This window comes from Streptomyces sp. NPDC037290 (genome assembly GCF_055603245.1).
This window is the reverse complement of the sequence record NZ_JBVJVZ010000002.1, coordinates 994,570-1,036,933: the sequence shown is the minus strand read 5'-3', so window position 1 is coordinate 1,036,933 and position 42,364 is coordinate 994,570. Positions and strand designations below refer to the sequence as shown.

General features: G+C 73.0%; 36 protein-coding genes and 3 pseudogenes. 16 read left to right on the top strand and 23 right to left on the bottom strand.

What is annotated here, in order from left to right; genetic code table 11:
- On the bottom strand, positions 1-1,859 hold a 1,859-nt coding region (locus tag ACZ7HQ_RS10455), incomplete at its 3' end, for a bifunctional sugar phosphate isomerase/epimerase/4-hydroxyphenylpyruvate dioxygenase family protein (RefSeq protein WP_470987033.1).
- A gap of 112 nt (positions 1,860-1,971) precedes the next feature.
- Positions 1,972-2,865 carry a shikimate dehydrogenase gene (locus ACZ7HQ_RS10450; RefSeq protein WP_470987032.1) on the bottom strand — a complete coding sequence of 298 codons (894 nt, stop codon included), beginning with the start codon at positions 2,863-2,865 and terminating at the stop codon, positions 1,972-1,974.
- Between the two features lie 162 nt (positions 2,866-3,027).
- Here ACZ7HQ_RS10450 and ACZ7HQ_RS10445 point away from each other — a divergent pair, with 162 nt between their 5' ends.
- Both ACZ7HQ_RS10445 and ACZ7HQ_RS10440 read left to right on the top strand, forming a co-directional pair.
- The gene (locus ACZ7HQ_RS10445) at positions 3,028-3,693 is read left to right on the top strand and encodes a TetR/AcrR family transcriptional regulator (protein WP_470987031.1); all 666 of its coding nucleotides are present in this window, start codon (positions 3,028-3,030) and stop codon (positions 3,691-3,693) included.
- A 217-nt stretch (positions 3,694-3,910) separates the two neighbouring features.
- Positions 3,911-5,269 carry an MFS transporter gene (locus ACZ7HQ_RS10440; protein ID WP_470987030.1) on the top strand — a complete coding sequence of 453 codons (1,359 nt, stop codon included), beginning with the start codon at positions 3,911-3,913 and terminating at the stop codon, positions 5,267-5,269.
- A gap of 33 nt (positions 5,270-5,302) precedes the next feature.
- Here the strand turns inward: ACZ7HQ_RS10440 and ACZ7HQ_RS10435 are convergent, their stop codons facing one another.
- Complete coding sequence (locus tag ACZ7HQ_RS10435) at positions 5,303-5,644, bottom strand: VOC family protein (RefSeq protein WP_470987029.1); 342 nt, start codon at positions 5,642-5,644, stop codon at positions 5,303-5,305.
- Positions 5,645-5,817: 173 nt separating this feature from the next.
- Here ACZ7HQ_RS10435 and ACZ7HQ_RS10430 point away from each other — a divergent pair, with 173 nt between their 5' ends.
- Both ACZ7HQ_RS10430 and ACZ7HQ_RS10425 read left to right on the top strand, forming a co-directional pair.
- A complete protein-coding gene (locus ACZ7HQ_RS10430) occupies positions 5,818-8,508 on the top strand; it encodes a winged helix-turn-helix domain-containing protein (protein WP_470987028.1) in 2,691 nt (896 codons plus the stop codon).
- Between the two features lie 174 nt (positions 8,509-8,682).
- Positions 8,683-8,880 (top strand): hypothetical protein, encoded by a 198-nt coding sequence (locus tag ACZ7HQ_RS10425; RefSeq protein ID WP_470987027.1) that lies wholly within the window; start codon positions 8,683-8,685, stop codon positions 8,878-8,880.
- Positions 8,881-8,927: 47 nt separating this feature from the next.
- On the opposite strand, the gene ACZ7HQ_RS10420 is transcribed toward ACZ7HQ_RS10425, so the two are convergent.
- The gene (locus ACZ7HQ_RS10420) at positions 8,928-9,263 is read right to left on the bottom strand and encodes a hypothetical protein (RefSeq protein ID WP_470987026.1); all 336 of its coding nucleotides are present in this window, start codon (positions 9,261-9,263) and stop codon (positions 8,928-8,930) included.
- Positions 9,264-9,412: 149 nt separating this feature from the next.
- Here ACZ7HQ_RS10420 and ACZ7HQ_RS10415 point away from each other — a divergent pair, with 149 nt between their 5' ends.
- The 3 genes from ACZ7HQ_RS10415 to ACZ7HQ_RS10405 all read left to right on the top strand — a co-directional run bounded on the left by ACZ7HQ_RS10415 (position 9,413) and on the right by ACZ7HQ_RS10405 (position 12,347).
- Positions 9,413-10,759 carry a hypothetical protein gene (locus ACZ7HQ_RS10415; RefSeq protein WP_470987025.1) on the top strand — a complete coding sequence of 449 codons (1,347 nt, stop codon included), beginning with the start codon at positions 9,413-9,415 and terminating at the stop codon, positions 10,757-10,759.
- A gap of 135 nt (positions 10,760-10,894) precedes the next feature.
- Positions 10,895-11,323, top strand: coding sequence for a DUF7144 family membrane protein (locus ACZ7HQ_RS10410; protein WP_470987024.1), 429 nt, complete (start codon positions 10,895-10,897; stop codon positions 11,321-11,323).
- Positions 11,324-11,357: 34 nt separating this feature from the next.
- Positions 11,358-12,347 carry a CorA family divalent cation transporter gene (locus ACZ7HQ_RS10405; protein ID WP_470987023.1) on the top strand — a complete coding sequence of 330 codons (990 nt, stop codon included), beginning with the start codon at positions 11,358-11,360 and terminating at the stop codon, positions 12,345-12,347.
- On the opposite strand, the gene ACZ7HQ_RS10400 is transcribed toward ACZ7HQ_RS10405, so the two are convergent.
- Complete coding sequence (locus ACZ7HQ_RS10400; RefSeq protein ID WP_470987022.1) at positions 12,344-12,970, bottom strand: TetR/AcrR family transcriptional regulator; 627 nt, start codon at positions 12,968-12,970, stop codon at positions 12,344-12,346. The genes ACZ7HQ_RS10405 and ACZ7HQ_RS10400 overlap by 4 nt on opposite strands.
- Here ACZ7HQ_RS10400 and ACZ7HQ_RS10395 point away from each other — a divergent pair.
- Complete coding sequence (locus ACZ7HQ_RS10395; protein WP_470987020.1) at positions 12,882-13,955, top strand: NAD(P)-dependent oxidoreductase; 1,074 nt, start codon at positions 12,882-12,884, stop codon at positions 13,953-13,955. The genes ACZ7HQ_RS10400 and ACZ7HQ_RS10395 overlap by 89 nt on opposite strands.
- Positions 13,956-14,001: 46 nt before the next feature.
- On the opposite strand, the gene ACZ7HQ_RS10390 is transcribed toward ACZ7HQ_RS10395, so the two are convergent.
- Positions 14,002-14,439, bottom strand: a complete 438-nt coding sequence (locus tag ACZ7HQ_RS10390) for a PPOX class F420-dependent oxidoreductase (RefSeq protein WP_470987019.1) — start codon at positions 14,437-14,439, stop codon at positions 14,002-14,004.
- Between the two features lie 101 nt (positions 14,440-14,540).
- On the opposite strand from ACZ7HQ_RS10390, the pseudogene ACZ7HQ_RS10385 reads away from it, so the two are divergent.
- The 3 genes and pseudogenes from ACZ7HQ_RS10385 to ACZ7HQ_RS10375 all read left to right on the top strand — a co-directional run bounded on the left by ACZ7HQ_RS10385 (position 14,541) and on the right by ACZ7HQ_RS10375 (position 17,738).
- Positions 14,541-15,052, top strand: a pseudogene (locus ACZ7HQ_RS10385) (TetR-like C-terminal domain-containing protein).
- Positions 15,049-16,453, top strand: a pseudogene (locus ACZ7HQ_RS10380) (MFS transporter). The pseudogenes ACZ7HQ_RS10385 and ACZ7HQ_RS10380 overlap by 4 nt, the downstream one beginning before the upstream one ends.
- A 61-nt stretch (positions 16,454-16,514) precedes the next feature.
- Positions 16,515-17,738, top strand: a complete 1,224-nt coding sequence (locus ACZ7HQ_RS10375) for a serine hydrolase domain-containing protein (protein WP_470987017.1) — start codon at positions 16,515-16,517, stop codon at positions 17,736-17,738.
- A 61-nt stretch (positions 17,739-17,799) separates the two neighbouring features.
- On the opposite strand, the gene ribA is transcribed toward ACZ7HQ_RS10375, so the two are convergent.
- On the bottom strand, positions 17,800-18,471 hold the full coding sequence (ribA, locus tag ACZ7HQ_RS10370) for a GTP cyclohydrolase II (RefSeq protein ID WP_470987016.1): 672 nt from the start codon (positions 18,469-18,471) through the stop codon (positions 17,800-17,802).
- Between the two features lie 38 nt (positions 18,472-18,509).
- On the opposite strand from ribA, the gene ACZ7HQ_RS10365 reads away from it, so the two are divergent.
- A complete protein-coding gene (locus tag ACZ7HQ_RS10365; RefSeq protein WP_470987013.1) occupies positions 18,510-19,298 on the top strand; it encodes a creatininase family protein in 789 nt (262 codons plus the stop codon).
- A 167-nt stretch (positions 19,299-19,465) separates the two neighbouring features.
- Here the strand turns inward: ACZ7HQ_RS10365 and ACZ7HQ_RS10360 are convergent.
- From ACZ7HQ_RS10360 to ACZ7HQ_RS10340, 5 genes and pseudogenes are all read right to left on the bottom strand, one after another.
- A pseudogene (locus ACZ7HQ_RS10360) lies at positions 19,466-20,530 on the bottom strand (lysylphosphatidylglycerol synthase transmembrane domain-containing protein); the annotation flags it as partial.
- Entirely contained in the window at positions 20,527-21,660 is a 1,134-nt protein-coding gene (locus ACZ7HQ_RS10355) for a class I SAM-dependent methyltransferase (protein ID WP_470987012.1), read from the bottom strand. The pseudogene ACZ7HQ_RS10360 and the gene ACZ7HQ_RS10355, both read right to left, overlap by 4 nt.
- Positions 21,657-22,835, bottom strand: a complete 1,179-nt coding sequence (locus ACZ7HQ_RS10350) for a glycosyltransferase family 4 protein (RefSeq protein ID WP_470987010.1) — start codon at positions 22,833-22,835, stop codon at positions 21,657-21,659. Before ACZ7HQ_RS10350 ends, ACZ7HQ_RS10355 begins: the two co-directional genes overlap by 4 nt.
- On the bottom strand, positions 22,832-23,230 hold the full coding sequence (locus ACZ7HQ_RS10345; protein WP_470987009.1) for a 6-pyruvoyl trahydropterin synthase family protein: 399 nt from the start codon (positions 23,228-23,230) through the stop codon (positions 22,832-22,834). The genes ACZ7HQ_RS10350 and ACZ7HQ_RS10345 overlap by 4 nt, the downstream gene beginning before the upstream one ends.
- A 111-nt stretch (positions 23,231-23,341) precedes the next feature.
- Complete coding sequence (locus ACZ7HQ_RS10340; protein ID WP_470987008.1) at positions 23,342-24,331, bottom strand: zinc-dependent alcohol dehydrogenase; 990 nt, start codon at positions 24,329-24,331, stop codon at positions 23,342-23,344.
- A gap of 107 nt (positions 24,332-24,438) precedes the next feature.
- Between ACZ7HQ_RS10340 and ACZ7HQ_RS10335 the strand changes: the two genes are divergently transcribed.
- Positions 24,439-25,200 carry a CDP-alcohol phosphatidyltransferase family protein gene (locus ACZ7HQ_RS10335; protein WP_470987007.1) on the top strand — a complete coding sequence of 254 codons (762 nt, stop codon included), beginning with the start codon at positions 24,439-24,441 and terminating at the stop codon, positions 25,198-25,200.
- A 99-nt stretch (positions 25,201-25,299) separates the two neighbouring features.
- On the opposite strand, the gene ACZ7HQ_RS10330 is transcribed toward ACZ7HQ_RS10335, so the two are convergent.
- The 8 genes from ACZ7HQ_RS10330 to ACZ7HQ_RS10295 all read right to left on the bottom strand — a co-directional run bounded on the left by ACZ7HQ_RS10330 (position 25,300) and on the right by ACZ7HQ_RS10295 (position 35,823).
- Positions 25,300-26,004, bottom strand: coding sequence for a YcnI family copper-binding membrane protein (locus ACZ7HQ_RS10330; protein WP_470987006.1), 705 nt, complete (start codon positions 26,002-26,004; stop codon positions 25,300-25,302).
- A 39-nt stretch (positions 26,005-26,043) separates the two neighbouring features.
- The gene (locus ACZ7HQ_RS10325; RefSeq protein ID WP_470987004.1) at positions 26,044-26,655 is read right to left on the bottom strand and encodes a hypothetical protein; all 612 of its coding nucleotides are present in this window, start codon (positions 26,653-26,655) and stop codon (positions 26,044-26,046) included.
- A gap of 109 nt (positions 26,656-26,764) precedes the next feature.
- Positions 26,765-28,129: a GH1 family beta-glucosidase gene (locus ACZ7HQ_RS10320; RefSeq protein ID WP_470987002.1), complete on the bottom strand. Its 1,365-nt coding sequence runs from the start codon at positions 28,127-28,129 to the stop codon at positions 26,765-26,767.
- Between the two features lie 44 nt (positions 28,130-28,173).
- A complete protein-coding gene (locus ACZ7HQ_RS10315) occupies positions 28,174-29,013 on the bottom strand; it encodes a carbohydrate ABC transporter permease (protein ID WP_470987150.1) in 840 nt (279 codons plus the stop codon).
- 13 nt (positions 29,014-29,026) lie between these two features.
- Entirely contained in the window at positions 29,027-30,019 is a 993-nt protein-coding gene (locus tag ACZ7HQ_RS10310) for a carbohydrate ABC transporter permease (RefSeq protein WP_470987001.1), read from the bottom strand.
- Between the two features lie 8 nt (positions 30,020-30,027).
- Complete coding sequence (locus ACZ7HQ_RS10305; RefSeq protein ID WP_470986999.1) at positions 30,028-31,344, bottom strand: ABC transporter substrate-binding protein; 1,317 nt, start codon at positions 31,342-31,344, stop codon at positions 30,028-30,030.
- Between the two features lie 665 nt (positions 31,345-32,009).
- Positions 32,010-34,067: an elongation factor G gene (gene fusA / locus ACZ7HQ_RS10300; RefSeq protein ID WP_470986997.1), complete on the bottom strand. Its 2,058-nt coding sequence runs from the start codon at positions 34,065-34,067 to the stop codon at positions 32,010-32,012.
- A gap of 592 nt (positions 34,068-34,659) precedes the next feature.
- On the bottom strand, positions 34,660-35,823 hold the full coding sequence (locus tag ACZ7HQ_RS10295; RefSeq protein WP_470986996.1) for a serine hydrolase domain-containing protein: 1,164 nt from the start codon (positions 35,821-35,823) through the stop codon (positions 34,660-34,662).
- Positions 35,824-35,899: 76 nt separating this feature from the next.
- On the opposite strand from ACZ7HQ_RS10295, the gene ACZ7HQ_RS10290 reads away from it, so the two are divergent.
- On the top strand, positions 35,900-36,559 hold the full coding sequence (locus ACZ7HQ_RS10290; RefSeq protein WP_470986995.1) for a TetR/AcrR family transcriptional regulator: 660 nt from the start codon (positions 35,900-35,902) through the stop codon (positions 36,557-36,559).
- A 379-nt stretch (positions 36,560-36,938) separates the two neighbouring features.
- Here ACZ7HQ_RS10290 and ACZ7HQ_RS10285 read toward each other — a convergent pair whose 3' ends face one another.
- Positions 36,939-38,045, bottom strand: coding sequence for a pentapeptide repeat-containing protein (locus ACZ7HQ_RS10285; RefSeq protein ID WP_470986994.1), 1,107 nt, complete (start codon positions 38,043-38,045; stop codon positions 36,939-36,941).
- 111 nt (positions 38,046-38,156) lie between these two features.
- A complete protein-coding gene (locus ACZ7HQ_RS10280) occupies positions 38,157-38,453 on the bottom strand; it encodes an antibiotic biosynthesis monooxygenase (protein ID WP_470986993.1) in 297 nt (98 codons plus the stop codon).
- Between the two features lie 215 nt (positions 38,454-38,668).
- Here ACZ7HQ_RS10280 and ACZ7HQ_RS10275 point away from each other — a divergent pair, with 215 nt between their 5' ends.
- Positions 38,669-39,796 (top strand): site-2 protease family protein, encoded by a 1,128-nt coding sequence (locus ACZ7HQ_RS10275; protein WP_470986992.1) that lies wholly within the window; start codon positions 38,669-38,671, stop codon positions 39,794-39,796.
- A gap of 338 nt (positions 39,797-40,134) precedes the next feature.
- Here the strand turns inward: ACZ7HQ_RS10275 and ACZ7HQ_RS10270 are convergent, their stop codons facing one another.
- Positions 40,135-40,623: a helix-turn-helix domain-containing protein gene (locus tag ACZ7HQ_RS10270; RefSeq protein ID WP_470986990.1), complete on the bottom strand. Its 489-nt coding sequence runs from the start codon at positions 40,621-40,623 to the stop codon at positions 40,135-40,137.
- 569 nt (positions 40,624-41,192) lie between these two features.
- On the opposite strand from ACZ7HQ_RS10270, the gene ACZ7HQ_RS10265 reads away from it, so the two are divergent.
- Complete coding sequence (locus tag ACZ7HQ_RS10265; RefSeq protein ID WP_470986989.1) at positions 41,193-42,257, top strand: S1 family peptidase; 1,065 nt, start codon at positions 41,193-41,195, stop codon at positions 42,255-42,257.
- Positions 42,258-42,364: the final 107 nt, after the last annotated feature.

The window sequence follows — 42,364 nt, the reverse complement described above, 5'->3', positions numbered from 1 at the left end:
CCCCCCCCCCCCCCCCCCCCCCCCCCCCCCCCCCCCCCCCCCCCCCCGCGGCCGTACGGCGGCCTCGCTCGGCGCCGTCCGGCGTGCTGGGCCGCGAGGCGCACCGGGGCGTTCACGGCGCCGTACCCCTCGTAGCCGGGGTCACGCTCGACGAGTTCGAAGAAGACCCGGCCGACGGTCTCGGTGTAGCAGTGGCGGAAGGCGCCGCCCGCGTCGCGGTCGTAGAGGATGCCGAGGTCCCGGTAGGCCTCCAGCTCGCCGTGGGCGACGTCGTACCGGGCGGCGAGGTCGTCGTGGTAGTTGGCCGGCACCGGCAGCAGCCGGCCGCCCGCGGCGCGGAAGGCGCGGGCCGCGGCCACCACGTCGTCGGTGGCCAGCGCGATGTGCGCCGCGTGCACGCTGTCGTCGGTGGGCGCCGCGCCGACGGTGAGAGCGATGCGGACGCTGCCGTCCGCGTTGGCGACGGCGCGGCTGCGCAGCAGTCCGTAGGGGTCGGCGAGGTCGACGCTCTCCTGGGCGGTCAGGCCGAGGACGCTGCGGTGGAAGAGCGTGGCCTCGTCGAAGTGGTGCCAGGGCTGGGTGAGGGCGAGGTGGTCGATGCGGGTGATGGAGGGCGCCGGGGTCGCCGCCGTGTCCGGCAGGTCGGCGAAGTCGGCCCGCCAGTCGGGGAGTTCGGGGTCGTCGGTGGCGCAGAAGAACAGTTCCGTGCCGTCGGGGGCGGCGACGGCGTCGAGCGGGGCATCCTCGGGGGCGCGGCGGCGGGGCAGGACGGGGGCGAGGAGAGCTTCCGCGCGGCGGGCGGCCCCGGCGGGGTCCGGGGACGCCAGGCCGATAGCGGCGAGCCGGGTGCCGTCGCGGCGGGCGGTGGCGTCGGTGTTGAGCAGGATGCGGGCCTCGCCGCGCCGCCACAGGTCGACGGGCTTGCTGCGGTGCCGGGCGGCCCGGGTGAAGCCGAGGGCGGTCAGCAGCGCGGTGACGGGTTCGGCGTCCGGGGTGAGGAGTTCGGCGAAGGCGACGCCCGTGGGCACGACGGGTGACGGCAGCCGGCCGGCGCCGGCGGCCTCCCGCAGGAGCAGCAGCGAGCGGTGGGCGTCGACGGCCGTGGGTCCCGCGTCGGCCTGCCGGAAGACATCGTTGAAGACCTCCAGGGACAGCGGGCCCCGATAGCCGGCGGCGAGGACGTGCCGCAGCAGCCCGGCGACGTCGAAGCCGCCCTGGCCGGGGAAGCAGCGGTAGTGGCGGCTCCACTGCAGGACGTCCATGGCGAGCAGCGGGGCGTCCGCGAGCTGAAGGAAGAAGATCTTCTCGCCGGGGATGTCCTCGATGCCCCGGGGATCCGAGCCACGGGAGAGGATGTGGAAGCTGTCCAGGCAGACGCCGAGCGCCGGGTGACCGGCGGCCTCGACGATGCGCCAGGAATGGTCGTAGGTGTTCACGTGCCGTCCCCAGGCGAGCGCCTCGTACGCCACGCGGATACCGAACATCTCGGCCAGCCCGGCCAGCCGGGAGAGCTGACCGGCCGCGCGCGAGTCGTCGTCCAGCGCGTCCGGCGACACGCTGGAGCACACGAGGACGGTGTCGGCACCGAGCCGGTTCATCAGCTCGAACTTGTGCCGGGCGCGGCGCAGATTGCGGGCGAAGACCTCGTCCGGGACGGCCTCGATGTCGCGCAACGGCTGGTACAGGTCGATGCTCAGACCGAGGTCGGCACAGCGGACGCGGACCTCCTCCGGAGTGAGGGGGCTGGCGAGGAGGTCGTTCTCGAAGATCTCCACCCCTGCGAACCCGGCCCGCGCGGCGGCGGCGAGCTTCTCGGTGAGGGAACCACTGAGGGAGACGGTGGCGATGGAGGCGTGCACGGCTGGGCTCCTTGAGGGGGTGTGCTGCGGCGCGCCCCCTGGGGGCGCGGGACTGTGCGCGGTATGCGGCCGCCGCCGGGTGGCGCGCACAGCCGCAGCCGGGCCGCGGCCGTCATCCGACCGGACTTCGCGTGTGCTCGACGCCCACCAGCTCCTCGAAGTCGGCCAGCATCCGCCCGCTGTCCGGCTCCCTCCCCGTGAACAACCGGAACGCGTCCGCGGCCTGGAACACAGCCATCCCGCCCCCGGCGAGAACGGCACAGCCACGCGCGCGGGCGACCCGCAGCAGCTCCGTCCGCAGCGGCCGGTAGACGACCTCGGCCACCCACAATCCGGGGTGCAGCAACTCGGCCAGCAGCGGCAACCCGGGATGCGCGGCCATTCCGGTGGGCGTGGCATGCACCAGCCCCCCTCTCCCGTCGGCCTCGCCGAGCAGCGCGGGCAACCGGTCGGGCGTCGCGGCCTCCGCCCGGCCGGGGCCGAAGCGCCGCAGCAGGCAGTCGCCGAGGGCACGCGCCCGCGCGGCCACCGCATCGACGACGGTGACCCGCCCGGCGCCCAGGGTGAGCAGGGCGTGGGCGGCGGCCGCCCCGGCACCGCCCGCACCGAGCTGGACGACCCGCTCCAGCGGGGCGTCCGGCAGTCCGCGCGCGAAGGACGCGGCGAAGCCGGTGACGTCGGTGTTGTGGCCGACGGCACGGCCGTCCTCGAAGACGACGGTGTTGACCGCGCCGAGCGCCTCCGCGCGTGCGTCGAGTGCGTCGAGGTGGGCGGTGACCAGCTGCTTGCAGGGGTGGGTGATGTTGAGCCCGTCGTAGCCGAGGTCGCGGGTGGCACGGACCAGGTCGCCGACCTCCTCGGGCGCCCGCCGCAGGACATCGAGGTCGAGGAGCCGGTACAGGCAGCGCAGGCCCTGCCGGTCCGCCTCGCGCTGGTGCAGGGCGGGGCTGAGCGAGGGGCCGATCCCCGCCCCGATCAGCCCGACGAGATACGAGTCCTTGGCCACGTGGCCCTCCCGGGGCGGCACTAATGTACGAACCAGTACGTTAGCTATATCAGCCGCGCCGGTGCCGGGGAAGTCCCCGGCACCCCGAGGGACCGTGCTTCTACAATCACCGGCACGCGCACGAGCGCGTCGCCCAGGCGTCACCCGGCCCGAAGGACAGCAATGACCAGCGTCGAAGAACCGGTACGACCCGGGGGACGGGTGCGCGACGCGGCCCGCACCAAGGCCGAGATCCTCGACGTGGCCACGCAGGAGTTCGCACGGGCCGGCTACGACGGTGCGCGCGTGGACGAGATAGCGGCCCGCACCCGCACCACCAAGCGGATGATCTACTACTACTTCGGGGGCAAGGAGCAGCTGTTCACGGCCGTCCTGGAGCGGGCGTACGGGGTGATCCGCGAGGCCGAGCAGCAACTGGACGTCGAGCACCTGGACCCGGTCGCCGCGATCCGGCGCCTGGCCGAGCTGACCTTCGACCACCACGAGCGGCACCCGGACTTCATCCGCCTGGTCAGCATCGAGAACATCCACGGCGCCGAGCACATCGCGGCCTCCGAGAAGCTCGGGACGATCGGCTCCCCGGCTCTGGAGGTGATCCGCCGGATCCTTGCCTCGGGGCAGGAGTCGGGGCTGTTCACGGCCGACGTGGACGCGGTCGACCTGCACGCGATGATCAGCGCGTTCTGCTTCTTCCGGGTGGCCAACCGGCACACCTTCGGCGCCCTGTTCGGACGCGACCTGGTGGACCCCGCCCAGCGGGAGCACTACCGGAGCATGCTCGGTGACATGGTGATCGCCTATCTGACGGCGGAGCGGGCGGCCGGCTGATCGCCGGCCGGACAGGCTCTCGCACCGACTCTTGACACCGACTCTTGACACCGGCGCAACGCGGGCGCAGCATCCCAGCCACCATGACTAACTATCCAGTGGGTTAATTAGTGCCGCGATCCGGCCCTCGCCCGCTCCCTCCCCCTCGCCGGCTCCCTCCCCCTCGTCGCTCGCTCCGCCCTTCCGTGGGGTGGCAGTTTCCCGAAGGAGCACCGCCGTGTCCGTCCCCGCACCCGCGTCCGCCCCCGACGCCCCTCCCGGCCAGCCCCGGAAGGCGGCGACGGCCGCCTGGATCGGCAGCGCCCTGGAGTACTACGACTTCTTCGTCTACGGCAGCGCCGCCGCACTGATCTTCCCGAAGGTGTTCTTCGACTCCTCCGGCCCGGCCACCGCGACCCTGCTGTCGCTGGCCACTTTCGGTGTCGCCTATGCCGCCCGGCCGCTCGGCGCGCTGGTCCTCGGGCACGTCGGCGACCGGCTCGGCCGCAAGAAGATCATGGTGTTCACGCTGGTCCTGATGGGTCTGTCGACGTTCCTGATCGGCTGTCTGCCCACCCGCGCCCAGGCCGGCGCGCTCGCCCCGGCGCTGCTCGTGCTCTGCCGCGTCCTGCAGGGCATATCGGCGGCCGGTGAGCAGGCGAGCGCGAGTTCCATGACCCTGGAGCACGCACCGCCGGACCGGCGCGGGTTCTTCACCAGCTTCACGCTCAGCGGCACCCAGGGCGGCCAGCTCATCGCCACCCTCGCCTTCATCCCGGTCGCCGGGCTCCCCGAGAACCAGCTGCTGTCCTGGGGGTGGCGGGTGCCCTTCTGGCTGAGTGTCGCGGTCGCCGTGGCCGGTCACGTCATCCGGCGCCGGCTGCGCGAGACCCCGGCCTTCGCCCGGCAGGCGGCGACCGAGGGCGTGGTCCGGCTGCCGCTGGTGGTCCTGGTGCGGGACCACTGGGCGGATGTGCTGCGGGTGATCGCGGGTGCGCTCATCGCCTCGGTCAGCACGGTCTTCACGGTGTGGGCACTGGCGTACGCCACCAGCGACGCGGTCGGCATGTCCCGTACGTTCATGCTGTGGGTGGGCGCGCTGGCCAACCTCGCCGCCCTGGCGGCGATCCCGCTGTGGGCCACGCTCTCGGACCGGATCGGACGGCGGCCGGTGTTCCTGGCCGGGGCGGTGGGCAGCGCGGTCGCGATGGCCGGCTACCTCTGGGCGGTCTCCACCGGCTCCCGCCCGCTGACCCTGGTCCTCGGGATCGTCGCGTTCGGTCTCGTCTACAGCGCCGCGAACGGGGTGTGGCCCGCCTTCTACGGCGAGATGTTCGCGACCCGGGTCCGGCTGTCGGGCGTGGCCATCGGCACGCAGATCGGCTTCGCCGTGGCCGGGTTCGCGGTCACCTTCGCCGCCGAGATCGCCGGTCCGGGCGGCGACGACTGGCAGACGGTGGCCCTGTTCACGGCCGCGCTGTGCCTCCCGCCGGCCCTGGCCGCACTGACCGCCCGCGAGACGCACACGGTCCCCACGGAACTCCTCGGGGAACGGCCGGAACGGCAGGCCGCACGGTCGGAGCGGGTCACGGTCTGAGAGCGCCCCCGTACCACCGGTCTGACCGCCTGATCAGGGGCGCGGGTGGCGCGGCTCGTACAGGCCGAGTTCGCCGCCGCCCGGCAGGCGGAGGGCGGTCACCCGGCCCCAGCGGGCCTCCTCCACCGGGCGAGTGAACTCCACTCCCCGTTCGGCGAGTTGGCTCCGTGTCGCGTCGAGGTCGTCGCACATCAGCATCAGCTCGTGCGCGGGCGCGCCGTCCGTGGGGTGGCAGGCCACCTCGGCGGGCGGCGCCCGGAAGATCAGCCAGCCGTGGCCCGCGTCCACGTACGCCCAGCCCAGGGTGTCGCGCAGGAAGGCCCGGTCGGCGTCCGCGTCCCGGCTGTAGAGCACCACGTGTGCACCGTTGATCACGCGCGGAGGCTAGTGCGGCGGACGGGACGCGGCAAGCACCGCGCCGCCGCGCCTTCGGGGGTGTTCTTCCCGTCCCAGGGACCAGTGGCCCTGTCGGGCGCCCCGGTGCGCGGGCAAGCTGGTGACGGGGGACGTGGCCCACGACCTGACGATCATGAGTGGTGGTGAACGCCATGGCCGTACGGTCCGGGAACGGACCTGCGCCGGCCGCATCGCCTGCCGATCCCCGAGGGGATCCGTTCCTTGCGACGCAGTTCGCCGTACCGACGCGTCCCGCGACGTACCTGCGTCGCGAGCGGCTGCTCAGACACCTCGACGACGCCCTTCTCTCCCCGTTGACCGTGGTCAGTGGAGCCGCGGGAGCGGGCAAGACGCTGCTGGCGGCCGACTGGGTCTCGGTGCGGGACGGCCCGGTCGCCTGGCTCACCGCGCGGGTCGCGGGCAACGGGTGCGGAACGTTCTGGGCGTATCTCCTGCAGGCCCTGCGCCGCGCGGGCGTGCCGCTGACGGCCGACGTCGCCCTCCCCACCGAACCCGGACGCGTGCCCGGCGCGCTTCTGCCCCGGCTCGCCGCCGGACTGAGCGGCAGCACGGTGCCGGTGATCGTGGTCATCGACGAGTACGACCGGGTGACCGACCCCGAGATCGCGGACCAGCTGGAATTCGTCCTCCAGCAGGCGGGAGCCGGCGTACACCTGGTCCTGGTCACCCGCACCGAACCGCTGCTGCCGCTGCACCGCTACCGGGCGGCCGGCACGATCACGGAGCTCCGGAACGCCGAGCTGGCCCTCACCCGCGACGAAGCGGCGGACCTGCTGGCGCTGCACGGGCTGCGCCTGCCGGCCGGCGACGTGGACGCGCTGGTGGAGCGCACCCGGGGCTGGGCGGCCGGACTGCGGCTGTGCGCGCTGGCCGCGCAGGCGGAGCCCGATCCGGGCACGTATCTGAAGGAGTTCGAGGCCGACCGCAGCACGATCGCCGACTTCCTGCTGGCCGAGGTGCTCAGGCGGCAGCGAGCCGAGACGCAGGATCTGCTCCTGCGGATCAGCATCCTCGAACGCTGCTGTCCGGATCTCGCCAACGCCCTGACCGGGCGCACCGACGCCGGACTCGTGCTGAGCGACCTGCACCGCGAGAACGCGTTCGTCGAGTACCTCGGGCACGCCTGGTTCCGGCTCCATCCGCTCTTCGGGGAGATCCTCCGCGCCCGCCTGCGGGCGTACCGGACGGGTCTGGAAGCCGACCTCCACCGCCGCGCGGCACGGTGGCTGCGTCGCTCGGGCTCGCTCGGCGAGACGCTCGGCCACGCCGCCGCAGGGCACGACTGGGCGAGCGCCGCCGGTGCCCTCATCGGCGATCTCGCCATCGGGGAGTTCTTCACCGGTCTGCGCGCCGACGATCTGTCCGAGCTGTTCTCCCGCATGGGTCCCGAGCCCGACGGCCCCGCCACGGACCTCGTCCGTGCGGCCCGCGCACTGTCCCGTTGCGACGTCGAACGCGGTCTTTCCCGCCTGCGACGGGCGGCGCGGGCGCTGGCACCGCAGCACGGACCGCCCGAGGACGAGGCAGCCGACGTGGCCGCCGCCCGGCTGAGCTGCGCCTTCCTGGAAGCTCTGGCAGCACGCCTGACCGGCGCGCCGCAACGCGCGGAGACGGCGGCGCAGGCCGCTGAGCAGTTGCGGCAGGCCGTTCCCGCCGGGCTTCTGCACGAGCACCCCGAGCTCACCGCCCTCCTGCTCACCCATCTGGGGTCGGCGCGCCTGTGGGCCGGCCGTGTCCGCGAGGCACGAGCGGCCCTGACCACGGTGGTCGACTCCGGTCGTGCCGAGGCCACGGCGCAGGCACGTCAGGAGTGTCTGGGCCACCTCGCGCTGATCGACTATCTCAAGGGCTGGCCGGGCCGGGCCGAGCGCACCGCGTCGGCCCCGGTGACCGCGGCGGACCGCGGCGGGCCGCCCCCGGCGTCCGGGCCGGGGCTGACGTCCCTGGTCCTGGCGGCGGTTGCCGTCGACCGCGACGAACTGGACCGCGCCCAGGTGCTCCTCGACGCCGCGACGGACGCCCCCCGCCTGCCGCTGGACCCGGTGACGCGGGCGGGGGAGGCCATCGTCACCGGGCGTCTGTGCCTGGCCCGCGGAGACACGCGGGCCGCGCTCGAAGCGGCGGACCGGGCCGTCACCGCGGAAGTGGCCTCTCCCTGGGCCGCGGCGCACACGGCGTCGGTGGCCGCCGCCGCTCATCTCGCCGAGGGCCGGCCGGAGCTGGCCGTCGAGCTGCTGGAAGAGGGGTCCGGCGGCGAGCCGGTGTGTCTGGTGGGAGCCGCGCAGGCGGAGCTGGCCATGGGCCGGCCCGAGGCCGCGGCCGAACTCCTCGAAAGGGTCCGGCCACAGGGCAGCCTCGGTCCCGCCATCACGGTACGGGCCGCACTGGTCGCAGCCCAGATGGCAGGCGAGGCCGGGGACGCCGCCACCCAGCGCCGGCTCACCGCCCGAGCCCTCCGGCAGGCCCGGCGCGAGCGCCTGCGGCGCCCGTTCCTGGACGCGGGCCCCTGGCTGCGCCCCCTGCTGCGCACCGGGCCGTTGCACGCACTGGCCGCGGGGTGGCTCACCCCCGGCCCGGAGGCGCCGGGCGGTCCGGTCCGGCCCGAGGATCGGACGCCGCTGCCGGTGGTGGAGGAGCTGAGCGCACGCGAGATCGACGTCCTGCGCCGGCTGGCACAGATGATGTCGACGCAGGAGATCGCCGCCGACCTGTACGTGTCGGTCAACACGGTCAAGACCCATCTCCGCAGCGCCTACCGGAAGCTGGCCGTGAACCGGCGCCACGACGCGGTACGCCGCGCACGCGCCCTGGGACTTCTGTGACGGCCCGGGACGCGTACTCCTCCCGCCGGCCGGACCGCGCGGCGCCCGTCGCCGGTATCACCTTCCCCGGGTGAAGCGGAGCGGTGGGCGGCGGGCGGAGCATCGTACGGACAGGGACGAAGACGCTCCCCGGGGAGACCGGGGAAGCGTGGAAGACCTGGGGAAGAGCGGCTCATGCGCTACGAGATTCGCGTCGAAGGACAGCTGACCGAGCCGCTGGTCAAGGCGTTCCCCGAGCTGGACCACGTACTGATGGCCGGTCAGACCATCCTGTTCGGACCGGTCGTCGACGAGGCACACCTGTACGGGCTGCTGGCCCGCTGCCAGTCACTGGGCTTGCGGGTGCTCGAGATACGCCAGTCGCCGTCGTGACCCCGCCTCTCCGCGGCGGCCGCACGCTCATGGCTCCTGAGCCTCACTCAGGCGACGGCCTTGGGGCGCGGCGAGGCCGAGCGCACGATGAGCCGCAGCTCCCGCCCGAAGAGAAGGAACACCGCCGGCAGGCCGCCGGTGAGGAACAGCGCGGTGACGATCCCGCCGCGCCAGTCCAGCGGCAACAGGCAGGAGGCGGTGACGGGGCCGGCCGCGGCCATGACCGCCCGGGCGACGGACACGGCCGTAACCCTGGGCCCCGGCCCGCGGGCGAGGCGCGCCCGCCGCGGCGGGGTGCGCTGCTTCCCGGCAGCCGCTGGACCGGTCATCTCGTGCCTCTTCGTCCGCTCCGCGGCGGCCGGCCGCCGGCCCTCGGTACTCACCTCACCGTCCTGGCCCCTGGTACGGATCACCCGCCAGGGGTGACGCCCACGGCGACCGGGCGGCCGACGCTGGCCCGGTGAGGTCGCCCCGCCGCCGGCCGGCCGGTGTCCCCGATGCCGCCGACGGCGCTCCCGTTCAAGGAGGAGTCATGGCTTCCGGCACCGCTTCCGGCCCGTCCGGTCCGGGTTCGCCCGCGCAGGCCGGTCATGTCCTGACCGCCGAGGAACACGCGGAGTATCTGCGGCTCCGCCGCGCCTCACGCCTGCGCCACCGGGGACTGCGCCGTCTGGGCGCATCGGTCCTGCTGGTGCTGACGCTCGTGTTCGCTCCGCTGGCCGTCGTGGCGGTCTGGGTGCACGACACGGTCGCCGACACCGACCGGTACGTGCAGACCGTGGCGCCGCTCGCCTCCGCTCCGGCCGTCCAGAACGCCCTGGTGAACCGGCTGACCGCACGCGTGGTGGCCAAGGTCGACGTCGAGGCGGTGACGGCCTCGCTGACCAAGCTGCTCGCGGACAACGGGGCGCCGCCCCGTGTGGTCGACGCGTCGGGGGCGCTGACCGGCCCGCTGCGCTCCGCCCTGCAGACGGTCGTGCACCGGACCATCGACCGCGTGGTGACCAGTGACGTCTTCGAGGAGGCCTGGGTGGTGGCCAACCGGCGCGCGCAGTCCTCGGTGGTGGGCATGCTCACCGGAGAAGGACAGGGGGCGCTCCGGGCGCAGGGCGACACCGTCCAGCTCGACATCGGAGTGGTGATCGACCAGGTACAGAAGCGACTTGTCGACGCAGGCTTCAAGCAGGCCTCCGCCATCCCGCAGGTCGACCGCTCGGTCACCCTGTTCCGCACCGACAAGCTGCACAGGGCCCAGAACGCGATGCGGCTGCTCGACATCCTCGGCGACTGGATGCCCGTACTGGCCCTCGCCACGGCCGCCGCGGCCGTGTGGGCCGCCCCGGGACACCGGGTGATGCTGCTGGTCACCTCCCTGGGCGTCGCCGCCATGATGATCGTGCTGCTGGTGGCACTGGTCGTCGCACGGCGGATCTACCTCGACTCGGTACCCCCGGCCATGCTGCCGCCCGATGCCGCCGCGGTGATCTTCGACACCTTTGTCCGTTTCCTGCGGGACAGCGTCCGAACCCTGCTCGTCGTCTCCCTGATCACGGCGCTGGCGGCCCTGCTGTACGGGCCGAGCCGGGCGGCCCGGGCCGTGCGGTCCGTGGCGCAGAAGGGCGCCACGGCGGCCGGGCGGCAACTGGGCCGCGCCGGCCTGCACACCGGCCCCTTCGGACAGTGGCTGGCCGTGAGCCGGCGGTGGACCACCGGTGTCACCATCGGGGCCGGTGTCCTGTTCCTCGTGCTGTTCAACCACCCCACGGTGGGTGTGGTTGTGCTCGTTGCGCTGGTGGTCATCGCCGTGCTCGCCGTCACGGCGGTCCTGGCCGCGGCATCGGAGCCGGCCGCCGGCCGGGCGCATCCGTCCTCCTCGTGACGGCCGCCTCACCCGCCCCGGGTGAGGCGGGCGCACCTCCCTGCGGCGGACGCTGAGAGCCGGAACCGGTCCCCGCCGGCAGCGGGCCGTCCGTCACCAGCCACTGATCACCCCACACAGAAACGAGGTCGCGCGATGACCACCACGCACAGCGCGCACACGCCCACCGCCGCACAGCAATGGGCGTCCGGTCTGACGGCGTTCGGCGCAGTCATGCTGATGCTCACCGGGGTACTGGACATCTTCCGCGGCATCATGGCGATCGCGCATGACGACGTGTTCCTCGTGACGCGCGGCTACGTCTTCCGGTTCGACCTCACGGGCTGGGGCTGGGCCCATCTGGTCCTGGGCGTCCTCGCGCTGGTCGTGAGCTACGGCCTCCTGCGCCGCGCCACCTGGGCGCGCGCGTGCGGAGTGGCCCTCGCCGCACTGATCATCATCGCCAGCTTCCTCTCGCTGCCGTACTACCCGGTCTGGTCGATCGTGGTGATCGCCTTCTCCGGATTCATCATCTGGGCCCGGTGCGTGGTGGGGGACGACGGCGCCCCCAGCTCCTTGGCCTGAAGGCCGTACCGAGCCGGGTTCCGCGGTGAGGGCGATGATCGTGACGATGGTGTCGGTGCCGGAGGGGGACACGACACGGATCTCCGTGCCGGAGGCGCGGCGGCGGCTCGCCACGGACCGCTTCCTGCTTCTCGGGGTCGAGCTGCCGGAGGACCCGGAGGATACGCAGGAGGGCCCGGAGGACGAGCCGCCGGCCCGTGTGCTCGGGCTCGACGCCGAGGAGCTGGCCTGGTTCGGCAGACGGGGCGAGACCGCGCGGGCCGAATTCCTGGGCGACGTCGCCGGATTCGTCGTGCCGGTGGTCCAGGACGGGCGGGTCACCCATGTCCACGCGCTGGCCGGCGAACGTTTCCTGGTCATCGCCCACCGGGGGCGGGCTGTTCTGGCCGCGGGCATCACGGCTCAGCTGCGGCAGGAGAAGCCGCACGACGCCGTGGCCACGCTGTTCCTGCTGCTCCAGGAGGCGCTGGCGACGTTCAGCCGTGAGGCCGTGCAGGCGCTGCTCCAGGTGGAGGAGCTGGAGGACGACATGTTCGAGGAACGGCGGCCCGAGCAGCTCTACCGGCTGTCCCAGCTGCGCCGCCGTGCCGCCCTCCTGCACCGCTCGCTGCTGCCCTACCTGCAGGTCGTCGAGGAGGTCGTCACCCGCAGGATGATGAGCCAGGACTTCCCGGTGGAACGGCAGCGGCTCGTCCAGGAGTTCCAGCGTGCGGCACGGCTGGTGCTGGCGAACATCGAGTCCCTCCATGACTCCGCCCGCCGGGCCCTCTCCAGCTACGCGTCCCTGATCGCCGGCGAACAGAACGGCATGATCAACCGGTTGGCCATCGTGTCGGTCATCTTCCTGCCCCTGTCGTTCCTGACCGGCTTCTTCGGTATGAACTTCGCTTTCCTCACCGACGAGTTGGAGAGCAGGGTGGTCTTCTGGCTCCTCGGCGTGGGACTTCAGGTGGCTGCCGTGTTCGTGGCCTGCTACATGCTGCACCGCACCGGCATCTGGCGGAGGCTGCGGGAGGAGGACTAGGGCCCCTGCGGCGGATCACGCCGAAGTCGCGGGCCCTGGGCCACCGCCGCGTCGAGCAGCGGGCCCAGTTCCCGTGCGGCCGTCGTCAGCGGCCCGGTGTCCCCTGCGGCGCGGGCCATCAGGATCGCGCCCTCCAGGGTGCTGATCATGAGCGTGGCGAGGGAACCGGCGCGGGTCGCGGGCACGCCCATGCCGGTCAGGGCCTCGGCGAGCGGGCCGCGCCAGGTCTCGAACGCGGCGGCCACGGCCTCACGGGTCGAGCCGTCGGCGAAGGCGCACTCCACGGTCGCGGCGGCCACCGGGCAGCCCGCCGCGAATCCGTCCGCCGTGTACTCGTCGGTCCACTGCGCGACCATCGCCGCGAACAGACCGCTCGGCGTCGGCTCCCGCAGCCCCGCCATGAAACGCGCGATCCGGTTGCCCGCGTACCGTCCGGCCCAGCCGACCGCCTCGTTGACCAGTTGTTCCTTACCGCCCGGGAAGTAGTGCTGGAGGGAGCCGCGTGGTGCGCCGGCGTGCGCGGCGACCTCGCGCATGCCGGTCGCGGCGACGCCCTCGCGCCGGATGAGCTGGGCGGCGCTGAACACCATCCGCTCCCGCGGCCCCCGTCGCGCCTCGCTCATGGCCGGCCTCCTCCGATCCTCATCGCGGCCAGTCTATGACCGGCGTCATAACGGCGGCTACTATGACAGCGGTCATAGTCGGCTTGCGGAGCGGAGGACGATCCCCGTGCACGTGGGTTTCATCGGTCTCGGAGTGATGGGCCGGCCCATGGCCCGGCGCCTGGTGTCCGCCGGCACCCCCCTGGTGGTCTGGAACCGGACGGCGGAACGCGCCGCTGGGCTGCGCGCGGCCGGCGCCTCGGTCGCCGCGGACGCCGACGAGGTGTTCGCACGCTGTGACGTGGTGCTGCTGATGCTCGCCGACGAGGCCGCCGTCGATACCGTCCTCGGCTGCGGCACACCCACGCTCGCCGCACGCGTCGCGGGGCGCACGGTCGTACACATGGGCACCACCTCCCCCGAGTACTCCCGCGCCCTGGAGACGGACGTGCGGGCCGCCGGCGGCCGGTACGTCGAGGCGCCGGTCTCCGGATCACGGGTGCCGGCGCAGGAGGGCCGGCTGGTGGCGATGCTCGCCGGGGAGCCGGACGCCGTGGACGCGGTACGGCCGCTGCTCGCGCCGTTGTGCCGGGAGACGTTCGTGTGCGGTCCGGCGCCCGGCGCGCTGCTGATGAAGCTGTCCGTGAACCTCTTCCTGATCACGCTGGTGACCGGACTGACCGAGGCGTTCCACTTCGCCGAGCGCCAGGGCCTGGACCGGCGTCTGTTCCTGGACGTCCTCGACGCGGGCCCCATGGCCAGCGGCGTCTCCCGGATGAAGGCGCCCAAGCTGCGCGAGCGGGACTTCGCCGTCCAGGCGGCCGCGCTGGACGTACTGAAGATCAACCGGCTCATCGCCGAGGCGGCCCGCAAGGCCGGACTGGCCTCCCCCCTCCTCGACGTGTGCCACGCACTGTTCGAGGAGACGGTGGCGCAGGGGTACGGCGGCGAGGACATGGTCGCCGTGCTGCGCGCGCTGGAGACGCGGACCGCTGCGATGCCGTAGCCGGGCAGCGGCGGGGGCCGAGCCCGTTGTGACCGGTCGCCGCCGGTCAGCGCTTCGGGGCGCCGTAGACGCGGTCGACGTGCAGGCGCACCACGAGGCGCCGGTCACGGACCATCGCGGCCCGGTAGTCGTCCCAGTCCGGGTGCTCGCCGAGCACGTCCCGGTAGAGCCGGATCAGCTCCTCGACGGTCTCGTCGTGCGGGTCCCGGGCGACCGGGGACAGCTCGGCCGTGCCCTCGGCGACCGTGTACGCCCAGCGGTCGGCGCTCGTGACGTGGTACGAGGCACGCGCGTCGCGGCGCAGGTTGCGGGTCTTGGCGCGGTCGTCGGTGACCGAGATCCGGATGATCCGCTCCTCGGGGTAGTAGGCGTGGCTGACGTTGGACAGCTGGGGGCGGCCGTCGCGCTTGAGGGTGACCAGCACCCCGCCATGGCCGTCGGAGAGGAGGTCGAGCAGCGCGTCCTGCGTGGAGTCCTGAGTCATGACTGGGTCAACCCGCCGCGGCGTGCCGGGCATTCCCGCGCTCGGCTCCCCGGGAGAGCGTTTGGTAGGCACTGTCTACGGGCGCCTGGTAGACAGTGCCTATGACTGAGTCCGAGATCGGATTGCGCGAGCGCCTGGTCGACGTGGGTGTGGAGCTGCTGGCCGCCGAGGGGCTGCAGGCGCTCACCCTGCGGGAGATCGCCCGGCGCGCCGGGGCTTCGACGACCTGGCCGGGCGGATCTCACAGACGCTCGGGCACGGGCCTGGCGGACCGCGCGCGCAGGTGGCGGCGCTGGCGCGGGCATATCTGGAGTTCGCGCCGGACAACCCCGGCATGTACGAGCTGATGTTCCGTCACGATCTGCTGGAGAGCGGGCAACTGGGGCTGCGGGAGACGAGCCCTCCGCTGTTCGGGGTGCTCGCCGGGCTGGCCGGTGAGGGCCGGCCCGGGGCCGACGCACGGCGGGCGGCGGGCGCGTTGTGGGCGCACCTGCACGGGATCGCCCAGCTGTGGCGCTGGCGCAGCCTCCAACTCGCCGTCGACGAAGATGACTTCACACCCCTGCCGGATGCGGTGCTGCTGGCTCACCTGGGCGCGGAGGGCGGCCGGTGAACCGGCGGTGGATACTGGCGAGCAGTGTGGCGGGCGCGGTGGTCGTCGCGCTGGACGGTACGGTCCTCACGGTCGCACAGCCCCGGCTGCAAAGGGACCTGGGTGCGTCGTTCACCGAGGTGCAGTGGACCAGTACGGCGTATCTCGTCGCGGTTGCCGCTCTGCTGGTGTTCGCGGGGCGGCTCGGTGACCGGTACCGGCAGCGGCGGGTGTTCGCCCTCGGCCTGCTGGGGTTCGGGGCGGCGTCGGCGGGGACCGGCGTCGCACCCGCAGTGGGCCGGGTGATCGGACTGCGTGCGGTCCAGGGGGTGTTCGGGGCGCTGCTGCAGCCGGCCACGCTGGGCATGCTGCGGGCCGCGTTCCCGCCGGACCGCCTGGCCAGGCCCCTCGCCGTGCGGACGGCCGCGATCGGACCGGCGGCCGCAGCGGGGCCCCCTGGTCGGCGGGGCACTGGTGACCGGGCTCGGCCGGCGGGCGGTGTTCCTCCTCAACGTGCTGCCCGCGCTCGTGTTCGGCCTGCCGGCCCTGCTGCGGCCGGAACCGCCCGCCGCGGGCTCCCGGACACCGCTGGACGTGCCGGGTGCCGTGCTGCTCGCGGTGTCCCTGTCCTGTCTGGTGCACGCCCTGACCGCGCGCCCCGTCTCCACGGCGGGACTCGTCGCCGCCGCGCTGACCGCTGCCGTCCTCGTACGGCACGAACGGCGTACGGCGAGCCCGCTGCTGCCGGCCGCGATCATCGGCTCCCGGGCCGCCGGGGCGGCGCCCGGGGTGCTGGTCGTCGTGTCGGCGGCCCTGTTCGGCGCCCTGTTCGTGGCCACCTACGTGCTGCAACGGCGGCTCGGCCTCGACCCGTTGCACAGTTCGGTGCGCAGTCTGCCCCTGGCCGTGCTGATGGTGGCGTCCGCCGCGCTGTGCCCGCTGCTGCTGCGCCGGTTCGGGGCACGCGGTACGACGACGGCGGCGACGGCCCTCGTGGCGCTCGGTGTCCTCGTGCTGTCCGGGGCCACGTCCGCGACGGCGTTCGGCTGCGCGTTCGGACTGCTGGGCGCCGGATTCGGGACGGTGATGGTGGCGGCGACGCAGGTGGTCGTACGGCGTGCGGAGGTGGCGGTGGCCGGCGTGGCGGGCGGGCTGCAGCAGACGGCCCTGAACGTCGGCCCGGCCGTGGGCGTGGCCACGGCGACCGTGCTGCTGGGCGCCGGAACCGGACCTGCGCTGCTCGCCCTGGCGGCCGTGGCGGCACTCGGCGTACCGCTGTCCCGCGCGCTGCCCGGCCCGGACGAGAACCGTCCCGCGCCCGGCACCGGGAAGCAGCCGCGTGCTGCTGGGCCCGCCGGCGTCGCGTCCCTCACACACCCCGCCGATCAGCCGGTGGGCGGGGAGCTTCCTGCGGGACGATGAGAGGCGGGTGACCCCGGCGGCCAGCCGGGGGCGTCGCGGATGAGCGGACCGGAGGAGAGCGATGGCACAACTGCGGCAGGAAGCCGACCCGCGTGAGGCGGGCCTGGACGCCGGGGCGCTGGACCGCCTGGACCGGCAGCTCGCCCACCACGTCGACCAGGGGCGGCTGCCCGGCTTTCTGGTGGCCCTGTCCCGCGGCGGCCGGGTCGCCCATCTCACCACGTACGGCCGGCGCGATGTCGCGGCCGGTCTGCCGGTCGAGTCCGACACCCTGTGGCGGATCTACTCGATGACCAAGCCGGTCACCGCGGTCGCGGTCCTGCTGCTGGCGGAGGAGGGCAGGCTGTCCCTGGACGACCCGCTGGAGCGCCATCTGCCCGCCTTCGCCGACCCCGTGGTGTACGAGGGCGGCTCGGGCACGGAGGTGCGCACCCGCCCGGCCGCCGGCCCGATCCTGATCCGGCATCTGCTCACCCACACCGCGGGCCTGACCTTCGGTTTCTACTACCGGCACCCCGTCGACGCCCTCTACCGCGAGGCCGGACTGGAGTACTCGGTGCCGCCGGGCAAGGACCTCGCCGAGACGGTCGAGGTCTACGCGCGGATGCCGTTGCAGTTCGATCCGGGCACGCAGTGGAACTACTCGGTCGCCTCGAACGTACTGGGCCGGGTCGTCGAGGTGGTGTCCGGACAGCCGCTGGACGCGTTCTTCGCCGAGCGGATCCTGCGCCCGCTCGGCATGACCGACACCGGTTTCCACATCGCGCCCGAACAGGAGGACCGGCTGGCCGAGTTGTACGGCGAGACGGACGCCGGCGGGATCGAACCGGTGCCCGGGCTGCCGGTGCACGGCCGGCCACGGTTCCTGTCCGGCAGCGGCGGCCTGGTCTCCTGCGCGTACGACTTCCACAGGTTCATGGAGATGCTGCGCCGGGGCGGCGAACTGGACGGCGTGCGGCTGCTGTCCGCCGACAGCGTCACACGGATGACCCGCAACCAGCTGCCCGGGAACGCGGTGGTGCGGTCCTTCGGCTCCCCCGTGCACCAGGAAAGCGGCAACGACGGGCTCGGCTTCGGCTTCAACGTGTCGGTGGTGACCGACCCCTCCCGCACCCTGGCCCCGTCCAGCCTCGGCACGTACGGCTGGACCGGCGTGGCCACGACCGCGTTCTGGGTCGATCCGGCCCACGAGTTGACGGTGCAGTTCATGTCGCAGGTACGGCCGCGGACGCTGAAGATCTTCCCGGAGCTGCGCCGGCTCGTGCACGAGGCACTGGCGGACTGAGAGCCGGGCGCGCCCGCCGCCCGCCTTCCGCGCCGGAAGAGGCGGCGGGCGGCACGCTCGTTCAGGAGCCGTGGGCGACGGCGTCCAGATGGGGCAGGATGTGGTCCATCCGCTCCCGCTTGGTGCGCAGATAGGTGATGTTGCTCTCGCACGGCTCGATCAGCAGCGGCACCTGCTCGGCGACCTGGATGCCGTGCCGGACCAGCGCCTCCCGCTTGCGCGGGTTGTTGGACATCAGGCGGACCGAGCGCACCCCGAGGTCGTGCAGGATCTCGGCCGCGACGCCGTAGTCACGGGCGTCGACGGGCAGGCCCAGCGCGAGGTTCGCCTCCACCGTGTCCAGGCCCTCCGCCTGCAGTGCCATCGCGCGCAGCTTGGCGAGCAGTCCGATCCCGCGGCCCTCGTGGCCCCTCAGGTAGACGACGATCCCGCTGCCCTCGGCGACGACGGCGCGCAGCGCGGACGCCAGTTGGTCGCCGCACTCGCAGTGCCGGGAGCCGAAGGCGTCCCCGGTCAGGCACTCGGAGTGCAGCCGGGTCAGCACGTTCTCGGTGCCGATGTCGCCGTACACCAGGGCCACTTGCTCGTCACCGCGGTCGTGGTCCAGGTAGCCGATCGCCTGGAATTTCCCGTACACGGTGGGCAGCGGGGCATTCACGACGCGTTCCGCGCCCGAGCGCCGCGAGGACTTCTTGCCGAGTACGCCGAGGTTGGCGCCGGTGTTTTCTGTCATGATCTGATTCCTAAGCAGAGACGAAAGGCCGTGAAATTATGAGTGGTTCGGGCGCGCGTGCGGCGGCATCCGGGGTGACGAACGACGTGGCGAACGGCGTACTGCCGACGGACACCACGCAGGACGTACGACGGCGGGGGGCGGGCGTTTCAGCACAGGTCGCCGTCCTTCCCGTCGGGAGCTTCGAACAGCACGGTCCGTTCCTTCCGCTGGCGACCGACACGCTCGTCGCCTGTGCCGTGGCGCGGGAGATCGCCGCCGCGTACCCGGTGCACCTCCTCCCCCCGGTGACGGTCTCCTGCTCGCACGAGCACGCGGACTGGCCGGGGACCGTCAGCATCTCCTCCGTGACCCTCCATGCGGTGGTCCGGGACATCGCGGCGTCGCTGCGCCGCTCGGGCGTCGACGCGCTGGTCGTGGTCAACGGGCACGGCGGCAACTACGTGCTCGGCAACGTCGTCCAGGAGGCCTCCGCGCGCGGCGAGCGGATGGCGCTGTTCCCGGCCGGCGAGGACTGGGAGACGGCGCGGGAGCGGGCGGGGGTGCACACCTCGCTGCTCACCGACATGCACGCGGGAGAAATCGAGACCTCGATTCTGCTGCACGCTCACCCCGAATTCGTCCGCCCTGGTTACGAGTCCGCCGATTTCACCGCTGACGACCGTCGTCATCTGCTCACCGTGGGAATGTCCGCCTATACCGAATCGGGCGTCATCGGCCGTCCTTCCCTGGGGTCGGCGGAAAAGGGGAAGGAACTCCTGACGAGCCTGGCGGAATCCTTCGCGCCGTATTTCGCGTTGCTCACCTCGGCGGAGGGGCGCGGGTAGTCCCCCGCGGCGGGATCCGGCCCGTCCGGTGCGGCGGCCGGGCCGGAGTCCGCCGTCGCGCCCGCGGCGCGCAGCCCCGTGTACCAGCGCACGACGAGCACCACGGCGCCGGGCAGGCTCGCCACGAAACTCAGCACGCCGTACACGACGGCGACGGCGACACCCGTGCTCGCGCCGAGTCCCGCGGCGCCGAACGCCCAGGCGGTGACGCCCTCGCGGGGGCCGAACCCACCGACGTTCAGCGGCAGGCCCATGGCGACCAGGGCGAGGACCGCGAGCGGGACCAGCACCGCGACGGAGGCGGCGCAGCCGGCGACCCGGGCCGCCACGACGAACATCGCCAGGTGCCCGGCGAGGACCACGGCGGAGGACAGGGCGATGCCCGGTCCGCCCCGGCGGGAGAGCAGGCCCTGGCGTGCCTCGCCGAGGGCGGTGCGCAGGCCTCCGGCCCGGCGCGAGGGCGCCCGGTTCATGCGGACGGCGACGCCGACGGCGAGCGCCCCCGCCGCGGCGAGGGCCACCAGCGGGGCGAAGTCGCGGGCCTCGGCGCGGACCGGGGACGGCAGGGCCGGCAGCACCGCCGCGGCGAACACGGCCAGCGCGAGCTGCCCGGCGACGCGCTCCAGTACGACGGCCTTCACCCCGCGTCCCAGGTCACCGGTGCTCTGTCCGTGCCGGACCGCCCGGTGCACATCGCCCAGGATCCCGCCGGGCAGCGCCGCGTTCAGGAACAGCGCCCGGTAGTAGTCGGCGACGGCGCCGCCCAGCGGCAGCCGGATGCGCAGGCCTCGGGCCACCAACTGCCAGCGCCAGGCGCTGAGCACGGTGGTGATCACACCGATGCCCAGCGCGGCCAGCACCGCCGGCGTGTCGATCCGCCGCAGCCCGTCGAGGAACACGCCCGTGCCCAGCCGCCACAGCAGGACGCCGAGGATGACGACACCGGCGGTGCTGCCGAAGTGCGTGCGCAGCGCGCGGAGTCCGGGACGCCGGGTGCCGCGGGGCCGCTCCGCCTCGGGGGCACAGGACGGCGGCTCGGTGAGCGCGGGCGGGGGTGCGGCCGAGGGCGCGGGCGGTTGGAGAAGCCGGGTGCCTGCGGCGCGGGCCGCCTGCGCGGTGCCGACGCCGTGGCCCGCGGGGGCGGGTGCCGGGCCCGGGCCGGCAGCGGGTACCCGCGCACCGGTTGCGACGGCCCGGTGCGCGGCCTCCGGCGTGGCCGACCGCGGGGTCATGACGCCTCGCCCGTCGGCCGGGGCAGGGCCAGCAGGTCGTCGTGATGGACCACGACCCGCAGTTCACCGGCCGCGCAGGCGGCGAGCCGGTCGCGCAGATAGCGCTCGGCACGGTCGCGCAGCGCGGGCCGCTGTTCCACGGCGGCGCCCACCCAGCCGCGCAGCCACTGCTCGGTCAGCGCCGACTCCTCGGGGCCGAGGCGCCACGGGCTCGGATGCACCTGTACGGCGGCTCCGCGCTCGGCGAACTCCTCGCGGGCCGCCGTGACCGCGTCCGGGCCGAGCAGTCCTCCGCGCCGCTGGTGGGCGTTGAACGCCTCGGTGATCTCCGCGTCCAGCGGGTCGGCCGGGGTGAGTTCGACGCGTCCGGCGACGGAGAGGGTCAGCAGCGCGGGGCAACCGGCGCCCACGCAGGCGTCGGCGAGGGCGGCGACCTCCTCGCGGGTGAGGACGTCGAGCAGCGCGGAGGCGGTGACCAGCGAGGCGCCGGCCAGCGCGTCGGGGGTCAGCAGGGCCACGTCGCCGCGCCGGGTCTCGACGGTGACGCGGCTGCCGTCGGCGGCGGAGCGCGGGGAGGCCACGGCGGCGAAGTGCAGCAGGTAGGGGTCGCGGTCGTGCAGGACCCAGTGCTGGCCGGCGTCCAGGCGGGGCGCGAGCCAGCGGCCCATCGAGCCGGTGCCGCAGCCCAGGTCGTGCACGGTCAGTGCGCCGGTGCGGCCGGGGAGGTTCGCCAGCCGGATCCGCAGCGGGTCCAGCAGGTCCCGCGCGCGGGCGGCCGCGTCGGCGCCTTCCCGCAGCCGCAGCCATTCGGGCGCGTACCGGGGCGGTTCCTCGGGCTCGTCGTCGCGCAGCCGTACGGTGGCCCGCTCACCGCTGCTGCCGACGGGCCCGGCGCCGGCGACGACACCGGACTCCACATGGCCTCCCCCGTCGGCGACGGCACCGCCGTCCTCCCCCGCACGACAGGCCCCCGCAGCCCCCGGGTCGACGGGAGTCCGGCCCTGCGCATGACCGGCCTCGCGCACCGGCCCGGCCTCGTCCTCGGTCCCGCGCACCGGCTCCGCCTCCCTCGGCCCGGCCTGGGCCGGGATCGATGCCATGCCGTTCGTCGTGCTCCGTGGCCCGGTCATGCCACCCTCCTCGGGGGTTCGGGGAGCCGGGTGAGGACACCGGCGATGCTGCGGGCGGTGGTGGCCCAGCCGTCGAGCGCGGCACGGCGGCCGCGGGCCGCGGCCTTGAGCCGGCGGCGTACGTCGGGTTCGCCGAACCAGCCGCGCAGTTCGGCGGCGAGCGCGGCGGGGTCCTCCGGCGGGACGAGGATGCCGGGCACTCCGCCGTCGGGGGCGCGGCCGACCGCCTCCGGCAGGCCGCCCACGTCGGTGGCGAGGACCGGGATGCCGCGGGCCAGGGCCTCGGTGACCGCCATGCCGTAGGTCTCGGCGTAGGAGGTGAGGACCATCAGGTCGGCGGCGGCGTACGTGGCCTCCAGGTCCGGGCCGGAACGCGGGCCGGTCAGGTGCAGCCGGTCGGCGAGGCCGTGCCGGGCGATCAGCTCCCGCAGGTGGGCCACGTACCCGGGATCGTGGCCGAGTCCGCCGACCAGTTCGCAGGTCCACGGCAGGTCCCGTACCGCCGCGAGCGCCTCCACGAGCCGGTGCTGGCCCTTGCGCGGGGTGACCGAGGCCACGCACAGCAGGCGCGAGACGCCGTCGGTGCCGGGCGCGAGCGGCGCGATGTCGGCGCCGGGGGCGGCGACATGCACCCGGCCGGGGGCGAGTCCGTGGTGGGAGACGAGCCGGCGCACGGCCCAGTCGCTGGTCGCGACCACGGCGGGGACGGCGCGCAGCACGGCGCGTTCACGGGCGTCGAGGTCGGCGGCGACGTCCGGGGCGAGGCCGGTCTCGTCGCCGAGCGGCAGATGGACCAGGACGGCCAGGCGCAGCCGTTCGGCCTCCGGGGCGATGATCTCCGGGACACCGCAGGCGACGAGCCCGTCCAGCAGGACCGCCGTGTCGTCCGGCAGGTCCCTCAGGGTGCGGGCGAGGCCGTCGCGGGCGGCCCGGTCGGGGCGCGGCCAGGTGCCGGGTGCGGCGTGCGGCGTGACCTGCCAGCCGAAGCCGGGCAGGTCCAGGCAGACGCGGCGGTCATAGGCGTTGCCGCCGCTGGGCGCGGCCGGGTCGTCGACGCCGCCGGGCAGGACGAAGTGGACGGTGCGCAGGGACATGGGGGTGATTCCGGCCTTCTCGGCGGCGGGCTGCGCCGGCACGTAGGGCAGGCGGGCCGGCGCCGTGGTCGTCTCGGTCACAGGCCACGCTCGTAACTCGCCCAGGCGACATGGGACTCGTGCAGGGTGACGGTGATGCCCGCGAGGCCCTTGGCGCCCTCGCCGAGCGCGCCCTTGTGGACGCGTTCGGCGAGCCGGTCGGCGACGACCTTGGCGAGGAACTCGGTGGAGGTGTTGATGCCGGCGAACTCCGGTTCGTCGTCGAGGTTGCGGTAGTTCAGCTCGGCGGTGATGGCGCCCAGTTCCTGCGTGGCCAGGCCGATGTCGACCACGATGTTGTCCTCGTCCAGCTGCTCGCGGCGGAAGGTGGCGTCCACGAGGAAGGTGGCCCCGTGCAGGCGCTGCGCGGGCCCGAACACCTCGCCGCGGAAGCTGTGGGCGATCATGATGTGATCGCGGACGGTGATGCTGAACAACGGACGACCCTCCAGGTACGGCGCGTCTGGTCCCCCTGTCCTTACCCGTAGGGGGATGCCGTGTAGTACGGCTCTCCGCCTCCCCGCGTTCAGCTCCCTCTCACTCTTTTCTCAGGTCAGGCCGGTCTCGGCGTACCGGACCCGGTGACACAGGGCGGGGATGTCGCCCGAGGCGAGCTTCGGCATGACGTCCGGGAGTTCGTCGAAAGCGCTCTCCCCGGTGATGAGCGCGTCCAGTGCCGGGTCGGCGAGCAGGTCCAGGGCAAGCGCCATCCGGTCGGCGTAGCCGCGGCCGGGGCGGGCGGCCGGGGAGACGGTGCCGACCTGGCTGCTGCGCACGGTGAGCCGGCGGGAGTGGAAGGCCTCGCCCAGCGGCAGGGCGACGCGCCGGTCGCCGTACCAGCTCAGTTCCACGACCGTGCCCTCGGGGGCGAGGAGTTGCAGGGCGCGGGTGAGGCCGGCCTCGGTGGCGCTGGCGTGCACGAGGAGGTCGCAGTCGCCGAGGGCGCCGTCGGGCGTGGCGAAGTCCACACCGAGCGCCTCGGCCGTCTTCGCGCGGGCGGGGTCGGCGTCGACGAGCTGCAGCCGGACGCCGGGGAAGCGGGCGAGCAGCGCGGCCACCGAGCAGCCGACCATGCCGCCGCCGACCACCGCGATCCGGTCGCCGATCAGGGGCGCCGCGTCCCACAGGGCGTTCACAGCCGTCTCCACGGTCCCGGCGAGCACGGCCCGCTCCGCGGGCACCCGTTCGGGCACGACGGTGACGGCGCTCACCGGAACGACGTAACGGCTCTGGTGCGGGTACAGGCAGAAGACGGTGCGCCCGAGCAGCGCGGCCGGGCCCTCCTCCACGATGCCGACGCTGAGGTAGCCGTACTTCACCGGGCCGGGGAAGTCGCCCTCCTGGAACGGCGCCCGCATCACGGCGTGCTGGCTGTCCGGCACTCCGCCGCGGAAGACGAGCGTCTCCGTGCCGCGGCTCACTCCGGAGTACAGGGCGCGCACCAGGACCTCGTCCTCGGCGGGCTCCGCGAGGGTGACGTCGCGCAGTTCACCGTGGCCGGGCGAGCGCAGCCAGAACGCGCGGGCCGAGCGGTTCATCGGCATCCTCCTGAACGATGGGGAAGTTGTTCACGTACCGAGAAGTGCACAGGCCGCGCACAGTACGCGGCGTTGATCGACTCTGTCACTCGGCCGGAGGGTGTGCGGTGGCCCTGAACAACACGTATGACGCGAGGCTCCAGCAGGAGACCGCTGTGGGAGCGGGCGTACAGCTGCTGCTGCTCGCCCTGCTCGGCACGGCGATAGGCATGGGGCCGGCCGGCTGGCTGACGGGGCTGGCGTTCGCGTTCGCCACCTGGGCGGTGCTCTCCCGTGCGCTGCACCGCTCCCACCTGCGGTCCTTCGGCCCCGCGAACCGGGTCACACTCGGCCGGGCGACCTTGGTGGGCGGGGTGACCGCGCTGGTCGCGGACTCCTTCGAGAGTGCGCCGCCGGTGACCCTGCTGGTCGCCCTGACCGCCGTGGCACTGCTGCTGGACGGCGTGGACGGCAAGGTGGCCCGTCGCACCGGAACGTCGACCGCGCTCGGTGCGCGCTTCGACATGGAGGTCGACGCGTTCCTGATCCTGGTGCTGAGCGTGTACGTGTCCACGCAGCTCGGCCCGTGGGTGCTGCTGATCGGCGGCATGCGGTACGCCTTCGTCGCGGCCGCCCGCGTCGCCCCCTGGCTGAACGCCCCGCTGCCGGCGTCCTTCGCCCGCAAGACCGTCGCCGCGATCCAGGGGATCTGCCTGCTGGTGGCCGGCGCCGGCCTGCTCCCCCACCTGGCGAACCTGGCGATCGTGCTGCTGGCCCTGGGTTCGCTGATGTGGTCCTTCGGCCGGGACGTGCGATGGCTGTGGCGTGCGTCCCGGGTGACGGTGGAGACGCCGGCCGGCGCAAGGGTGCTGGAGCTGGCGACGCGCTGAGCCGGCCCGGCGGGAGCAGAGCCGGAGCAAGGTGAGGGCCCGGACCGGTTGCCGGTCCGGGCCCTCCCATGGTTTCGCCTTCTACGCCGGCTTCACCGGTTACGACCGCACGGACCGGCTCCGTACGATGGCGAACGCGGCGGCCGCGAGGCCGAGGACGCCGACGACGAGCCCGGCGATGCCGAGCCCACGGGCCGTGGAGTCGCTCGTGCCGGCCGCCTTGGCGGCGGCGGTCTTCGCGGGGGCCGGTGCGGCGCTCTCGTCACCGGCCGTCAGCTTCAGCACGGGGGCCGGGTTCTCCGGCTCCTGACCGCCGGCCGGCCCCTCGATCCAGCGCACGACCTTGCCGTCGGAGTAGGTCTGCAGGGTCTTGAACACCAACTGGCCGGTGTCATCGGGAAGTTGACCGAAGGCGACGTTGAAGTCCTCGTACTGCCCGGCGTCGATCTTCCCGCCGCTGAAGGTGATCTCGGAGGCGGCCTCGGTGATGGTGCCGTCGTCGGTCTTGACCGGCTTCCTGAGCTTGGTGGTGGTGACCTTCGCGGTCCAGCCGTCCTGCGGGTGGACGAGCACGCCGAGGACGGGGTGGTCGGTCGGCAGGAAGACCTGCACCTTGGTGGTGGAGGCGCTGTCCTCCTCGTTCGGGACGCGGAAGGTCAGCACACCGTCGGTGGCTCCCTTGGCATAGCTCTCGGGGTGGACGGTGACGTGCGCGGAAGCGGCACCGGCGGCCAGCAGGACCGTGGTGGCGGCGAGGGCCGCGACGGTGCCGGCGCGGCGGGCGGTGAGACGTGATGCGGACATGATGGGTCGATCTCCGTACGGTTGACGTGAGGAACGGGGTCAGAGCGAGTACGGGATCGAGCACGGTGGTCCGCGCCGGCTGACGGCATGCCGCAGCAGGGCCGGACGGGGCGCTTCGGGGGCGGCCGGGACGCGCGGGCCGGCATCGGCGGCGGGCAGCGGGGTGCCGCGCCACCAGGCGGACAGGCCCCACACCAGCGTGGCGGCCCGGCGCAGCAGCGACCACAGAGCGGCCTCGCCCCGCCGCAGCCACCAGGAGGCGGCGAGCGCGGCGAGCAGGTGGGCGGCGGTGGCATGGCCGGTGAGCTGCGGGTACGCCGTGACGTGGGCTGCCGCCTGCGGGCGCATCGCGGCCATGGTGTGGCCCGGCATGGCGGCCATGCCCACGGTGCCGGGGCCGGAACGGGCGGCGTCGAAGCCGAGGTGCAGTCCGGCCTGGGTGAGCAGCATGGCCGCGCCGATGCCGGGCAACGACCGCTCCCGGCCGCCGAGAACCGAGCCGAGTGCGAACACGCCGAGGAAACCGGCCGCGTCGGCCCACAGCGGCGGCGGAGCCCCCATGGCGAGCCCGTGCCCGGCGGCAGCGAGCAGCACGCACACCGCGGCGAACACCACGGCACGCAGACCTCTCACCGCCGGGGACGCGCTCATGGTGAGGGATCCTCCCACGGCTGGGTGTTACGCGCGGCACCGACGCCCTGTTCAGTCACCGCGGCATTCCATTGCGCCGGCACGGCCGGTCGCCGTGCCGTGTGACGGCTCAGGCCGCCCGGCGGGACCGGGTCCGGTGGGTGTGGATGATGGCCGCGTAGCGGTGTCCGCTGCCCTTGATCGTGCGCACCTGGGTGCCGTAGTCGACGTGGACCAGGCCGAAGCGCTTGTCGTAGCCGTACGCCCACTCGAAGTTGTCCAGCAGGGACCAGGCGAAGTAGCCGGCGAGCGGGGCGCCCCTGCGGGCGGCCGAGGCGCAGGCGGCCAGGTGGCGCTCCAGGTAGTCCTGGCGTTCGGGGTCGTCGACGCTGCCGTCGGGGCGGACCACGTCGGGGAAGGCTGAGCCGTTCTCGGTGACGTGGATCTTCCGGGCGCCGTACTCCTCGGTGAGCCGCAGCAGCAGGGTCTCGATGCCGCTCGCGTCGATCTCCCAGTCCATGCCGGTGCGCGGGACGCCGGCACGGCGGACCGAGCGGGCGTAGGGCGCGGGGCCGTCGGGGGCGTCGGCGACGTACGCCGGGAAGTAGTAGTTCAGGCCGAGCCAGTCCAGCGGGGTCGCGATCGTCTCCAGGTCGCCCGCGCGGAGCGGGAGTTCGGCGCCGTAGGTTTCGATCATGTCGGCCGGGAAGCCGCGGCCGTGCACCGGGTCGAGCCACCAGCGGTTGATGTGGCCGTCGTGGCGGCGGGCGGCCGCGACGTCCTCGGGACGGCCGGTGGCGGCGTGCACGGTGGAGAGGTTGTTGACGATGCCGACCTCCGCGCCGGGCGCGGCGGCGCGGATCGCCTGCGTGGCGAGGCCGTGGCCCAGCAAAAGGTGGACGGAGGCCCGTACGGCGGCGGTCAGGTCGGTCCAGCCCGGGGCCATCCTGCCCTCCAGGTGACCGATCCAGGCCGAGCAGCTCGGCTCGTTGAGGGTCGCCCAGAGCGTGACGCGGTCCCCGAGGCGGGCGGCGGCCACCGAGGCGAACTCGGCCAGCGCGTGGGCGGTGTCCCGCGCGGGCCAGCCGCCGCGGTCCTGGAGGACCTGCGGCAGGTCCCAGTGGTAGAGGGTGACGCTCGGGGTGATGCCCGCCTCCAGCAGGGCGTCCACCAGCTCGTCGTAGAAGGCGAGGCCCTTGGGATTGACCGGGCCCGTCCCGCCGGGGATCACACGGGGCCACGCCAGCGACAGCCGGTAGGCGTTGACGCCGAGCCGGCGCATCAGGGCGATGTCCTCGCGCCAGCGGTGGTAGTGGTCGCAGGCGACGTCGCCGGTGTCGCCGTTCGCGACCTTCCCCGGGGTGTGCGAGAAGGTGTCCCAGATCGAGGGCGTGCGGCCGTCCTCGGCGACGGCTCCCTCGATCTGGTACGCCGCGGTGGCCGCGCCCCACAGGAAGTCGTGCGGGAGTGCGGCGAGGTCGATGCGTTCGGACACGGAAGTCCCTTCGGAATGCGGGGTGGGGGTGACTCGGCCGAGGGTCACTTGACGGCACCTGCCGTCAGACCGGCGACGAGATAGCGCTGCAGCAGCAGGAAGCCGGCCACCACGGGCACGCTGACGACCAGCGAGGCGGCCATGATCTGGTTCCAGTAGACGTCGTTGAGGGTGGAGTAGCCCTGGAGGCCGACGGCGAGGGTGCGGGTGGTGTCGTCGGTCATGACGGAGGCGAAGAGCACCTCGCCCCACGCGGTCATGAAGGCGTAGACGGCGACCGCGACGATGCCGGGGACCGCGGCCGGTACGACGATCCTGAGCAGCGCGCCGAGCGGGCCGCAGCCGTCCACCAGCGCCGCCTCGTCCAGGTCGCGGGGCACCGAGTCGAAGTACCCGATCAGCATCCAGACCGAGAACGGGAGGGAGAAGGTGAGATAGGTGAGGACCAGGCCGCCCCGGGAGCCGAACAGGGCGATGCCGGTGGCGTTCCCGATGTTGACGTAGAGCAGGAAGAGGGGGAGGAGGAAGAGGATGCCGGGGAACATCTGTGTCGACAGGACCGTCACCGTGAAGACCCGCTTGCCGCGGAAGTCGTAGCGGCTGACGGCGTACGCGGCGAACACCGCGATCACCACCGAGCAGACCGTCGCCGCGCCGGCCACGATCAGCGAGTTCGTGAAGTACCTCGCGAGCGGGACCGTCGACCAGATGTCGATGTACGGGCGGATGGTCAGGCCGCTGGGCAGCCAGCGGAACGTGCCGGTCACGTCCGCGAGCGGCTTCAGCGAGCTGGAGACCATCACGTACACCGGGACCAGCACGAACCCGGTGAGCAGGGTCAGGAAGATCCGCCGCGACCACAGGAACGAACGCGGGGGCGCCATGGGCGAGTTGGCGCTAGACATCAGCGGAAGCCCTCCGTCCGCGCGAGGTGAACAGCAGGTACCCGCCCGTGACGACGAGCAGGAAGAGCAGCAGCAGGACCGACATGGCGGAGCCGGTGCCGAAGTTCCAGGTGACGAAGGACGCCTGGTAGATGTGGACGGAGATGAGGTCGGCGGCCTCGGGCGCGGACCTGCCGAACAGCACGTACGGCGTGTTGAAGTCGTTGAACGTCCACAGGAACAGGACGAGGACCAGCACCTGGTTGACGGGGCGCAGTGCGGGCAGGGTGATGCGGCGGATCCGCTGCCACATCCCGGCGCCGTCCAGCGCGGCGGCCTCGTACAGCTCCTTCGGGATGTTCTGCAGTCCGGCCGTCACGATGAGGAAGGCGAACGGCCAGCCCTTCCACACCGACACGGTCAGCAGCGCGTAGAAGCTGTTGTCGCCGATGAGCCAGAAGGACGGCTCGGCGGTGAGGTGGAGCTGGTCGTGCAGGACGTGGTTCACCAGGCCGTTGTCGTGCTGGAACATGAAGACCCAGGTGACGACGGCCGTGTAGACGGGCAGCGCGTACGGCACCAGGAAGAGCGCTCTGAGCAGGCCGCGGCCGGGGAAGCCGTCCTGCATGAAGATCGCGGCGGCGGTGCCGGTCAGCCAGCACAGGCCGACGGAGAGCAGGGTGAAGCCGACGGTGACGTAGAAGGAGTGCAGCAGCGCCTCGCCGACGGGGGCGTCGAAGTCCACCGACACCCGGTAGTTGCCGAGACCGGACCAGGGGGCGGTCCCCCAGTCGCGGATGTAGAACTGGGTGAGCTCCTTGAAGCTCATCACGATGCCGATGACCATCGGCACCAGGTGGACGAGGAGTTCGAGCAGCAGGGCGGGCAGGAGCAGCAGGTACGGGAGTCCGATGCGGCGGATCCGCCCGGTGCGGCGGCGGGGTTCGCGCACCGGCGCACCGGGGGACGCCTGTCGGACCGGCTCCCTGTGGGCGGTCGTCGTCATCGTCGGGCTCACGCCGCCGGCATCTGCTGCTGGGCCTTCTGCAGGGCGGCCCTGACCGAGTCGGTCGTCACGGCGCGTCCGGCGGCGGCGTCGGCGAACAGGTCCTTGACGGCCGTGCCGACCGCCGTCTCGAACTGCGACTCGGACGCGACCTGCGGCAGGGCGGCCGCGCTGGTGGCGAGGGTGTTCTTCAGCACCGCGGTGGCGGGCGTGGTGAACGCCGCGGCCGCCTGTGCGGACTTGACGGGCGGGATGGTGCTGTAGGCCTTGTTGAGGATCCGCTGCTCGGCGTCGGAGGTCATGAACTTCACGAACTTCGTGGCGCCGTCGAGGTTGTGGGTGTTCTTGAAGACGGCGAGGTTGATGCCGGCGACCATCGAGTTGACCTGGGTACCGCTGCCGGGGGTACCGGAGATCACCGGGACGGGGGCGATGCCGTAGGCGTCCTCGCTCATGCCCTGGGACGTGAGGTTGGCGGAGGCGGACTGCCACAGCAGCATCGCCTGCCTGCCCTTGGCGAAGTCGCTGACGGACTGGTTCTGCGCGTACTCCGCGTCTCCGGTCGGGATGACCTTGTCCTTGGCCATCAGGTCGATGTAACTCCTGACCCCCTCCACCACCTTCGGGCTGGTGAAGTCGGGCTTGCCGTCGGCGGTGAAGAAGTCGGCGCCGTGCTGCTTGGCGAAGACGAAGACGTGGTGGATGTTCTCCGCGAGGTTGGAGCCCTCGGCGCCGAGCGCGGACCTGCCCCTCGCCTGGATCTTCCTGCCGTCGGCGACCACCTCGTCCCAGGTGGCGGGTGGCTTCCTGATCCCGGCGTCGGCGAAGATCTTCTTGTTGTAGTAGAGGGCGTAGGCCATCGAGTACAGCGGGACGGCGGCCGGGTCCTTGCCCGCCGCGCCGGTCGAGCCGAGCGCGGAGTCGACGAACCGGTCCTTGCCGCCGATCTTCGCGAAGTTCTTCGCGTCCCACGGCAGCAGCGCACCGGTCGCCTGCAGGGACGCGCTCCAGGTGTTGCCGATGTTCAGCACGTCCGGGCCCTGACCCGACGTGGTCGCGGTGAGGATCCGGTTGAGCAGGTCGGACCAGGGCACGACCTCCAGCTTCACCGTGATCCCGGTCTGCTTCTGGAACTTGTCGAGTTCGGGCTGCAGGACCTGCTTGTCGACGTCGATGCTGGCGCCCTGGTTCGTGGCCCAGTACGTCAGCGTCTTCGGCGAGTCGTCGGACCCGCCGCCGCTGGACGAGCCGCCTCCGCAGGCCGTGGCCGCGAGGACGAGAGACAGGGTGACGGCGCCTGTGGCCGCGGCTCGGATGCTGCGCATGGCTCCTGGTGTCCCTTTCCGGGAGTCGAGACCCCCGAGGCCGCGGACCGACACCCGTTCGGAACCGTCCGACCCCCGAAGCCTCTCATGGCTTAATTTAGGACGTGAGTTAAACCCTCCGGAGAATCGCTCGTCAAGGGATACGGCAGCGGCGAACGGTCCAACCAGCTGGAAATCCGCGGGAATCGGGGGAACCTCATGGCGGCCCGGGCGGCCGCACCGTGCGTGACCTGCGGCCGGAGGGCCGGAGCGGTGTTCTGCAACGGTTGTGTGTCGACGGTGGGATGAGGTGCCGGCGCCGCAGGCGGCGAGTCCCGGGCAGCGGCGGCGCGTCCCGAGCGGGCCGCCGCGGTGTGCGGGGCCCGCACGACACAGCGGGCCAACGCAGTGTGCGGGGGCCTCGCCAGGCAGCGGGCCGACGCCGCACACGGATCCCGCACCAGGCAGCGGGCCGACGCCGCATCCAGGGCGCACGAGACAGCAGGCCGACGCCGTATCCAGGGGCGCACCAGACAGCACGCCGACGCCACACGCCGATCCCGCACCAGACAGCAGAACGACGCCACACACGGGCCCCGCACCACGTGCCGCGTCGCCTCGTGACGCGTCGCCTCGTGGTGCGTCGCCTCGTGGTGCGTCGCCTCGTGGCGCGGGGTCCTCCCCCGCTACCGGACCGGCACCGGTCGCGGTGCCGGGGCGTAGCCGGCGGGCCGGGTCGTGAAGGTGCCCCGGCCCTGGGTGCGGCTGCGCAACCGGGTTGCGTAGCCGAACAGTTCGGCCAGCGGGACGGTCGCGGTCAGTACGGCCACGCCGCCACGGGCCTGAGAGCCACCGACCCGGCCGCGCCGGGCGGCCAGGTCACCGAGGACCGAGCCGACGGCGTCCTCGGGCACGGTGACCGTGACCTCGGCGACCGGTTCCAGCAGGGCGAGCGTGCAGGCGCGCAGGGCCGCACGGAGCCCGAGCCGGCCCGCCGTGCGGAAGGCCGTGTCGGACGAGTCCTTCACATGCGTGGAGCCATCGGTGAGCGTGACCCGCAGCCCGGTGACCGGATGCCCGTCGAGCGGCCCCTCGGCGAGCGCGTCCCGGCAGCCGGCCTCCACCGCGCGCACGTACTCCTGCGGCACCCGCCCGCCGACCACGGCCGAGCGGAACTCGAAGCCGGTGACACCGGCTTCGGGCCCGAGCGGTTCCACGTCGAGCACGACATGGGCGAACTGCCCCGCTCCGCCGTCCTGTTTGACGTGCCTGAACACGAAGCCGGTCACCCCGTCGACGACCGTCTCGCGGTGGGCGACCCGTGGCCGGCCCACGCCGACCTCCGGCCCGCCGTCTCGGCGGATCTTCTCCACGGCGACCTCCAGATGGAGTTCCCCCATCCCGGACAGCACGGTCTGCCCGGTCTCGGCGTCGGTGCGCACCACCAGCGAGGGGTCCTCCTCGGCCAGTCGCGCCAGCGCCGACGCCAGCCGGCCGGTGTCCGTGGCGCGCCGGGCCTCGACGGCCACGGACACCACGGGCTCGGCGGCCACGGGCGGTTCGAGCAGCAGCGGTGCGCAGGGGTCGCAGAGCGTGGAGCCGGCCCGCGCCGACTTCAGCCCGGCGAGCGCCACGATGTCGCCCGCGACCGCCCGGTCGAGCTGGACGTGCCGGTCCGCCATGACCCGCAGGATGCGCGCCACGCGCTCGGTGCGCCCGGTGCCCGGGATCCCCACGGTGTCTCCCTTCTCGATCGTGCCCGAGTACACGCGCACGTAGGCCAGCCGCCCGGTGGCGCTCGCGCTCACCTTGAACACGAGCCCTGCGAACGGAGCTTCGGGGTCGGCGGCCCGCCACTGCTCGGTGCCCTCGTGGACGCCGCGCACGGCGGGGACGTCCAGCGGCGAGGGCAGCCAGGCCACGACCGCGTCCAGCAGCGGTTCGATACCGCGGTTGCGGTAGGCGGAGCCGCACAGCACGACCACGCCGTCCCCGGTGCGGGTGAGGTCGCGCAGGGCGGCGGTGAGGGTACCGCAGGACAGCGTCTCCCGGTCGCAGAACTCCTCCAGGGCGGCCGTATGCAGTTCCGCAACCGTTTCCTCCAGCGCGCGCCGCCGCCGTACGGCCTCCTCCCTCAACTCCTCGGGCACCGGCCCCTCCACGGCCGTAGCCGCGCCGTCGGCCCAGACCAGCGAGCGCATGCGCACCAGGTCGACGACGCCGGTGAACGCGTCTTCGGCGCCGATGGGCAACTGGACGACGAGCGGCGCGGGATGCAGCCGGCGCCGGATGGAGTCGACAGCTCGGTCGAGGTCGGCGCCCGCGCGGTCCATCTTGTTGACGAACGCGATTCTCGGCACGCCGTGCCGGTCGGCCTGCCGCCACACCGACTCGCTCTGCGGTTCGACCCCGGCGACGGCGTCGAACACGGCGACCGCCCCGTCGAGGACGCGCAGCGACCGCTCGACCTCGTCGGCGAAGTCGACGTGCCCGGGAGTGTCGATGAGGTTGACGCGGTACCCGTCCCAGGCGCAGCTGACGGCGGCGGCGAAGATGGTGATGCCGCGGTCGCGTTCCTGCGGGTCGAAGTCGGTGACGGTGGTGCCGTCGTGCACCTCGCCCCGCTTGTGGGTGGTGCCCGTCGCGTACAGGATCCGCTCGGTGACGGTGGTCTTGCCCGCGTCGACGTGGGCGAGGATGCCGAGGTTGCGGATGGCGGCGAGGGTGGTGGTGTTCGTGCGCACGGCCCAGGGCCTTTCTGAGGCTCGCTGTGGATCGGGAAAAGGCAGCGCGATCGCCCGTGCGTGCTTGCGTCCAAGTCCTTGCGTCCTCAAGTCCTTGCGTCCTTGTGGAGAGCAGGCACCCCGGCCGTCGGCGTGGGCCGGTGCGGCAGGGGGTCAGCGGGACGTCACGGGCATCCGGTGCCGGCCGCGCAGCGGGCACCGGCCGGACCAGGACACGAGGATCACCTCGTACCGGGAACGGGGAGCGACGACAGCGGTGCGTGCGCGCACGGCCGGGCTCCCCTCTGTGTCGGACGACAGGCGCCGCCGTACGGTCGTCGCGGCGCTCGGTACGGCATGACGGTACGAGAGGCGCGCCGCCGGGGCACGTGATTTTCCGGGTACGCCGTCCGGCCGGAGCCGGTGCGGCGGCGCAGCCCGGCCTGCGCCGTTCCTCGGACGGCCGGGACGACGGGCAGACACCGTGCCTGCCACGGCTCCCTCGCCGTCGACCACGACCATGAACTCGCCCCGTCCGACGACGCCGTGGGCGAGCCCGGTGCCGGGCCGCAGCCGCCGCCGGCCCGCGCAGTGCTGCCCCCTGCGCTCCGGGTCAGCCGTACATCGCCACGCGGTACAGGGTCGCGAGCGCGTCGTCGATGGGGTGGGGCTGCGGCCTGCCCGAGGAGTCGAGCCTGTTCCACCTCTGCATGTTCACCGCGACCGTCATCTGCCGCTTGCCGTCGGCACGGGTCATGGACAGCGCTCCGCCACCCCAGACCGTGCCGCCATGGCCCCAGAAGGTGCCCTGACCAGGGCCCTCCATCGGGTACAGGCCGAGGCCGTAGTCGATCGTCCTTCCCTCCTGGGAGATGACCGGGACGGTGCGCTGCATCTGCGCCAGCGACGACGGGCTGACGATCTCCCCGGCCAGCAGCATGCCGTAGAAGCGGTTGAGGTCCGAGACGGTTGAGATCAGCGAGGCCGACGGCCCCACCCATGACATGTCGTAGACGCTGTAGTCGCGCGGCGGGTCGATCATGCCGAACCACGCCTCGTAGAGCCGCGAGTGCGGCCCGTGGACGTACGGTCCAGCCGGGAGTTGGGAGTCCTGAAGCCCGGCGCGCTCGATGACGTGACGGGTGATGTACCGCTCGGCCGTGGTGCCGGTGACGTGTTCCAGGAGCTGGACGAGGAGCAGGTAGTTGGTGTTCGAGTACACGCCCGGCGTACCGCCCGGGGCGCCGGCGGGAGGTGCGGTGACCCCCATCTCGATCAGTTCGACGGGGTCGAACCGCGTGAACCGGTGGTCGTCCAGGCTCTGGGGTCCGGTGTCCGCGAGGACGGGGTACGCCTTGAGGGAGGGGTAGGCGCAGGGGAGGTACTCGGCGAGGCCGCTGGTGTGGTTGATCAGCATCCGGACCGTGATCGCGCCACCGCGTTCTCCGGGAACCAGCTGCGGTAAGTACCGGCCGATCGGGGTGTCGAGTCCGATCCGACCGCTCTCGACCTGCTGGAGCACAGCTGCGGCGGTGAAGGTCTTGGTGATGCTGCCCACGCGGTGCCGCATGTCGGCGGTGACGGGGCGGCCGGTGGCGGCATCGGCGACCCCCGCGGCGCCGCGCCAGACCTGGTCGCCGTCCCGCACCTCGGCGAACAGGCCCGGCATCCCGGCGCGGTGGACGTTCTCGACGGCCGCGTCCAGCGCCGCGGGGTCCAGTGGGTGCTTCACGTCATGCGTCCTTTCGTCATGCCCCATGTCCTCGTGCTGCTTCATGTCCCCATTATGCACGCACCGCGTGCAACACCAAGTGCACAGGTAGGTTAGGCTGAAAACCGGTGAGAGGAGCACGATGACGGGCCGAAGGCGTTGGTCGACCGAGGAGATCCTGGACGCGGCGGCGGAGTTGCTGCGCACGAGCGACGCCGAGTCGTTCAGCGTGCGCAAGCTCGCCGCAGTGCTCGGGACGGACTCCTCCAGCCTCTACCGGCACTTCCGCAGCAAGACCGAACTGCTGCGCGCGGTCGCCGACCGGATCCTCCTGGCCGCCATGGACGGGTACTGCGCCGAGGGCGACTGGAAGCAGCGCATCACGGACCTGGCCCTGCGCCTGAGAGAGGCCTTCGGCCGGCAGCCCCAGCTCGCCGCGGTCTGGGGCCGTTACGCGTCCGGCGGCGCCGGTTCCCGGCTGGTCATGGAAGAGGTGCTGCAGGCGCTGCGCACGTCAGGGCTGCCCGACGAGGAGATCCCGGTGCGCTACCACCGCATCGCGGTCCTCATCGCCGCGTTGATTGCCTCGGAGGCCGGGGTCAGCACGGTCACCCCCGAAGAGTACGAACAGGGAATGGAGCTGTTCCGCGTGGCGGTACTGGGCGCCGACCCCGAACGCTTCCCGGCCCTGGCCCACTTCGCCCGCGACGTCCGCCCCCTCGGGGCGGACCGCCGCGCCGCGTTCGAGGAGATCCTCGCCGCCCAACTCGCCCACCTCGAAGCCGCGATCCGCCCGAGTTAGTGCTCTGGCCGGGATGGTGCGCCGGGCCGTCTCTTCTGGCGGTCGGATGTGCGGTGGCGTCCGAGCCGACCGCTGGTGGCCGAGCCTGCCGGTGTGGGCAGGTGGACCGACCAGGCGGGAGAGGAGCTGTAACAGAGCGTGCGCCGGGGCGGGCCGACTCGGTGCGGTTCCGGTGCACGATGATGCTGCCGGCCTCGGCCGGCGGGAAGGGAGTTCCGGTGATCGCCCCGCTGGCGCGGGCCGGCGAGGACACCGTCCGGGACGTGAACCACCGGTTCAACGAGATCGAGTGCCCCCGCCCGCCCGACCCGAGCGGCACCCCGCCGCTCGGGTCGACTCGGCGGCCTGATCGATCCGACGCGATGAAGTCGAACCGACATCAGGCCGACAGCAGGGGCGGGACCGGCCTCGTGATCGCGGCAGCCGGCAGCAGAACGTCAGGTTCGGCGCCGGGATCCTCGGAGATGACGAGGCCGGCCGCGTCGACATCGAAGCCGTTCGGCCAGATGGTCAGGTCGCTCGCCAGCGCGCCTTCCAGTCTCGCGTCCCGCAGGTCGGCACCGCCGAGGTCGCAGCCCCGCAGATCAGCCAGTCGCAGATCCGCACGGACGAACACCGCCCCATGGGCCCGAGCCTTGCGCAGGTTCGTCTCCCTGAGGTCCGCACCGGAGAAGTCCGCCTCCCTCAGGTCGGCCTTGACCAGGCGGGCGCCGCGCAGATCGGCTTCGAGACAGCGGACCTGGTGAAGAATCGACGTCCCGAGTTCGGCGTGCCGCAGATTGGCCTCGATCAGTGACGCCCCGCTCAGGTTGACCTGGTACACGCTCGCCGCTTCCAGGCACGTTCCGTCGAGGTTGACACCGTTCAGCCACAGCCCGTCGCAATCGGCTCGACGAAGATCGGTGAAGCTGACGTTCAGCCAGCCCGGGCTGCGTTCCTGGCCAAGGACTCCGAGGCAGGTGAGCGCCACCTGAGCATCAGCGGCACGAGTCTCCAGTGGGCGCACGGAGTTGATGGACGCGTCCGCCGCCGGAGCGCCCGGCTCCTGTGGCGGCCACGGCAGGTGGGTCCGAAGGTACGCGGCCATGATCGAGACGACGGCCTCGTGGTCGCGGGCGGAGTGGTCCGCGATCCGCCAGAGCGCGTAGATGCCGCCGATCCGCACGTCCAGCTTGTCACTGCCGAGCTGTTCCACCGCCCGGCTGAAGCGATCGGTGACAGTGCCCTCCCGGGTGGCGTTCAGCCCGTCCTGGCTGACACGCAACTGCCGCCAGGTGGCGTAGGCGCCGAACAGGACGACCGCGCCACCGGTCGCCTGCAGGAGCGTGGCACGCACGTTGTTCACCGCGTTCATCCGGTCCGCGGCGGCAAGGTGGCCGCCGGCGAGATCGTGGTCCACCACCATGCCCGGCAGGATCAGAAGCACGACGAACAGCACGACCAGTGCGGCCACCCCGGCCAACGCCACGACGACCGCGCGAGTCACACGCCGGCGGCTGTGAACGGATCCCCCCATAGCCATCGGATCCTAGAACAAGGCCGAACCCGGCGAACCTTGTGGTCACGGCACCAGCCGCCGTCTGCCGAAGCTCGTGGGTCACCGCTGCGGGATGGCGAGTTCGCGGCCGCGGTAGAAGCCTTCCCTCTCCTCGACGACGAAGGGGGCCATGGCCGCGCGCCGTTGCGCCTCGTGCTCGGAGGACCTCCAGGCGTCGCACGCCTCCCGGGAGTCCCAGAACGACACCCCGGTGATCTCCTGACCGTCCTCGGACCAGTAGGCGTAGGCACGACGGAGACCCTGCGGGGCGGGGGCCAGCCGCCACGCCTGTTCGAAGTCCTCCAGGGTGTCCGGCCGGATGCGGCGTGTGGTCACCCAGATGTAGTGCTCTTCCATCGCGGCCTCCTCCGCAGCGCCGGCTCGTCGGCTCGCCGAGTCCTCTTCGACCACCGTAGGCGCGGGCCGCCGGCTGCGCCTGCGTGGCCGGGCGCCGCGTCGCCCATCCGTGTCGTATCCCCGTGACGTGGGGCGTTCCGTCTGTGCGGCCGACGGTGGACCATGGGAGCAGGACGCGTGCGGTCGGAGGGCACGAGTCGTCGGCGGTGAGGACGATGAGGGGTTCGATCCGGCTCGGGAGTGTGCGGGGACTGGTGCTGCGGGCCCACTGGAGCGTGCCACTGGTCATGCTCTTCTTCGCGTACGGTCTGGCAGTCCGCACCCTGCCCGGGTACGCGCCGGGCCTCGCACCCGTGGTGTACGCGGTGGCCGGGGTCGCCGGAGCCGTGCTGTTGCTGGTGAGCCTGCTGGTGCATGAGGCGGCGCATGCGCTGACGGCTCGCCGGGCGGGGGTGGGCGTGCGGGACGTGACGCTGTGGGCGCTCGGCGGATTCACCCGGATGGACCGGCCGGCGACGGCGCGGACGGCGTTCGTCGTCGCCGTAAGCGGGCCGCTCGCCAGCCTGCTGCTCGGCGGCATCGGGCTCGGCGCGGCGGCCGCGGCCGAGGCGGCGCCGGGCTGGCGGATCCTGGTCGCCGTGCTGGGCTGGCTCGGCGGCACGAATCTGGTGCTGGGTGTGTTCAACCTGCTGCCCGCCGCGCCGCTGGACGGAGGCCGGCTGCTGCAGGCCGCGCTGTGGTGGCGCACGGGGGATCGCGAGCGGGCCCAGCGGGCGGCGGGGCGCAGCGGTCAGGTCGTCGGCATGGTGCTGGCCGTCCTGGGCTGGCTCGCGTTCGCCAGGGGCGTGTCGGGCGGCCTGTGGCTGATTCTCGTCGGTGTGTTCGTCTCAGGTGTGGCCGCGGCGGAACGCCGGTGGGCGGAGCTGGTCACGGCCCTGCGGGGCCTCAGGGTCGGGCAGACGATGACCGCTCCGGTGGTCACCGGTCCGGACTGGCTGACCGTCGACCGTTTCCTCACCGAGGTGGCGGCCGGTGCACGGCACGCGGTGCTGCCGCTGCTGGACTTCGAGGGCCGGCCCAGCGGCGTCGTACAGCTGGGCCGGCTGGCCGCCGTACCTGCCGGCGAGCGGGCGTCGCTGCGGGCACGGGACGTGGCGACCCCACTGTCACGGTGTGCGCTCGCCACACCGGACGAGCTGCTGACCTCCGCCCTGGAGCGCATCGGCACCGAGGGCCGCCTCCTGCCCATCCTGGTCATGGACGACAGCCGGCTGCTGGGGATCGTCACGGCGCACGACATCGACCGGTCCCGCCGTACGGCTCAAGGGGGGCGCTCTTCGTGAGGCCGCCCTTGAGCCGTGGGCCGGTCGTGGGCCGCCGGCCGGAGCTCTCGACGTCGCCGAGACCAGCCGGGGCACCGTGCCGGCGCCCGGGCGCGCTGCGGATCGGTGGCAGCACGGCACGTCGTTCCCGTGCGGACCGGCTGTTGACATCGTGAGATACGAAGAACACCGGCGCCGCCGCCCCGGCAGGCATCCGGCGCCGAGCACCGCGAGGAGCAGGCCCGGCGGCGGACGCGTGCGTCGCGTGCGGCATGTGCCGGACGGGGCGCTGTCGCCGGCTCCGGGGGGTGGGGGCCACAGCGTCGTTACCGGCCGCTGTCCTGGTGAATTGTCCGGCGTCAGGCGACTGTTACTCCGCCTTCGGTGGAGTCGGTGGAGCGGCTGAGTTCCTCCCAGGCGTCGAAGTCGCCCTGGACGCGCCTGCGCCCGGCGGCGACGGTGAGGTTCCGGTCGCTGACAAAGGCAGGAGCCAGATCCATCGACTCCAGCATCTGTCGCAGCGCCGGTCGTAGCCGTGACGAGTGCTCGGCCCGGTCCTTGTGCCCGGCTGTGGTGCCCGCCAGGGCGAACAGGTGCCGCCGCTCGATGTCATCGAACCGCAGCGCGTCGCAGAGGGCGTGCAGCACCTGTTCGGACGGCTGCCGGGCGCGGCCCTGTTCCAGACGGGTGTAGTACTCGGTACTCACCCCGGCCAGTTGCGCGACCTCACCGCGACGCAGACCGGCGACCCGGCGACCGGCGCCGAACTCGACCGGCAGCCCGACCTCATCCGGCATGAGTCCAGCACGGCGGGCCCGCAGGAATTCGCCCAAATCGTTGTCGCCCATGCCTTGAGTCTGCTCGTCACCCGGCCGATCACCAAGGGCGTGGCTGGCCCTGCCAGTACTACGCACCAGGCCGTGCGAGGCCGGCGACGTGCCGGAGTCGGCAGGCGTCATCGCGCTGTTCCCGCTGATCCTCGGGGCCTTCGGGTGTTCGGGGTGTTCAGGGTGTTTCGGGGTGCGCGGGCGGCTGCTGGGCACCTTCGCGTGGGATGGCGATGACGGCGACTCCCGGCCGCCCGGAGCGCGGTACGGCGCACTGCCGCTCGCCGCCCGGAGCTTGGTGCGGCGAACTGCCCCTCGCCGCCCGGAATGCGGTACGGCGAACTACCCCTCGCCCCTCGCCCCTCGCCGCTCGTCGTACGTCGAACCGCTGCTCGCCGCGGGACGGGTCGCCGGCATACCCGGCGTGCGGCCGGAAAGGCTCCTTGTGGCCGGGGGTCGCGCGTCGCGATACTCGTCAAAGGTCCAACTTTTGGCATGGTCACGCCACACCTGGGCGATGGACATGCCCTCCCCAACCCCTCCGGTCCCGGCCTGCCGAGCAGACGGGACACCCCCACAGGAGGCCATACATGACGTACCGTCACATGACGGCTCGCCTCATCCTCGCGGGCACCGGCGCGGCCGCACTCGCCGCCACCGCCATCCTGCTGCCGGCCGCCGGCGCGGCCACCGCCGCGCCCGCCTCGGCGGCCCACCAGGTCAAGGCCGCCGCGGACCTCACCGCCCGGCTCGGGAATCGCGCCGCCGGCTCCTACTACGACGCCGCGTCCCGGCATCTCGTCGTCGACATCACCGACCCCTCCGCGGCGCACCAGGTCCGCGAGGCGGGGGCCGTACCCAGAGTGGTGCACTACTCCACCGCCCAACTCCACGCAGCGATGGGGACCTTGGGCAAGCAGGCACGGATCCCCGGCACCGCGTGGGCGATCGACCCCCGGCAGGACAAGGTGGTGGTCACCGCCGACCCCACGGTCACCGGGGCGGCGCGCGCCCGGCTCGACAAGGCGGTCGACGCACTGGGCGACCAGGCGGTCCTGCGGCACGCGACCGCACCGTTCAAGCCACTGGCCGCCGGCGGCGACGCCATCTGGGGCAGCACGGTGCGCTGCTCCCTCGGATTCAACGTGTCCGTGGACGGCGAGCCCTACTTCCTCACCGCCGGCCACTGCGGCAACGCCTCCTCGACCTGGTCCGACTCCCAGGGCGGCACGGAGATCGGCCAGACCGTCGACTCACAGTTCCCCGGCACCGACTACGCCCTCGTCCAGTACGACGACTCCGGTGCCGACCATCCCAGCGCGGTCGACCTGTACGACGGCGGCTCCCAGCAGATCACCCACGCCGCCGACGCCTACGTGGGCGAGCAGGTCCAGCGCAGCGGCAGCACCAGCGGCCTGCACGGCGGAACGGTCACCGGTGTGGACGCCACGGTGAACTACGAGGAGGGCTCGGTCTCCGGACTGATCGACACCGACGTGTGTGCCGAGCCCGGCGACAGCGGCGGTGCCCTCTTCGACGGCGACGCGGCGATCGGACTGACCTCCGGCGGCAGCGGTGACTGCACCTCCGGCGGCGAGACGTTCTTCCAGCCGGTGACGGCCGCACTGAGCGCCGAGGGCGCCGACATCCCGTAACCGTCCGCGCGGGCGGGGGGGGGGGGGGGGGGGGGGAAGGGAAGGGGGAAAAGAAAGGGAGCAACCAGCCACACAAGGGGGGAAGAAGAGGGAGGGGGGGGGGGAAG

Coding starts and splice junctions, on each gene's coding strand:
- ACZ7HQ_RS10445 (WP_470987031.1), top strand. CDS start 3,028: ATGACCAGCGTCGAAGAACCGGTACGACCCGGGGGACGGGTGCGCGAC.
- ACZ7HQ_RS10430 (WP_470987028.1), top strand. CDS start 5,818: ATGGCCGTACGGTCCGGGAACGGACCTGCGCCGGCCGCATCGCCTGCC.
- ACZ7HQ_RS10425 (WP_470987027.1), top strand. CDS start 8,683: ATGCGCTACGAGATTCGCGTCGAAGGACAGCTGACCGAGCCGCTGGTC.
- ACZ7HQ_RS10415 (WP_470987025.1), top strand. CDS start 9,413: ATGGCTTCCGGCACCGCTTCCGGCCCGTCCGGTCCGGGTTCGCCCGCG.
- ACZ7HQ_RS10410 (WP_470987024.1), top strand. CDS start 10,895: ATGACCACCACGCACAGCGCGCACACGCCCACCGCCGCACAGCAATGG.
- ACZ7HQ_RS10405 (WP_470987023.1), top strand. CDS start 11,358: ATGATCGTGACGATGGTGTCGGTGCCGGAGGGGGACACGACACGGATC.
- ACZ7HQ_RS10395 (WP_470987020.1), top strand. CDS start 12,882: ATGCCGGTCGCGGCGACGCCCTCGCGCCGGATGAGCTGGGCGGCGCTG.
- ACZ7HQ_RS10400 (WP_470987022.1), bottom strand. CDS start 12,970: ATGAGCGAGGCGCGACGGGGGCCGCGGGAGCGGATGGTGTTCAGCGCC.
- ACZ7HQ_RS10390 (WP_470987019.1), bottom strand. CDS start 14,439: ATGACTCAGGACTCCACGCAGGACGCGCTGCTCGACCTCCTCTCCGAC.
- ACZ7HQ_RS10375 (WP_470987017.1), top strand. CDS start 16,515: ATGGCACAACTGCGGCAGGAAGCCGACCCGCGTGAGGCGGGCCTGGAC.
- ribA (WP_470987016.1), bottom strand. CDS start 18,471: ATGACAGAAAACACCGGCGCCAACCTCGGCGTACTCGGCAAGAAGTCC.
- ACZ7HQ_RS10365 (WP_470987013.1), top strand. CDS start 18,510: ATGAGTGGTTCGGGCGCGCGTGCGGCGGCATCCGGGGTGACGAACGAC.
- ACZ7HQ_RS10355 (WP_470987012.1), bottom strand. CDS start 21,660: ATGACCGGGCCACGGAGCACGACGAACGGCATGGCATCGATCCCGGCC.
- ACZ7HQ_RS10340 (WP_470987008.1), bottom strand. CDS start 24,331: ATGAACCGCTCGGCCCGCGCGTTCTGGCTGCGCTCGCCCGGCCACGGT.
- ACZ7HQ_RS10330 (WP_470987006.1), bottom strand. CDS start 26,004: ATGTCCGCATCACGTCTCACCGCCCGCCGCGCCGGCACCGTCGCGGCC.
- ACZ7HQ_RS10325 (WP_470987004.1), bottom strand. CDS start 26,655: ATGAGCGCGTCCCCGGCGGTGAGAGGTCTGCGTGCCGTGGTGTTCGCC.
- ACZ7HQ_RS10315 (WP_470987150.1), bottom strand. CDS start 29,013: ATGGCGCCCCCGCGTTCGTTCCTGTGGTCGCGGCGGATCTTCCTGACC.
- ACZ7HQ_RS10310 (WP_470987001.1), bottom strand. CDS start 30,019: ATGACGACGACCGCCCACAGGGAGCCGGTCCGACAGGCGTCCCCCGGT.
- ACZ7HQ_RS10305 (WP_470986999.1), bottom strand. CDS start 31,344: ATGCGCAGCATCCGAGCCGCGGCCACAGGCGCCGTCACCCTGTCTCTC.
- ACZ7HQ_RS10295 (WP_470986996.1), bottom strand. CDS start 35,823: ATGAAGCAGCACGAGGACATGGGGCATGACGAAAGGACGCATGACGTG.
- ACZ7HQ_RS10290 (WP_470986995.1), top strand. CDS start 35,900: ATGACGGGCCGAAGGCGTTGGTCGACCGAGGAGATCCTGGACGCGGCG.
- ACZ7HQ_RS10280 (WP_470986993.1), bottom strand. CDS start 38,453: ATGGAAGAGCACTACATCTGGGTGACCACACGCCGCATCCGGCCGGAC.
- ACZ7HQ_RS10275 (WP_470986992.1), top strand. CDS start 38,669: ATGAGGGGTTCGATCCGGCTCGGGAGTGTGCGGGGACTGGTGCTGCGG.
- ACZ7HQ_RS10270 (WP_470986990.1), bottom strand. CDS start 40,623: ATGGGCGACAACGATTTGGGCGAATTCCTGCGGGCCCGCCGTGCTGGA.
- ACZ7HQ_RS10265 (WP_470986989.1), top strand. CDS start 41,193: ATGACGTACCGTCACATGACGGCTCGCCTCATCCTCGCGGGCACCGGC.